Raw genomic sequence first — 55,959 nt, forward strand, 5'->3', positions numbered from 1 at the left:
AGTAGCCAGCGTCTACTGCCGCAAGTCCGGTAAATAGTGTGCGAGCTTAGCAGCAAGGATCCGCCGACGTTTGTACAAGGTCGGTCGTGACACCCCCAGTTGCCGCGCAATTTGTGACATGTTCAGCTCAGATTGCATGAGTAAACTGAGTAGCCTGCGGTCGGCCACGTCACAGATGAGTGCGATACGGGTGAATAAGTCACTGGTTTCGACGCTTCCAGCAGTCTGTGGATCAGGTAGGTAAGCAATCATGGCGTCTGTCAATGGTGTTTGATGGTTGCTTGAACGCGTATGATTACGCAGGTAGTCAAGTAACCGCCAGTAAAGTCTTTGATAAGCGTAACGACGCAATTTTTCAGCATCAAATTCATGTTTCGCAGTGACGTATTCCACGTAAACGGCGGCGTAAATAATGCGTCCTTCAGAAATAACATCTTCATAGTAAGTATCATGCACGCGAACATTTAGGCGTTTCATGACACCGAATAAGACGCGTTCATTGGCAGGGTGGGTAATAAAGTTAAAAGCGGCTTCGTAAAGCTCGTGATTTTCAATGCACATTTGTGACTTCCTCGTTTTGCTAGTGTCCCAAAGGCCTTTGGTCAGAAGTAGCATACGAAATGTCACGAAAACGAACCATCAAAGAAAGTTAGCCACATGCCAGATAAGCTTTGAACTGAAAAGACGTTCAGTGAAGTTTCCCAACGAATCTAAATGGTTTTATAAATGAATTTTTAAAGCACTAAAAAAGCGCCTTAGTGTAAGGGCTACCAACGTTTGTAAAGATGAAGTTTACAAGTGCCTAAAAAGTTTGTGCAAAAATGTTCTAGAAAACGGTGGACAAATATTCAGGCACCCTGATATACTGATGTCAGACAAATGAAAGGGGTTTCATAAAATGAAACTATCAGTAGAAGAATTAGCCAAATACATGGATCACACAATGCTTAAAGCAGAAGCAACTGAGGCAATGATCGACGAAACAATTGCTGAGGCACGTGACAACAACACCGCTTCCGTATGTATCAACCCATACTGGGTTAGCCGGGTCCACGCAGGCTTAGCCGGTACAGACATCGCAACTTGTACCGTTATCGGTTTCCCTCTGGGTGCCAACACAACTGCCGTTAAAGTATTTGAAACTAATGAAGCCATCGACAATGGTGCCGACGAAATCGACATGGTGATCAACATTGGTGAATTGAAGAGCAACCATGATGACATCGTGGAAGCAGACATCAAAGCCGTTGCCGACGCAACACACGCCAAAGGCAAATTATTGAAGGTCATCATCGAAAACGCTTTGTTGACGGATGACGAAAAACGTCGTGCATCAGAATTAACTGTTAAGGGTGGCGCTGACTTTGTTAAGACGTCAACTGGTTTCTCAACATCAGGTGCCAAGGTTGAAGATGTTAAGTTGATGCGCGCAACTGTTGGTCCTGACTTCAAGATCAAAGCTGCTGGTGGGATTCACACATTGGAAGACGCTTACGGCATGATCGAAGCAGGCGCTAACCGGTTAGGTGTTTCCGCATCAGTTGAAATTTTGAAAGAAGCAAAGGCACAAGCATAAGCGCATTTTGCTTACGAGCAAAATGTAAGCGCTTAATCTAAAACGGGCAGTTCACACGAAAGGAACATAAACATGGCTTACAAACGGATTTTTGCAATTGTATTGGATTCAGTTGGGATTGGTGAAGCACCAGATGCCGCTAACTTTGATGATGTTGGCGCAGACACATTAGGACACGTTGGGAGTTTCTACAAGGGGAACCTTGCGATTCCGAACTTGGCGAAGTTAGGCTTGAGCAACATTCGCCCAGATCGTCCCATCGAAGGGGTACCAGCCGCTGAACATGCACTGGGTGCCTTCGGAAAGATGCAGGAAGTTTCTGCTGGGAAAGACAGTATGGACGGTCACTGGGAAATGATGGGCTTACCTGTTCGTCACCCATTATCAACGTTCCCTAATGGCTTCCCTGAAGAACTGGTCCACAAGTTGGAAGAATTCTCTGGTCGTAAAGTCATCGTTAACAAACCATACTCAGGGACAGATGTCATTCATGATTATGGTGAACAACAAATGAAGACCGGTGATCTCATCGTGTACACCTCTGGTGACTCTGTGCTTCAGATTGCGGCACATGAAGATATCATTTCGGTTGATGAATTGTATAAAATCTGTGAATACGCTAGAACTTTGGTGAACGGCCCAGAATGGACCATTGGTCGGATCATTGCACGGCCATATGTCGGTCCTGACAAAGATCATTTCACCCGGACAGCAAACCGTCATGACTTCAGTTTGGAACCAACTGGTGAAACTGATATGGATCGTTTAAAGGCTGCTGGCTTGGATGTCATCGGAATCGGGAAGATCAACGATATCTTCTCTGGTCACGGGATTACCAAGGGTTACCATAACGAAAGTAACATGGACGGAATGGACCACGTGGACGAAGTAATGGCAAGTGATTTCCACGGCTTCTGTTTCACAAACTTAGTGGACTTTGATGCTATGTATGGTCACCGTCGGAACCCAGAAGGCTTCGGTCAAGCATTGATGGACTTTGACCAACGCCTACAAAAGGTTTTGGCTAACTTGAAGGATGACGATTTGTTGATGCTGACTGCTGACCATGGGAACGACCCTGGTTACAAAGGCACCGACCACACCCGTGAATTCGTGCCATTGTTGGCTTATTCGCCATCAATGAAGCATGCTGACCAATCATTAGGCATTCGCAACACGTTTGCTGACATGGGTGCAACGATCTTAGATAACTTTGATGTTGCTGGTAACGGTGAAGGCACAAGTTTCTTGAATGATGTAACCAACGCCTAATTTCAGATGAGGGTGGCAGAGACCACCGAGGAGGAAAACAATGAGTACACATATCGGCGCCGAAATGGGCGACTATGCAGACACAGTGTTATTACCAGGTGACCCACTGCGGGCCAAGTACATTGCTGAAAACTTCTTGACCAACGTTAAGCAAGTCAACAGTGTGCGGAACGCGTTTGGTTACACCGGTGAATACAAAGGTCACCGGATCTCAGTTCAAGGCTCAGGGATGGGGATTCCATCCATGTCCATTTACATCAATGAACTAGTTAAGTTCTTTGGTGTTAAGACCATCATCCGCGTTGGCTCTTGTGGCGGGATGGCACCAGATGTCCACCTTCGTGACGTGTTGTTGGCTTCTGGCTCAACGACTGATTCAGCTGTGACAGCGAACACCTTTGGTGCTGGTATTCACTATGCACCACTGGCAAACTTTGAACTGTTGGACGCAGCTTACCATGAAGCACAAAAGCTTGGGATTACACCTAAGGTTGGGGACATCTTTGCTGCTGACCGGTTCTACAATGACGAACTGGACATGAAGAAATTGGCTGACTATGGTGTGATCGGAACGGAAATGGAATCAGCAGGTTTATACCTACTTGGTGCCAAATTACACTTCCGGGCATTATCCATTCTGACAGTAAGTGACCTGATCTTTGGTGAAGAAAAGACCACGGCTGAAGAACGTGAAAAGACGTTTAACGACATGATCAACATCTCATTAGACACCGCAATTGCCGGTAAGTAAGTCGCTTAATGATACAGATTAACGAAGAGCAGGCGCTGGTTCTAAGTCCTTAGAGCTAACGGCTGCTCTTTCTTGTTAAAACACAAATTGCATAAGACAAATAAAATTTTCAAAAAGAGGTGGTAGCAAGATGGAGACAGAGGCAGGTAAATTAGAAAGTAGCCTTAAAGCCGCCAAATTGTATTACCAAAATAACTGGAGTCAGGGTGAAATCGCCACTGAAATGGGTATTTCGCGCGCAACGGTTTCACGGCTATTGCAACATGCACGTGACACAGGTCTGGTGAAGATTGAAATTGCCAATCCGCTGGCACCAGCTGGTGATTTAAAGAGCTTGTTGCAACAAAAATATGACATTGAACACATTTTGGTCGTGCCCACGCAGGACACTGCGCCACGTGATTTGCTCGACCGGGTTGGGGCTGCCGCAGCCACGTACATTGAAGGTATCGTTAAAAACGACGACATCATTGGTCTGGGCTGGGGTAAGACCCTGCATCATGTCGCCAATCATCTCGATCCTAAGGACGTGAGTGGGATTATCGTTGTTCAGATGAAGGGGAGCGTAGCCAACACTGAGAGTAACAACTACGCATTTGAAAGTGTCAACACCTTCGCTAATGCCTTTCACACGTTGCCGCAGTACTTACCGCTGCCTGTTATTTTTGACCACCAGCAGACCAAAGAGTTAGTGGAGCAGGATACACATATTCACCACATTATTGAACTGGGACGCCAGGCGAACATTGCGGTGTTTACGGTGGGAACGGTGCGCGATTCAGCGTTGTTATTTAAACTCGGCTACTTCACGGAAAAAGAACAGGATTATCTGCAACAACATGCGGTCGGGGATGTCTTCTCACGGTTCATTGATCAAGATGGGCACGTGGTGGATCCGGACATTGACCGCCGCACGATTGGGATTGCACTGCCTGATTTAAAGACCAAGGCCCATAGCATTTTGGTAGCTGCAAATCCGGCGAAAGTTCCTGCCGCGCATGGGGCATTAAAGGCACACTACGCAAACACACTCATTATCGATCAAGCCAGTGCCGTGGAATTATTGGCATTTGGTAATGACAAGCAAATGGAGGAAATGAACAATGCGAATGGTTGACGTAATTGACGTAAAACGAAACGGTGGGGAATTATCACCAGAACAGATTCAATTCTTTATTGACGGGGTGACTGATGGCTCGATTCCTGATTATCAAATCAGCGCCTTACTTATGGCCATTTACTTGCAAGGTATGACTGATGCAGAAACGACGACGTTGACGATGGACATGTTGCACTCTGGGGATCAACTGGACTTGAGTGACATCGATGGTGTTAAAGTCGACAAGCATTCGACTGGTGGGGTCGGTGATAAGACCAGTATTCCATTGGCACCCTTAGTGGCTTCAATGGGGATTCCTGTGCCGATGATCTCTGGTCGTGGCCTCGGTCATACCGGTGGGACACTGGATAAATTAGAAGCAATTCCGGGTTACACCGTTGAGATTAGTGAAGCTGCCTTCAAGCAGCAACTACGGGATGTTGGCTGTGCCATCGTGGGTGCAACGGGAAACATCGCGCCGGCTGACAAGAAGATCTATGCGCTACGTGACGTGACAGACACGGTGGATTCGATTCCGTTGATCGCCGGTTCAATTATGAGTAAGAAGATCGCCAGTGGGACTGATGCACTGGTGTTAGATGTGAAGACTGGTAGTGGTGCCTTTATGAAAACCGAAGCTGATGCAGTGGCGTTAGCGAAGGCATTGGTAACCATTGGTAAAGGCGTTGGTATGAACGCCATGGCCGTTATTTCTGACATGAACCAACCATTGGGGAATGCAATTGGTAACGCGTTGGAAATCAAAGAATCAATTGATGTTTTAAAGGGGAATGGTCCAGCTGATCTAGTTGACTTAGTCTTGACGATTGGGAGTCAAATGGTCGTCATGGCTGGTAAAGCACCGGACCTCGCTAGCGCACGGGCAGCCTTACAAAGTCATATTGACGACGGTTCAGCACTGGCGAAATTCCGCGCCATGATTGTTGCGCAAGGCGGGGATGGTGATGTGATCGATCATCCTGAAATGATGCCACAGGCAACGCACGAAATTGTTTTAAAGGCTGCTAAATCAGGTGTCATCACGAAGATGAAGGCTGATGAAATGGGGATTGCTGCCATGCTCCTTGGCGGTGGTCGGCAAAAGAAAGATGACCAACTCGATTACGCAGTTGGTTTATGGTTAAACAAGAAGGTCGGTGATACGGTGACCGCCGGTGAACCATTGATGACGGTGTACAGTGATCAAGCCGATATTAGTGAAGTTGAAGCACTCATTCAAAGCAACATTGAGATCGGTGCAGCCGGTGAGTCTGTTAAGTTAATTCACGAAATCATCACCGATTAATTGCGGTCAATTGTTCCTTGTGGTCGTGTCAAAATCTTGCTAAGATACTCTAGAAAATAACTGTCCGACAGTGAGCGGACCTTTTTGGAGGTGAGAGCATGGCGCAGGAAAGCGTAGGGAGAATTGAATACTGCCGGACCTTTGCTGACGCTGTGTCGCTTCAGTCATTTTCAGTAACGGGACAAATAACGTGTCACTAACAGACGCTTCTGTTGGTGGCACTTTTTTTGACTGACACGACACAGGGGAGGAACAGGAATGGAAGAACAACAGCACAACATGAGTTTTTGGGACCAAACGGCGACGTGGATTGGCGCCAATGCGAACAACGGCACTTGGTACATCGGTGGTGTCCTCGCTGCTTTAGGATTAGGTGGTGCCATGAAGGTGTTAGCCATCACGGGACCGCTGGCATATGTCTTATTGGCGCTAGTGGGCTACATGGGCTGGCAGACGCGGAAAAGTACGATGACACTGACCCAGGTGTCCTTCGGCAAATGGGGCAGCTTTGGGCCATCGTTAGTCAACGTGGTTCAGTTTATGGGCTGGGCTGCGGTAAACACGTTTATTGCCGCTGGCTCGATCGGGTATTTGTTGCATGATTTACTGGGTTGGCCAGTGTTTGGTCAGCGCGGTGGCCTAAAAGGGATTATCTTTGGCATCTTGATGATGTCAGTGCTGCATCTAATCAGCATTTCGCTTGGGCAACGGTCTGTTCGTGTTATTGAACGGGTCGGCATCGTGCTCGTGATTGTCCTCGTTTTATGGGAAACATGGGCAGTCTTTCAAACGGTTTCTTTGCATCAGCTGAATCAGTGGAAAGTACCTGTGAAATTTCAGTTGCCCACGGGGAACGCCATTGATACACTAGCGGCCTTTAACTTGGCGTGGGTGACGGCCGGTGCTGACTTTACTAAGTTTGCGAAGACGAAACAGGCCGGAACAGTGGCACCATTTGTTGGCGGAACCATCGGACTGTTTTGGTTTGCGATGGTCGGTGTGATTGCGACCATTGGGGCAGCGGTGACGTTAAATGCCTTTGACCCTAACGCATCAGATCCAAGTACAGTCGCTTCACGGCTGGGGCTAGGCGTCTTAGCAATGGTCGTGATCGTCTTAACCAGTACGACAGCCAATGCCGTGAACTTGATGGCGGCTGGGTCAGCCTTAACCAACGTGTTCAAACGATTGAAGCTGACGCCGGCACTGTGGTTGGTAACGGTGGTGGCCACACTGATGACCTTGATTCCGTTGTGGTCTAGTAGCTTCTTGAGTGTCTTCACGTTGTTCTTGGATTACGTGGGGATGATTCTAGGACCAGAAATTGCGATTATTTTAGTCGATTATTATATCCTGCATGATCGGCACTATTCGTTAGCTGACTTTACCAACGCACCCAAAATCAATTGGTTAGCATATGCTGCCTGGTTCGTTGGCATCGTTAGTTACTTCGTCTTACGTCAATTACCGTTTGTGACCAGCAGTTTAGGGGCCACCGGTTTATCGATGTTACTGACAGCAGGGTTACATTTGACTGCTAGTCGAGCCTTTGCAACACGTCACCGCCATGTGCGTGTGACTGATAAATAGTGACGCTTCATTATAAAAGAATCGTGCCGGGTCAACTCGTGAATACTCACGGGATGGCCCGGCATTTTTGTCGGTATAAATAAATTTATGAACATTTATAACTAAAAGGGGTAAGGCAAAATAATTATGACAATAGCACATTTTTCTAGTCGTCGTTTAATGGACTGTACGATTGATCTTCGCAAGCAGGAGGTGCTTGCGGATGCACTGGCTAACTGGGTCTATCATGATGAGTACGTCATGAAATTGGATACAACTTTATTAATATATCCAGTGACCAAAGGTGATCAAAAGGTAACTTTGATTTTGGATCGGCACCTGGGGCCATTTTTAAGTCATCAAGCCACGAGCACCCTGATCAAAGCAGTTATTGAACGGCATTGGTTGACCTTTCAGCACATGCGGATTGCCCATCAATTTGCTGGCCAGCATCATTATGTACCATACGTGTTCGGCCAATATGGTTTTGTGCCAACGGCGGGGCCGACAGGGTATCAGGCAGGGTGGCTTGGTTTCTATCACATTACGAGCCTGCAATCCTTTGAATCAGATGCGCTATTGGTTTTTGATAACCATCTAAAGTTACTTTTACCGATGTCCCATTATTTCCTGCACAGTCGTTTAGTCGAGGCCGCGACGATTGGTGAATTGCAAAAGGAGTATCAAGCCTCACTCATTGAATATGGCGGTTTTAATAAACAGCGACCGAAGCTGGAAAATAAATTGGCCCATACACTGCATTGCTGGCCGGAAGTGCAGTTGAAGAATCCCCGAGAGCTGTACAGTTTTGGTATGGAGGCGATGATGACCGCCGCTATCGAAACGTATTTGATGGAAGGTTATGGCGATCAATTAGGTTTAGAGGTGGAAACGTTAGCAGCCGACATTCGCGCCTTTATCGCAGCGCGTGGTGCAGATATCATGCCGAAGAATCGACATTTTCCCACTGCCAAAAAGCCAGCGGATAAATAGCTGTGATTGCGCTGCCACCAGCGGTATGATAGGGATAATAAAGAAAAGTGAGGCTTTTTAAATGACAGTGACCAGTCCCATTACTAAACAAGAACAACAGGTATTTCACGATTATCAAATTCCTGTTCATGAACCATTGTCCGCATTTGAAACACTCAAAAACGTTCCGACCATGACTGGAACGTTTGAAGGTGCGGATGTTGATGTAAACGACTTATTAGAGGATTATGTCGCAGCACAGCTCGACTTCAATCGTTTGGTCGACATCATTAATCAAGCTTGGTGGGGACAGTTGCAAACGTGGCACAAGATTACCGGTGACCGGTTAGCAGCGAACACGAAGGCACACCTAGATGCATTCATGCCATTTGAGCAGGAACGCACACATTTAGCAAAGGATGCGGAACAAGGATTTCCACAGCAACTATTGAAGACGCCACGGGAACAATGGTCAGCACAGGACCATTTTGGCTATGACTACATTATGTTTCAGGTCGATTTGAAGTGGGAATTTTTCAACATTCTAGAAATTATGGCCACTTTGAACAAAGACGTTGATATTGAGCCAGTGGCGACTGAAATCCAGTCTAAGTTGGCGCCTAAACACGGTCCCCAGGAACATGAAATTAATACAAACGACATGCAGGCAGAGGCACCAACTGTTTCTGACACACCCGAAGCCTCTCAAGCTGCACCAGTTGAATCACAAGCCACAAGTGCAGACAATAGCAGTGCCTTTCCAGGGCAAAATCCGGGTGCACCGAAGGAGGACTAGCCATGAGTTATGCTTTACCATTATCAAAATTAGATAAGCAGCTGCTTCACACACGCAATCTACGCGCCGAAACGCCATTACAAGATGTGACAGGTTTAGCCGGATTACACTTAGATGGCTTATTGAACGGCGTAACCTTTGACGCGACACCGTTATTAAACGACGCGTTTGTCTGCTTGCTGGAAGTTAACTTACTGACCAGCGACTACGCAGCTGTGAGTGAAGAAAAAACGCCTGATATGACAACATTTGCGACACATAGCCAACAATTGCATGATCGGCTGGCAAAAGTCATGAGTCGTTTTGAAACACAAGTGAGTGATTTTCAGCTACTTCATGACCAGGTGCGGGCAAATTTCTACGCGGCTGAACCTGATGATTTGGCAGCTAAAGTCATTGATGGGCGTGCGACTGATGTTGAATTAGCCTTTCACACGGTTTTGGGGATGAGCGCAGATGCACAGTGGCTGTTAGAAACTGGTTTGCAGATCCTGCGGCGGTTTAACCCAGCGTTACCTGCGCAGAGTCTACAGTCCTTGAGTGCTGAGATTATGTCGTTAGTTGAGGACTAAGAGCTGTGTCCGCCAACACCACGCCATTAGCGAGTTCGTTTCACTCGCCGTCGGGAAGATGTAGCGTCTTAACGCTCAGGCTTCGCGCAATTCTTGCACAGCCAACGCTCTTGGCGCGACATCTTCCGGCTATCGCTAATGACTTGGCGTTGGCGGAGTGCGTTGGCCTTGGGACAACGACACAAGGCCAGTTATCGGCTAAAGAAACGGCTTGCACCATCGCTAACCGTTGTCCGATGATAATCGGAAATAAAAATAGTCCATCGTTGAAGCAGGCTACGAAATGCAGTCTGGTTCAGCGATGGACTATTTTTTTTGCTTTGGTGGACACAGACTACTTGGCAGTCTCAAGTAATTCACGTTGTAGTAACTGTTGAAGTTCTTGTGTCCGCACTGCACGTGGCAAGAAGACACGAATTTCGTCTTGCGAGAACCCTGACTGTAGCAACTTGGCATCACGGTCAAATAATAATGGATAGTGAATGAGATGTGGATCATTCGCCATGGCCGTCAGCATCTGTTGCAAGCTCATGTTGTCCGGGTCGTGAGTAGCCTTGAACTTACGATAGGCGGTGGACTGGAATGCTAACAGGTCGTCTAAACCATTTTCTGAAGCGGCCAAAAACTGCTTCAACTGATCAACGGACAATGTGTTCTTGTTAGTACGAACTTTGATTTCGATGAAAGGTACGTTATTTTCGGTCAGCCAACTAACGGACTGACGTGAAGGTAGGTTGGATGGAATTGTGTATACTTCAATCATGATTGTCATCTCCGATTGTGTACAATTAATTTCTTACATGCACACATTATAGCGAAAGAAATTCAAAATGCGTACTATTTGTTCCGGTTCGTAAGCTAACAAAATTAAGTACCACTTTCCCAATTAGGAAGTGTACTTGAAGCGCAAGTTTAGTCACGTTTACAAACGGTAAATTAACTGTAAAAACTTTTTTTATCCACAGCCCAGGTGCTGTTTCTGTAAGCGCTTTTTGATATGATAATTAAGGAACCTAAATTAGTAAGCAGACGGGACAGAAAAATGGCAAAGCGGATTACAATCAAGGACGTTGCAAAAGCAGCGGATTTATCAATCACAACAGTTTCCCAAATCCTAAACGGTAAAGGGGACCGCTTTCCTGTAGCAACAAAAGAAAAGGTGCTGCAATTGCGTGATCAGCTGGGTTACGTACCGAACTTCAATGCGCGTAATTTAATCAGTCACTCGATGAAAACGGTCGGCGTGTTGATTCCCAACCTGGTGAATCCTTTTTTTAGTATGTTCCTGCGTGGTATTCAAGATGCGATGTATGAGCATGAATGTGTGCCAATTATTTTGTCAGCTGATCGTAACGAGGATTTAGAACGCTATTATCTACGAACGTTGGTTGAACGTGGCGTCGATGGCGTGATCATTGCGAGTTCAGCGATTGGTAAACAAGAACTGGACGGTCTATTGAACAGAAATGACATTCCTTACCTATTGTTTGATCAAAATGACCCGATCAATGAAGGGGATCGGATCATTGTCGATGATGAACGTGGTGGTGAAATGGCGACTAATCATCTATTAGATGCAGGCCATACTAAGATTGCCGTGATTTTGCCGACTCAGCCGTCACAGAATGTTCGGCTCCGGTTGGCTGGGTATCGGAGTGCCTTAGCACAGCGTAAATTAACCTTTGATGACGCCATGATTTTTCCTACCGAATTGTCCAAACAAGGTGGGGTCGACGTTGTTAACAATGTGATAGATTCACATGCAACCGCTGTCTTTTGTACCAATGATGAGCTAGCAATTGGGCTAATTAGGGGTCTAACGAATCGAGGAATTCGGGTGCCAGAGGATGTTTCTGTGGTCGGTTATGATGACATTGATCTGGATGAATATGTGACACCACGGCTAACGACTGTCCACCAACCGGTTTATGAAATGGGCTTGTGGGCCAGTCAGATGATTATGAAGCGTCTACGCGAACCAAACCTTGCCCCACAGTTAAAAGTGGTCGATGTTGAGCTGATGAAAAGAAATTCCGTGAAAGTCTTGTAAGCCTTTGCAGAGTGTGATAATCTTTTCACATTGCTTGTGCTGATAAAACGTTTTACTAGATATGAGCGACGCCATTGCCGAGTTAGGTGATGGCGACAATCTTTTTAAGTAAAACGTTTTACTAACCAAAAAACGTAAGGGAGAAACGACATGAAAAAGACCACAGTTATTAACTCAGACTTATCACGCGTCATTGCAAATATGGGGCACATGGACTGGTTATCCATTGGGGATGCCGGTATGCCTGTACCAGCTGATATTGAAAAGATCGATTTGGCAGTTACGAAGCAATTGCCAAGCTTCATTGATGTCTTAACTAACATCTTGAGTGAGATGGAAGTTCAACACATCTATTTAGCCGAAGAAATCAAAACGGTTAATCCAGAACAATTAACCGCCATTAAAAAGTTGTTGCCTGACACGCCAATTACCTTTGTGCCACACAGTCAGTTAAAGCAAGACTTGAAGCAAACTCATGCCTTTGTTCGGACAGGGGAAATGACCGCTTACTCCAACATTATTTTAGAAAGTGGCGTGACGTTCTAGTCGCCAGAAAGGATCAATATCATGCAAGAAACAGCAGCTAAGAAACAGCCGGTTCAGCAATTATCAGATGGGTATCTCTCCCGCACACCAATTTTTACATTCCTATTAGTGTCATTGATTTTCCCATTGTGGGGTGCCGCAGCAAGTTTGAACGATATTTTAATCACCCAGTTTAAGACGGTGTTCCAGTTGAGTGATTTAGCTACCGCCTTTGTTCAAAGTGCCTTTTACGGTGGCTACTTCTTGATTGCCATTCCCGCTTCACTGGTTATCAAGAAGAGTTCTTATAAATTTGCAATTATGACTGGGTTACTGGCCTACATCGTGGGTTGTAGTATGTTCTTCCCAGCTTCTCGAATGGCGACTTACAGTATGTTCTTGGTTGCCATCTTCGCCATTGCGATTGGTTTGAGCTTCTTGGAAACAGCGTGTGACACTTACTCATCTATGCTTGGACCTAAGAAGAAAGCTAACGCACGGTTGAACTTCTCACAAACATTGGTCCCACTTGGTGACATGTTGGGAATCGTGTTAGGGAAGTACCTGATCTTCGGACAGGGTGGTAACTTATCCGAAAAGATGTCTCACATGGCACCTGCTGCACGGCAAGCCTACGGTGAAAAGATGTTGCAGTTAACGTTGCAACCATATAAGTACATCTTGGGTGTTTTGTTGGTTATCTTCATCGTTATTGCATTTACCAAGATGCCATTAGCAAAGGCGCAAACGGCCGTGGCTGAAGACGGTCAGGCAACTACTGAAAAGGTGGGCTTAGGCGAAACATTGAAGTACTTGGCAACGAATAAACGTTACCAACGTGGTGTTATGGCCCAATTCTTCTACGTGGGGATGCAAACGACGGTCTGGTCATTTACCATTCGGTTGGCGTTGAACTTGAATCACAGTATTAGTGATGCAGATGCCTCAACCTTCATGATTTTCAGTTACGCAATGTGGTTCTTTGGTAAAGTGGTCGCTAACTGGTTGATGAACCGTTTCTCCATCACCCGTGTGCTGACGATTTACTCATTACTAGGAACGATTTCACTGTTAGCAACGTTCTTGATTCCAAACATGACAGCTGTTTATACAGCTATTCTAGCTAGCTTTTTCTTCGGACCAGAATGGCCAACGATTTACGCACATACGTTAGACACGGTTACGGAAAAGAAGTACACCGAAACAGCCGGGGCCGTACTGGTTATGGCCATCATTGGTGGTGCTGTAATGCCATTGTTGCAAGGTGCCGTATCAGACTTTACGACCATGCAATTCTCATTCATCGTGCCACTGATCTGCTTCATCATCGTGACGACTTACTTCTACTTTGAACATCGTTACGAAGTTGCCCACCCAGAGTCGGTGGCAGAACACTAGTCGGCGCATAAAAGTTATCATTTAACACTTGTTTTATGGTAAATTAGTTGTGAATCGATTATGCGTAAAACGCTTAATTATGTAAATTTAAAGGGGACAATTATGGCTAACAAAGTTGTTGTTTTAGGTAGTTTAAACGTTGACTCAATTTTACGGATCCCACGTTTACCTTTACCTGGTGAAACGATGGAAATGAACGACAAGAGTTCTGCTCCTGGTGGGAAGGGTGCAAACCAAGCTGTGGCTGCTGCCCGTGCTGGTGCGCAAACTGCCTTCATTGGTAAAGTTGGTGCCGATGATGGTGCTTCTGTGTTACGTGAAGCGCTTGAATCTGATGGCATTAGCACTGAATTTGTCACAACTGATGAACAGCGTGGATCAGGTCAGGCTTACATCTTGTTACAAGAAAGTGGTCAGAATTCCATCTTGGTTTACGCCGGTTCTAACCAATCCTTGAGTAAGGAAGACGTTGATGCTGCCAAAGACATCATCAAAGACGCCGACTTCTTGATCTCTCAATTTGAAACACCAATTGAAACAACCACGTATGCCTTTGAATACGCCCAATCTGTTGGCGTAACGACTATCTTGAATCCAGCACCGGCTGTACCAACAATGCCTGCTGACTTGTTGAAAGTGACTGATTTAATCTGTCCTAACGAAACTGAAGCAGCAACGATTACTGGGATTGAAGTGACAGATGCCGCTTCAATGCTATTGAACGCTGCGAAGTTTGCCCAAATGGGTTGTAAGGAATTGATCATCACCGTTGGCTCACGTGGTGCCTTCTATGCAAATCAAGATGGCAGTGGCTTCGTTGATGCCTTCAAGGTGAAGGCTGTGGATACGACAGCAGCCGGCGACACCTTCTTAGGTGCCTTGAGCTCACAGTTGAAGACAGACTTCAGCAACATGCGTGACGCCATTGTCTTCGCCAACCATGCCTCATCATTGACCGTTCAACGGTTAGGGGCACAACCTTCAATTCCAATGTTGGAAGAGATTAAGGCTGAATATAATAAGTAAATGTAGTTAAATTGCGTATGTAAAAGTCGTTCTCATTTTATGGGAACGACTTTTTTATTCTCATAATTTTCGTTAAATACTTTTGGTAAGTATCATGAAGGAACCGTAGTACAATCCCAAAGTCGCCGGGAAAAACAGATTTAAAAGACTAAATACATACGTTGCTGAGCATTGAGAAGATGGTCTTGTGACACTGCTAGAGCCACTGCGTCGATTGCGAGGCGCTTAGCAATCGTGGAGGAAGTACTTGGTAGTTCGTAATACGCAGTTTTCAGTAGCTATTATTATTTTGCGAACTAAACGATAGCAAAAAGATATTGTTTATATGTAGTAGGCTATAGCTTAGGAAAGTAAATTAAGGGGTAGTCTATTATGAAAGCTTTAGTCGTGTATGCAACCATTACTGGTAATAACGAAGAAATTGCTAACATTATTGTCGATGCACTAAGGGCAAAAAATGTTGAAGTCGTTAAAAGTGAAATGTCTCAAACTGATGTCAGCGAATTTGAAGATGTAGATATTTGTGTAGTTTGTGCGTATACATATGATGAAGGTGCCTTACCAGAAGAGGGGCTTGATTTCTATGAAGAACTTCAAACGTCTGATTTAAAAGGAAAAACGTTTGGTGTTGCCGGATCAGGTGATGTGTTTTATGGTGATGATTTTAATAAAGCGGTTGATGAATTTGAAGCAGCTTTTAAAAAGACGGGTGCAACGCAGGGCTCTAGTAGTGTGAAAATTGACCTAGAACCTTATGAAGAAGATATTGAAACATTACAGGGATTCGTTAGTGAATTAATTAAAACAACCAGTAGTAAGACAGTTTAATCTAATCTAAAAAGGAGTTCGACATCGGAAGATGTTGAACTCCTTTTTAAATTGGTAATGTGATAGTTTGCAAGTTTTGAACAGGCTCTATAACTGATGTGCCTGCTAACTCTAGCCATTTTGAAATGATGTAGCCGTGCGTCACAACGACAACCTGTTTATGGCGGTAGTCTGTTTCTAACATCCTTTTAAAAGATGTAATTCTCTGCAAAACTTGATTTTCGGATTCACGCTCTGGGTTGCATGATTCATCTACCACCATGTCGTTTAAATGAGAGTCCCAATAGCGTGGATGTTTTTGTTTTAGTTCATCAATTGATGTGCCATTCCAGATGCCATAATCAACCTCAACCAAGCGAGGATCGGGTTTTATTAAAACATCGTAATTTTGAAACAATATCTTTGCTGTAGAGGTTGCTCGCTTGAGCGGGCTGGAAAAGCAAACATCCATTTTGTGTTGTGACAGGAACTGTTGTTGCTTGCGTGCCAGGGCAATACCATCTGGTGTTAAGTCCGTGAGCTGCGTATCCAGTCGTCCCTGCAGGATTCGTTGCTCATTCGCATAGGTAGTTGCGTGGCGCATTAAATACAGTGTTCCCATTTATTATTTAAAGACGGGGCGACTGTTACGGTACAAAATATCTTCCTTTTTCTCCAAGACGTTTGCATAGCGTGCGGCTGCAAAGAAATAGTCAGAAAGACGGTTGATGAATATTAAAACATCTGGATTGATGTCATCTAGTGATTGCAAGGCGACAATTTCACGTTCTGCACGTCTAGTTACCGTTCTGGCGTAATGCAGCGCCGAGGCAGTTTGAGTCCCGCCGGGCAAGATGAATTTTTGAACTTGCGGGGCTACGGCTGTATAGTCATCAATCTTCTTTTCTAGCCATCCAGTTGCTGTGCCATCATTGTTGAAGATGTACTCGTGCCGTGTATCACCCTTTAAAGTGGCTAAATCAGTTCCAGCATCAAAGAGTAATTGTTGGATTTCAGTTAACTCATCATATAGTACGTTTGTTTTGTCGTTCAACCCAGAAATAATAAATCCAATCCAAGAGTTGAGCTCGTCGACAGTACCGTATGCGTTGACGCGAGGATCGTTTTTATCAACAATTTTTTTGCCAATGATTCTGGTTTGACCGTGATCACCGGTTTTTGTATAGATTTTAACCATAAGAAAGCTCCTTTAAATTTGAAGTTTTGTAAGAGAAAAACAATTGTTTCAAGGCTAATGTACTCCATCATCAACTAGGCATGTTGTCATATTAAAAGAACACAACAAATTCATACATCATAAGTAAACGCAAAATAACACTAATCACAGCAACTTGTTGTCATTGCTTGGATTGTGAGCTTTGCTATACTTTTCGTGACCAAAGGGAAAGCGAATTCATTTTGATTATGTGCTTCTACATAATCGAGTTAAGAGACGATGTAGCTTGCTTCAAGGAATCAATAACTGGGGAGATACAGATAGATGGGTAATTCAAATGCTTTAAAACGTTCTATGCTGGCAGCACTATTGTTGGCACTTTGTGTGGTTGGAGCGAACGTTAAAATCATGGGATCGATTGCGTTAGATTCTGCACCAGCATTTCTCGGTGCAATTTTACTTGGACCATGGTTTGGTGCATTTCTTGGCTTTTTTGGTCATATGGTATCGGCATTGTTATCTGGATTTCCACTTACATTACCGGTTCATCTTATTATCGGATTTAACATGGCAGTTTGTATGTTCGTTTTTGGATGGCTACGTCGTCATTTCGGCAAAAGCAAACTAGGTTCTGTCTTAGGATCAGATGTTGTTGGATACATTTTGAACGTACCACTAGAAATTCCACTACTGTACCCGATTCTAAAAGCAACAATTTTTGCATTGTTTGTTCCACTTACTGTTGCAACTGTAGCTAATTTAGTTCTTTGTGAATTAATTTATGTTGCCTTACCAAATAGGCAGAAAGAAGCAGATTTTCTAAGCGTTGGAGTACATAAATGAGAACCGCGCGTCACGGAGGCAACCTTCGCGAAGTAAGTGATGCATTAAAGGTTGATCCCAATACTTTTCTTGATTTTAGCGCCAATATTAATCCTAACGGTGTACCAACTAGCCTCAATTCTGTTGTTGAGCAGGGAATAGCGCAATTGAATAGATATCCAGATGAAAGCTATAAGACGCTTCGTGAAGCATTAGCACGACAGTTTTCTGTCACATCTGAAATGGTGAGTGTAGGTAACGGTGCTGTCGCAATATTACGAGATGTTGCTTTAGCTTTGAAAGCAAAGCAAGCTGTTGTGGTTGAACCGGCGTTTAGTGAGTACCGTAGAAGCTTTTCAATTTTTGGGACAGAGGTATTGTCCTATCAATTGTCTGAATCGAATGACTTTTGTTTAGATGTCTCACGGTTGATTAATTGGCTTAAGAAAAATGCAACGGAAGCTCAAGTAATATGTGTTGGAAATCCAAATAACCCAACAGGTAAGTTGACAAGTCCTGAAGATTTAAGTGAATTATTGAGCTATTGTAAGGCAACTCAAAAATGGTTAGTCATTGATGAAGCTTTTATGGATTTCGTTGTAAATGATTCAGCCAGCATGATTCCGAGGATGAAGGAAAACGATCCACTGATTGTAATTCGGTCTGCGACAAAATTCTTTGCAATTCCAGGACTTCGTTTAGGATTCTCCATCACGAATAATCACGATTTAAGTGAGAAATTGAAGCGTGTTGAGGAAACTTGGTCAGTTAATACATTTGCTGAGAACTTCGGGAAAAAAATGTACGAAGATACCGCATATATTGAAAAAACGACAAGTTGGTTAGCGAATGAAAGCGCTTATTTAAAGACTTCCCTGGAACGAGTCCCAAACGTTCAAGTTTTCTCCAGCGCCGCAAATTTCTATCTTTTTAAAGCGAACGATTCAAACCTTCGGAATCAGTTGTGGCAAGACGGTATTATGATTCGACGCTGTGAGGATTTTGTTGGGCTGAGTGAGTACTACTACCGAGTTGCTGTTAAGTATCATCAAAGTAATGTGAAGTTAATTCAAGCGCTAACTCAGAGGCTGACAAACTGAAAGGTAGATGATTAAATGCGTGCAATTCTTTTAGCAGGTGCAAACAGTGGGTCTGGAAAGACTACTGTTACCTTGGGTCTATTGAAGGTATTAAGTGAAAAAATGGCTGTTCAGCCGTACAAAATTGGACCTGATTATGTAGATACGAAATTTCATTCACGTATTACTGGTCGACCATCAAGGAATATTGATAACTTTTTAATCCCAGATGAAGATATTTTAAAGTATCTCTTCCTAAAGAACACGGAGGACGTAGACATCGGGGTTGTTGAGGGTGTCATGGGCCTTTACGATGGCCTCGGATCAGACAAAGATGCCTTTTCTACCTCTGCAATCGCAAAGCTCTTACATCTTCCTGTCATTTTAGTAGTTGATGGTCATGGGATGTCTACGTCTGTTGCAGCAATCGTCAAAGGGTATGTTGCATTTGATCCAGAAGTCAATATTTGTGGCGTCATCATCAATAACATTATGGGTAAGACACATTTCGATTTAATTAAAAAGGCAGTCGAACGATATACCGACATTCCGGTAATAGGCTATCTACCACGTGATAAGGAGATGTCGTTACCATCTCGACAGTTGGGATTAGTACCCGATAAGGAAATCGATAAAGTAGATGAAAAAATTGATCTGGTTGCACAACACATTTCTGAAACCGTTGATGTAGACAGAATTCTGGAATTGACAAATTCCTATGATGAACAAGCTACTGATCCGCTCCAGCTATATCAAAGTAGCCTCCGTATCGGTATTGCACGTGATGAAGCATTTAATTTTTATTATGCAGATAATTTGGAATTGATGAAGAAAGCAGGTTTGAAAATTGTATTCTTTAGCCCAATACACGATCAACAGCTACCTGAAGTCGATGCACTATACTTCGGCGGCGGATACCCAGAAGAATTTGCCCGAGAGTTGTCAGAAAATGTCAGCATGCGAACAGCGATCAAAGAGTTTTCAGCTTCGGGCGCTCCTATCTATGCTGAATGCGGCGGGGTAATGTACCTAGGCGACGCACTAATGATAAGGGATGATCGTTTTGAGATGGTTGGTGTCTTGTCTGGGCATAGCGAAATGACACCGCGATTAAAGAAATTTGGTTATTGCTATGTAGATGTTACTAACGACTGTCTGTTAGGAACGCAAGGTACGCAGCTGGTTGGACATGAATTCCACCATTCAGTGTTTACAGTTGAAAGTTCTGATTTAAAACCTGTTTTAGAAATGAAAAAGGTTCGGGACGGCGAAGTTGTCGATACTTGGACTGGTGGATATCAAGTTGGGAATACGTTTGCTAGCTATCTTCATATTCATTTTTATCAAAATAAAGTGTTCTTTAACAACTTGATTCAGCGATTGGAGTTGGCTGTAAATGATAGCTGAGATGATTGTTATCGGCTTTATTCTTGATCTAATACTTGGAGATCCACCAAGTTGGCCGCATCCAGTTAAATATATGGGCAAGCTCATAGATATATTGGAGAAATCGTTTAACTTACCAAGTTATAGTCACAGGAAGAAACAGTTTTTGGGCGGGGTATTATGGCTCCTGGTAGTTGCTATTACTGGATTGTTGGGTGCTGGTATTATGTGGGTTGCCTCATTTAATTACTGGTTATTGTTAATTATAGGTAGTTATTTCTGCTACAGCTGCTTGTCCATCAAAGGATTAGCACATGAAGGGCTTAAAATTGCGCGCAGTTTACGGGAAAACAATTTGGGCCAAGCACGTAAGCAAGTCGGCATGATTGTTGGACGTGATACTCAGCAATTAGATGCTGAGGGTGTCATGGATGCAACGGTAGAAACAATTGCGGAAAACACTAGCGATGGTGTGATTGCGCCACTGATTTTTATGGCGATTGCTGGCCCAGTTGGTGGCCTGATGTATAAGGCAGTTAATACATTGGATTCAATGGTTGGCTATAAAGATGATCGTTTTAAAGATATTGGATTTGTTTCTGCAAAACTTGACGATGTCTTTAACTGGATACCAGCTCGATTTACTTGGTTACTTTTGGTAATTGCAAGCTTCTTGTTAAGATTCCATGTTCGAGAAGCAATTACGATTGGTCGACGTGATCGTGAGAAACATTTAAGCCCAAATAGTGGTTTTTCTGAATCAGTCGTTGCGGGTGCGCTAAATATTAGACTGGGTGGACCACATATGTATTTTGGCAAGCTTGTTGAAAAACCATTTATTGGTAGTAACAATGCACGTACAACAGAAATAGCAGATATTCAACGAACCGTCTGGATGTTATATGTAGCTGCTAGTTTAGGACTACTCATTACGGTTGGTTGCAGAATGCTCATCGAAAGGTAAGGGAAAACAATGGAGCCTGAAAATTATATTACGATTCCACATAAGATAACTGATAAAAGTTTTGTGATGATTCAAGAAGAAATTGATCGAATTGATCCGGAGTACACTTTTAAAAATCCAATTGAGGAAGCAGTCATTAAACGTGCTATTCACACAACTGCGGATTTTGATTACTTACATACATTGGAATTTACACATGATGTAATTGCCAAAATACAGCATATTTTAAAGAACCACGGCACGATTTTTACAGATACTACGATGGCACTGGCCGGAATTAATAAACGGCGCCTGGATGACCTTGGAGTTCATTATCACTGTTACATTGCAGAACCAGAAGTTTATAAAATTGCCGAGGAACGTGGGATTACTCGCTCAATGGCTGCGATTGAAATGGCTGCAAAAGTTGATACAGAAAAGCTTTTTGTGATTGGTAATGCACCGACTGCTGTTTATAAAATTCTGGAAATGACCAGAGACAAGCAGCTAAAGCCTGACGCCGTTATTGGTGTTCCCGTTGGATTCGTTGAAGCTGCTGAAAGCAAAGCGGCATTGGCAGAAAGCGATATACCATCAATCGCTGCGCAAGGCCGTAAAGGCGGTAGTAACTTGGCTGCGGCATTAGTAAATGCGGTCTTATATAACCTTTAAAGAGGGATGCAAAATGAGCGAAGAAGACTTTGTCTATTACAACGGACGTAAATTGCGCAAGGGATTCACAACTGGAACGACGGCTACAGCAGCGACTGCGGCGGCAATCAACAGTATTCATGAGCAGCGAGCTCAAGAATCAGTTACCGTATCCACAGCTAATGGTCAACAGGCAACGTTTGAAGTTAAGGAATGTACATTTACTGATACCTCAAGCACTATCGCAATCATGAAGGATGGTGGAGATGATCAGGATGCAACACACGGAATGCTGATTTATTCCACGGTAACTTTACGCAAAGATAACGAGATTAATCTTGACGGTGGTAAAGGAATCGGACGTGTCACTCAAGAGGGATTAGCCAACAAGCCAGGCATGGCTGCTATTAATCCAACACCTCGAAAGATGATTAAACAAACCGCTAGAAAACTGCTCGGTGAGGATCAAGGTGCTGATATCGTCATTTCAGCACCTGAAGGTGAGCGCGTTGCAAAGCTAACCTATAATCCTAAGCTAGGCATTGTGGGCGGAATTTCTATATTAGGAACTAGTGGAATCGTAACTCCAATGTCTGAGGAAAGTTGGAAGCAATCAATATCCATCGAAATGAATATTCACAAACAGCGCGGGGATGACCGAATTATTCTGACGCCAGGTGAATATGGTGAGGATTTCTTAACTAAGGAATTACACATTAGTAATCAGCAACAGGTTCAAATGAGTAACTTTGTTGGCTACGTTCTAAAAGAAACACAGCGTCTTGGCTTTAAGCGAGTTTTACTTGTTGGAGATCTTGGAAAAATGATTAAGGTCGCTGGTGGTATTTTCTCCACACATAGCAAGGATGCGGATGCACGTGCTGAGATAATGGTCGCTAATTTGGCACTTCTTGGAGCGCCAACTGATTTTCTGCAGGAAGTGTACGAATGCTTAACGACTATCTCAATGATTGACTTAGTTAACGATGCAGGTTATCAGGCTGTGTATCAGAAGCTTGTTGATCGAATTAAGTATCGGGCAGAACAGCTGGTTAATCGTGGTTCTTTCCATACTGATATTGACGCAATTATCTTTTCGAAGCATACAGGTTTCTTAGCGGCAAGCACGCCATTAGATCAGTTAGTGGAGGAATGGCAATGATTACAGTGTTAGGTATCGGGCCTGGAAAAGAAAGTTTACGGCTTTCTGGGACAGAGAAATATCTACAGCAAGCTGAACAAATCGTTGGTTCTGTTCGACAACTAGATACATTGAATGTGCCAGACGATAAGAGAATTCCCTTGCCGGCATTGTCAGTATTGGAGACTTTTTTGAAGCAAAATTTAACGCGTAATATAACGATTTTAGCTTCAGGTGACCCATTGCAATACGGAATTGGTAATTGGGTGGTTAAACGTTTTCCAGCAAACCAGGTAAAGGTGATCCCAGGAATCAGTTCCATTCAGTATTGTTTTCATCAATTTCGCTTGTCGATGAATGAAGTTTTTATTACAAGTAGTCACGGAAGAAAACCGGATTTTGACTTTTTGCTGCAACACCGAATTGTTGGCATGGTAACTGATAAAGAAATTGGCCCTTATGAGATAGCACAGGCAGTTAAGGCTAGGGGACTAAAACGAAAAATTTATATTGGAGAGCACCTCAGTTATTCAGACGAGAAACTTTCTATCAGAACAGAGGAAACTGTTGAGAAACGTCCCTATGAATTGAATGTGGTGATTATTGAAGATGAAGGATAGTGAATTTTTACGCACCAAGGTGCCTATGACCAAGCAAGAAGTACGCGCCATTAGTATCGACAAACTAGACTTACAAGGTAAAAGTCACTTCTTGGATATTGGGTCTGGAACTGGCAGCGTCAGTATTCAGGTAGCAAAAGATTTCCCCAATATACAGGTGACCGCCATTGAACATGATTCAGATGCGATTGACATCATGAAGCAAAATATTGAGCATTTTGGGTTAACTAATATCACCTTGATTGAAGGTGAGGCACCATCAGAGATTCCCAATGTTATGTATGATGCCGTCTTTGTTGGCGGTAGTGGTAAACAGCTTTCTGAAATTGTCCAGTTTAGCACTGACCATCTATCAGAAGGCGGTTCGTTAGTGATGAACTTTATTTTGAATGAAAATGCATTTCAAGGGCTGGAAATTATGCAGAATCAAATAGGACTTGCGGATGTGATGTTTACAAACGTCGTTGTAAGCAATTGGTATCACTTGGGCCCGGGTCATTATTTCAAGCCTAATAACCCAACGTTTGTTTTGAGCGGAACCAAAATAAAAGGAGAATAAAAAATGTCAGTTGTAAGCTTTGTTGGAGCAGGACCAGGAGATAAAGATTTAATTACTTTGAAGGGATATCGTCGATTAGAAGAAGCGGATGTTGTTATCTATGCTGGCTCTCTAGTTAACCCAGAGTTACTTGATTACTGTAAAGAAGGCGCTGAGAAGTTAAATAGTGCAGGGATGACGCTTCAAGAGATCATTAAGGCAATGAGCGATGCAGTCGCCGAGGATAAATCTGTTGTTCGGCTACAAACAGGTGACTTTTCAATCTACGGATCCATTCGTGAACAGGTTGAAGAGTTAAAAAAATTATCAATTGGCTATGATTGTATTCCGGGTGTGAGCTCATTTTTGGGTGCAGCTTCATCACTGGGCGTTGAGTACACAGTGCCTGAGGTTTCTCAGAGTGTGATTATTACACGAATGGCTGGTCGAACACCGGTGCCTGATAGAGAGTCCTTGAGAGAACTTGCTAAACATCAAACATCCATGGCAATTTTCTTGTCCGTTCAAGGCATTCAAAAGGTTGTTAAAGAATTACGTGCTGGTGGTTATCCTGAGACGACACCTGCAGCCGTTATTTATAAGGCAACCTGGGATGATGAAAAATATGTTTCTGGTACGTTGGAAGATATCGCTGTTAAAACACATGAAGCTGGTATTAGACGAACAGCGTTGATTCTTGTTGGTGAATTTTTGGGTGACAAGTACAACTACTCTAAGCTGTACGATGCTAATTTTAGTCACATGTATCGGAAAAAGCAGACAGACGATGAATAAGTTCGGTATTATTTCGCTAACAAAAAATGGCAGCCAAATTGCACGAAAAGTACATGAAGTATTGCCAGAAAGCGAACTTTTCATTCCAGATAAATATGCCTTAGCAAAGGAAAAATCCTTTCCCAAAGGTGGTTTTAAAACCTGTTTCACACAAATCTTTCAAAAATTCGATTGTGTTATATGTGTGATGGCCACTGGCATCGTTGTCCGTTCAATTGCTGGCCTTGTACAAGACAAAACAATCGATCCAGCGGTACTAGTGATGGATGAACAAGCGAATCACGTGATTAGCTTATTATCTGGACATGTGGGTGGTGCTAATGAATGGGCAAATGAATTAGCCACTTTAATGAATAGTGACCCAGTTATTACAACCGCAACAGATACAGAACATGTTCAAGCATTAGATGTGTTAGCGGACAAGTATGACGGATGGTATGCGGAATTTAAGCGCGTTACAAAGCGTATCAACGGCCGTTTGGCAGACGGCTTGCCAGTTGCACTATATATCGAACCGAGCTTAGTTAAGAACGATGTATCAACCACGGGCTTTACTGTTTTGGAAGATATCAATCAACGATCAGATAATATGCCATTAATTGTAATTTCTGATCGGATTAATTTCCCGAAAATGGCTGACACCATCTTTGTTGTTCCAAAGGTTAATGTTGTTGGCGTTGGTTGTCGAAAAGACGTTAGTTTCAGCATGATGCAAGAAGCATTTTCAGCATTTTGTGAGGAACGTAAAATTGCGTGGCAATCAATAGTCGGTATCGCTTCGATTGAAAAAAAGGAACACGAACAGGCGATACACTATCTGGGGCGTGTGTTAGATGTGGTACCTCAGTTTTATACGGCTGAACAATTATCTACTGTAGAGAGCAATTATCCACAATCGGCGTTTGTTAAAAAAACAGTTGGTGTGGGAAGTGTTGCAGAAACTTCGGCTGATATTGCGGCAAATAGTCGAGTAGTCGGTAAAAGATTTGCTCACAATGAAATTACTTTTGCATTAGCACAAAAAAAATAAACTTTTAGGAGAAATAAATTATGTTATATATCGTTGGCTTAGGACCTGGAGACAAATCAGTAATGACGCAGGATGCACTGGATGCAATCGAAAAATGTCCAATTATTGTTGGATATGCCACTTATATGCGGTTGGTAAAGGACATGTTAGACGGCAAAGAAATGGTTTCAACTGGTATGCGTGGTGAAATGGAACGCTGTGAAAAAGCGATTGAATTAGCTGCACAAGGTAAAGATGTTGCGTTAATTTCGAGTGGGGATGCCGGTATCTATGGAATGGCCGGACTAGTTTTTGAGATTTTAGCAAACAAGGATCAACATTTAGATGTCAAAGTGATTCCTGGTGTTACAGCCAGTATTGCAGCATCTGCAGCACTTGGTTCACCATTAATGAATGACTTTTGTCACATTAGCTTGAGTGACTTAATGACTCCTTGGGATGTAATTACGGAACGTGTTGATGCCGCAGCTAAAGCAGACTTTGTTATTTGCCTGTACAACCCACGTAGTAAGGGACGTCCAAACAATTTACGTGAGGCACTAGATATTATGTTGAAGTATAAGTCACCAGACACGATTGTTGGTTACGGTAAAGATGTTGCTCGGCTGAAGGAAATTGAAAAGATCACAACTATTCGTGACCTAGATGAAGAAGATATCAATATGACGACAATCGTAATCGTTGGGAATAAGAATACATTTGTTCACGATGGCAGAATGGTAACACCACGTGGGTACAGTCTATGATTTTGTTGATTGGTGGGACTTCTGAAAGTTTAAGTGTCGCTGATCTGCTAACTAGTCGACGGTTACCATTTTGGTTATCCGTGACGACTGACTACGGTCAAGATTTAGCGGAGGAGCATGCCGAAAAGGTAATTGAAACACTTTTCGATGATGTCACGCTCACTGATTTTATTCAACGCGAGCAGATTAATATAATTATTGACGCCTCTCACCCATTTGCAAAGGTTATTTCGACCTTGGCGTTAGATGTTGCAAAGGCACAGAAGATTCAATATGTACGATTTGAACGCCAATCATCGCTATTAACAGATAAATGTGTAATTCGTTACGAAACGCAAGAAGAGGTAATTGATTACTTGCGTGCACATGAAGGAAACATCTACTTATCAACCGGTAGTAAAACAGCTGGTGATTATGCAGATGCGTTAGGGACTCAGCGATTACAGGTTAGAATCCTGCCAACAGTTGCGGCTTTAGAAAAAGTTACCAATGCTGGTTTTGAAGCACATCAAATTGACGCAATTCGAGGCCCCTTTTCCTTAGCATTAAATGTTGAATTGTTACGCCGTCAAAACGCACGTTATTTAATTACTAAGGATAGCGGTGATCGCGGTGGTGTCGAAGAAAAAATAAAGGCCGCAAAGCAGCTGGATATGACTTGCTTAGTAATTAATCGTCCACGTGTGGATTATGCACATGAAGTTAGTTCATTAAGTGAGTTAGAGCGGTTTATCACGGAGGTAAAGTGATGGGAACGGGATTAGTAACATTACTCGGTGCCGGACCAGGAAATATTGAACTACTTACACTATTAGGTCAACGACGACTAAAAGAGGCTGATGTTGTTGTTTATGACCATTTAATTAACCCTGATTTGCTATCTTACGCTAATGTAAACGCACATTTTATCAACGTAGGTAAGCTACCTTATCAAACGCATATTAGCCAAGATGAAATCAATGCGTTATTAGTAAAGGCGGCTATTGCAGGGAAACGTGTTGTCCGATTAAAGGCAGGAGATCCCTTTGTTTTTGGCCGAGGTGGGGAAGAAGCACAAGTATTGCGTACTCAAGGTATCCCGTTCGAAATAGTTCCTGGACTAACGAGTGCAATTGCTGGTTTAGAGGCTGTTGGAATTCCTGTAACACATCGTGATTACGCATCAAGCTTTCACATAATTACGGCGCATAACAAAAAAGATAAGCTACTAAACTGGAAAAACATTTCCAGCATGGAAGGCACACTCGTATTTTTAATGGGTGTCGCTGAATTACCAACAATTGTTGAGCAGTTGATTCATTTTGGAAAGTCTGCCGAAACACCTGTTGCCATTGTGCAATGGGCGACCCAATGGCGGCAGAAGATGGGTGTTGGCACGCTGGCCAACATTCAAGAAGTTGTAGAACAAAAGAAATTAGGCGCGCCTGCATTAATTGCCGTGGGGGGCGTAGTCGATTTGACACGAGAGCTAAATGTTTCTCGTACTTTGGATAGTCGACATATTTTATTGCCTAACTCACGACATAGAGAAATGCAATATGCTCTGAGCGACGAAGGCGCAAGCGTGGATTTCTTTAATGTTGGTACGGTGGAGGAATTGCCGGTTTCTTTACCCGACTTTAAACAAAAAAGTCGGTTGGTGGTAACTAATGTGAAATCCTTCACATACTTGACTGATCAACTGCTTAAAAATGGCATGGATCTGCGGGTATTTACTGGCTGGGAAATTGTTGCGACAAATAAACTAGTTGGCAGTTATCTAAAAACGCATGGCTTGCTTCCCAAGGAAATTATCTCAACCGAGCAGATCCAGGCAGGAGATTATATTGTTGGAGAAAAAGATGCCTTAAGCGAGTCCGCTGATCGACAGGATGTACACGTACTGGTCAGTTGTCAGTATCGTTTTCCTGACACGTTGCAAAGTACATTGGCAGACTTTTCAGATGTCGTTTTAACCAGTACTAGAGCTGCTAAGGCTTTATTGAATGGTGCGAATGAAGAACAACTAAACACATTAAAACAGATGCATGTTGTGGCAATGGGGAGAAGCGTGGCTGAGTTACTTAAAGCAGCCGGGTTTAGAAATGTTGATGTCAGAAACAAAATTTTAGATGTAATAAGTACTTTGAAAGGAGGTGATATTAATGAGTAAAACGGCGCTTTTGTTAGTAAGCTTTGGAACTACCTATAAGGAAAGTCGCGATTTAATCAATGCTGCATTCACTAAGTCATATCAAGACGCTTTTCCTGATGTAGCAGTATTTATTGCATATACCTCTAAGATTGTTAGAAAGCGAATCTTAGCAAAAGAAGGTATTCAATATGATGATGTTAACGAAGCAATTGAGCGAATAATCGCTGCTGGATTTGATAAATTAGTTGTTCAGTCTTTGCACATTATCCCGGGTAAAGAGTTTCAGTTAATGATAAAAGAGTTATCAACACTGACGGGGAAATTTGATTCAGTAACGATTGGTCGCCCATTGCTTGATGAATTTGATGATTTTCGTGGTGTTGTAAAACAGCTAACCAAAATGGGTCAAGATCATAGTAAGCAAGCTTTGGTCTTTATGGGACATGGTACGTCAGATCATTCCTTTACCACATATGCCTGTTTAGATCATATGTTACAAGATACAAATGTGTATATGGGTGCAGTTGAAAGCTACCCTGATCTGGAGATTGTAATTGAGGAACTAAACCGGCAAGACGTAAAAGATGTAGTACTGAAGCCCTTCATGATTGTTTCTGGTAATCATGTACATAACGACATGGCGTCACAACAGAAGGATTCATGGTATTCACGGTTACAGGCAGCAGTATTTAATGTTGAGACTGATTTAGGTAGCCTGGGAATGGTTCCTAGTATTCGACAAGCATTTATTGAACACACACGGCAAGCCTTGGATAAGGAAGTGACATTATGAGTAATGGAACGTTTTGGGGAATCGGTATTGGACCTGGAGACAGCGATTTATTGACAATTAAGGTCGTTAAGGCGTTGAAGCACTTGGATGTCTTGTACACACCGACTGCTCATAATGGAAAACCTAGTGTGGCTGAAACCATTGCAAAGCCTTACTTACCAATGGGCATGACTGTCAAAAAGCGTCGTTTTCCGATGATTAAAAATGGTGAAGAACGACAAACTGCTTTGCAAGCAGTCGCTGACGAAATGGCCGAAGATGTTGCTAAAGGCAAAAATGTGGGGATGCTCACACTTGGGGATCCTGCTATTTATAGTACTGTCAGCTATATAGTGCAGTTATTACCTACCAGTGTACCGGTAAAATTATTAGCAGGAATTGCATCTTATTCGCAGTTAGCAGCCAGCATTGGACAGCCACTAATGATTGATGAAGAATCTTTGGGGATTTTATCAGCAACTGAGGATTTTGATTCTTTGAAAAAGATGATTATGGATTACGACAATCTGGTTATCATGAAAGTATCGGCTTGTTTTAGTGATTTATATGATTTCTTGAAAGATGAGCACTTATTAGATAGCGCGGTTTTAGTTGAGAATATTTCGATGGAAAACCAGCAGGTATTACCGCTTACAGGTATGGAAAATACAGATAAAGTACCATACTTCGCAACAATGTTAATTAAGAAAGGGAAGCAAAATAATGCTTAAATCAAACAATAAAAGTTGGCTAAGATTTTCTCTCTTAGCGATTGCGTTTGCTCTATACTTCACAATCGGAACACCTCAAGATGCACACGCGATGCACATTATGGAAGGTATGTTGCCACCAATGTGGTGTGTTTTCTGGTTTGCTGTTAGTGCACCATTCTTCATTTATGGTTTATACAGAATGCGGAAAATTGTTAATTCAAAAGAACAAAACGCCAAGGTTATGTTGGCACTCTGTGGCGCGTTCGTCTTTGTACTTTCTTCATTAAAGATGCCTTCTGTTACCGGATCTAGCTCACATCCAACTGGTGTTGGTTTAGGAACAGTAATGTTTGGACCTGGTGTTTTGGCCGTGTTAGGTGTCATTGTACTTTTGTTCCAGGCTTTATTGCTGGCACATGGTGGTTTGACGACATTGGGAGCAAACGAATTTTCTATGACTATCGTCGGACCTATCGTTGGTTTTCTGGTTTGGAAATTATGTCGAGCTTTGAAGGTTAATAAGTCAGTTTCACTATTCCTTTGTGCAATGTTTGCAGACTGGTCCACATATGTAACGACTTCGTTTCAGTTAGGGGTTGTTTATCCAGATCCACATGGTGGTGTGTTTGGTGCCGTTGTTAAATTCTTGAGTATTTATGCGGTTACTCAAATTCCATTGGCTATTGCTGAAGGACTACTAACAGTTATTGTTTACAACTTGATTTTGAATAACGACCTATGGAAGGAAAGTGCATTGTCATGAAGGAAAAATCACGAACAAGACAAAATGTTATTTTGTTAATTCTAGTTTTAGCCTTGGTTATTGCACCATTTATCGTTGCAAAAAATGGTGCATTTGGTGGAAGTGACGATCAAGGTACGGCACAAATTAAAAAGTTTGACCCAGGATACAAACCATGGGCACATCCATTGTGGACGCCGCCATCAGGTGAAATTGAAAGTTTGCTGTTTACGGTTCAAGGGAGTATTGGAACGGGGATTATGGCGTACATCATTGGTAATGCACATGGTAAGCGAACTGCAAAAAAACAGCTGAACGATAGTGACGCCACAAGTAGCACAAATAATAAGTGATAAAGAGGCACTCTCATGTTGAGCATCGATAAATATGCGTACAACAATTTATTAGCAAAATGGCGTCCAGAGGTAAAGGGGCTGTTGTGGCTGTTTGGAATGATAATTGCTTTTCAACCAATTATGGTGATAAAGCTGATAGCAATTCCTACGGTTGCAATTGCTACGATGTGGGCAGTAAAGGTTAACTTCCATCAGTATCTGAAGTGGTTTTATGCAGTAATCCCTTTTATTGCACTTAGCATTATCGGAATTGCGGTGACCTTAGCACCACGTGCTGATCAAGTCTATGGTGGAATCTATATGTTTGGCAACTATTTGGGAGTGGCAAAATCAATGCTACCTTTAGCGGAACAATTAACGTTGAGAATCACGACAGCGATTGTTTGTACCTATTGGTTTGCATTGACAACACCGTTTCAACAAATCATCTTATTGTTCAAACACATGCACTTTCCTTCTTTGTTAATCGAAGAAACATTGCTCATGTATCGTTTTATCTTTATTTTTGTTGATTCATTTGAGCAAATTTACCGAGCACAACAATTGCGGTTTGGTTATGCCAACCTGCGGCTATCAATGCATTCGGCCGGAATTTTAGTGAAGATGCTATTTGAGCAAGTGATTATTAACTATCAAAAGATGGTGTATTCACTTGATGCAAAATTATTTACTGGAGAATTTACCGTTCAGGAGGACAAGATATGATTGAGCTAGAACACGTTAACTTTGCCTACGAGGACCAACCAATTTTAAAAGATATCTCTATTAAGCTTGGTGAGGAAGGGCAAAACGTTATTGGGCTGATTGGTCAGAATGGTTCTGGAAAATCGACGATGTTTTTGAATCTTGTGGGAATTCTCCAACCGACGAGTGGTGCAATTCGCATTGATGGCAACACATATCAGTACGACAAAAAGAGTTTAAATGAGTTACGTCAAAAAGTCGGAATTGTATTTCAGGATTCCGAACAACAGTTGTTTTACTCAATCGTGAAGGATGACGTCGCCTTTGCGTTACATAATTTAGGTTTACCGGAGGATGAAATTGTTCGACGAGTTCGTGAAGTGCTTACGCAGCTGGATATTTTGCAATTGAAGGATCGACCGATTCAATACCTAAGTGGTGGTCAGAAAAAACGTGTCGCTATTGCAGGAATATTGGCTTTACATTCCGAATGGCTACTGTTAGACGAACCAACCGCCGGATTAGACCCGGATGGTACTAGAAGAATGATTGATTTGATTGAAGGACTATCAAAAAATGGTCAAAAAATATTAATTTCTAGCCATGATATGGACTTTATGTATGAAATTGGTGACTATTTTTATCTACTTCAAAAGGGTGAAATTGTCAGGCAGGGAACGAGTGAGACGGTTTTTGCGGATGACGAAATCCTTAAGCAATGTTGCTTAGATCAACCATGGCTAATGCAACTTCACCAAAAATTAGGTCTACCACTTTATAGTTCTAAGGCACAGTTGTTTACAGATGAGCAACTAATTACTAGGTTAGCTACCTTAAAATAAACCTATAGTGGAGGAACGCTAATGACTGCAAAATCAATCATGTTTCAAGGAACAGCTTCTGATGCCGGTAAAAGCTGGGTAGCAGCTGGTCTGTGTCGTTTGTTGAAACAAAGGGGACTTTCAGTAGCGCCGTTTAAGTCTCAAAATATGGCCTTGAATTCATTCATTACTAAGGATGGATTTGAAATGGGTAGGGCTCAAGTGTTTCAAGCAGAGGCAGCAGGGAAAACGCCTGATGTACGCATGAATCCAATTTTACTTAAGCCTTCAACAGATAAAGATTCACAAGTGATTATTAATGGAACTGTTTATGGGGATATGGATGCTGTTTCCTATCAGGATTTCAAGCCACGTCTCCGTGATGAAGTTTTAAAAATTTATCAATCGCTGGCCAGTGAAAATGATGTTGTTGTACTTGAAGGGGCAGGCAGTCCTGCTGAAATTAACTTAGCTCAAAATGATATCGTCAACATGGGAATGGCTAGAATGTCAAACTCACCAGTTATTTTAGTTGCAGATATTGATAAGGGCGGAGTTTTTGCTTCCATTTATGGAACAGTCAAATTGCTTCCTGAAGAGGATCAGAAACGTATTAAAGGAATTATTATTAATAAGTTTCGAGGAGATAAAACACTTCTTCAAAGTGGAAATGACATGATCGAAGATTTAACTGGAATTCCAGTCATTGGTGTTTTACCAATGAGCGATGTTGATTTAGATGAAGAAGACAGTGTTGACTTGATTAATAAGCCAACTAGGCGGGATCCAACAAAGGAACTAGATATTGCGGTGTTGACGTTAGGCAAGATTTCGAACTTTACGGATTTCCACAGTCTGTCTTTACAACCTGATGTCTCTTTACGGTATGTAAAGAAGTTAGCAGATTTAGCTGTTCCGGATGTTTTAATTATTCCAGGAAGTAAAAATACTAACGAGGATCTTCGAGAATTACGTAATGAGGGGTTCGTTGATGCAATTCATTTGTTGCATGACCAAGGAACTCAAATCATTGGTATTTGTGGTGGGTATCAAATTCTTGGTAAAGAACTACTGGATCCAAATCAGATAGAGTCTGATATTAAAAGTCAGCCCGGGTTGGGACTACTTGACGCGGTCACAACTTTTAACAAAACTAAGACGACAACACAGGCTATAGCTAAACGAGCAGATACATTGCTATATGGTTATGAAATCCATATGGGAATCACAAAGCTAGGCGACCAAGCGACACCGTTGACAACCATCATAAAGAACAATGGTGAGAGCGCCAATCATGAAGACGGAGCAATCACCGCAGACGGAACTGTATGGGGCACTTATCTCCATGGAATCTTTGATAATACCGTTTGGACTCGAGAAGTACTTGATGGAATTCGGCACAAAAAAGGCCTTACTTCATTAAATGCAACGAGCTTTTCACTGACGAATTATAAGGAAGATCAGTACGATAAGCTGGCAAAATTGATTGAGGATAATGTTGATTTAAAAGCGCTTGATCAAATTCTGTCAGAATCATAAAAATAGTAAGGAAGTTTTTTAGTTGAAGAACCCCTATCCAGTGGTACTAAATTTAGCCAATCGACCAGTTCTGGTAGTGGGCGGCGGCAGAATTGCAGCGCGAAAGATACAAGCACTTTTAGAGGCGAATGCTAAGGTTACTGTGATTAGTCCATCTTTGTCCCGAAAAATTGATCCCAAAAAGGTTCATTGGATTTCTCGGGAATATCTATCTAATGATTTAACGGGATATTCACTTATTTTCGCAGCTACTGGTGATTTGTTAGTGAATAGACAAGTTACAGAGGATGCGCAAGATAATCAATGGGTGAACGACATTAGTAACAAGTATGATTCTAATTTCTTTAATGTAGCTGTTGTTAGACATGAAGACTATGTTATTGGAATTTCGACAACGGGTAAGTCACCTTCGGCTGCAAAAAAGTTAAAAGAGCGGATTCAAGCGTGGTTAGTGAAAGGTAATTGATTTTATGTATATCATGTATGCCAGTTTAAATTATCATGAGTTGCCTGTTCAGGAACGAGCAGTGTTTGCTTTAGACAAAGAGAGTACTGCACAAGCAGATCTTGCTTTAAAGCAGGAGAAGAGTGTTCTTGAGGATGTTATTTTATCAACGTGCAATCGTACTGAAATATACGCAGTTGTTGACCAACTGCATACCGGTAAATATTATCTGAAGCGTTTTTTGGCAAATCAATTTGGATATGACTTAGAAAAAATCGAAGAAATTGTAGAAATTGGCAGTGGTGAAGAGGCAACGACTCATTTGCTACGAGTGACAACTGGCTTGGACTCAATGATTGTCGGAGAACCACAAATTCTTGGCCAAATGAAGAATGCTTTTGCAATTGCACAGGAACAGGGAACTTCTGGACTTATTTTTAATGAACTTTTTAAAGAGGCCCTTACCTTTGCAAAGCGCATGCATACGAAACACCGTGTCAGTGAGCTTTCACAGTCAAGCGCGCAGGCTGGACTTCACCAGATCAAAGTTCATCTAGGTACGATGAAAGGTCATTCTTTACTGGTACTTGGTGTGGGAAGCATTGGACAACAGGTAATAAAGAATGCTAGTACGATGGGATTCGACCGTATCATTATTGCTAATCGAACCTTTTCTAGGGCGGCTGAACTGGCAAAAGAGCTTGGTGGAGTGGTTGAAGCGCGCCAGTGGGATGAGATGGACAATTTATTAACTCAGGTTGATGCAGTGGTCACTGCGGTCAGCTCATCAGTTCCTATTATTAACGAGCTTAATAGCAATAAGTTACAGGTTTTGATTGACCTAGGTGTTCCGCAAAATGTTTCGTTAAAGTGCGTGAGATCATTGCAGGCATACTACAATATCGATGATCTATCCAACGTTGTTAGTCAGAATAATCAGATTAAGAAGCAAATGATTGTCCAGATGGAATCAGCTGTTCCGGAAGCTGTTCAGGACTTCGAAGAATGGCAGCGGGCACTACCAGTTGTACCAATTATCAGAGAATTACGTGGGACTTCATTATCGATTGAAAGTAATGCTTATGAAAGTTTATTGAACAAATTGCCCCAACTGGATGAACATGAGCGTAAAGTAATTAGTAAGCACATGAAGAGTATTGTTAATCAAATGATTAAGGGACCGATTGTGCAAATTAAGGACGCTTCTGGTCAACCAGGGTCAGATGAACATTTAGCATTTTTCTGTCGGATATTTGGTTTTTCTGAAGATTCTTATCAGGGGGTAACACATGAAAAGTGAAGTTGTTGTTGGGAGCCGTGGAAGTGCCTTAGCACTTCGGCAAACTAGAATGATAATGAATGAATTATCTGAAAAGTGGCCTGATACAAATTTTCGTTTAAAGGAAATTACTACTTCTGGGGATGTGGATCGGAAGTCGAGTTTGCAGAAGATTGGTGGTAAGGGAATCTTCGTTAAGGAACTTGAGCACGAGCTACTAAATGGTGACATTGACTTTGCTGTCCATAGTTCGAAGGATGTTATGCCAAAATTGCCAGAGGGTTTGGTTATTGGCGCGATTCCTAAACGAGCCTCAGCATATGACTGTTTATTGACGATGACACCTATTGAATCAATAGATGACATTCCGATGGGCGCAAAAATCGGAACGAGCAGTAGTCGCCGAATGGGACAATTAAAACATGTTCGTCCAGATTTAGATACCGTGTCAGTTCGGGGAAATATTGAGACAAGAATTGGTAAAATCGGGACGGATAATTTATTTGGAATTGTGCTAGCAGATGCTGGTATTGATCGGTTACAAGCGGATTTGTCTAATTGTTACCGAATGTCATTGTCAGATATGATGTTGCCAGCGGTTGGGCAGGGTGCAATGGCCTTGGAATGTCGTAGCGATGATCATGAGACATTAGAAATTATCAATGCTGTCGATGATGCGAAGACACACTGTTGTGTAAAAATTGAACGTTCCTTTTTGAAGACACTTGGTGGGGACTGTACGTATCCCATTGCAGGGTATGCAATTCCTCAAGAGGATAATCGTTTCAGATTCCATGGTATGGTGACGTCGCCAGACGGTAATTACCTTTTTGAAACGACTGAAACAGGTCTTTATACAGATCGATTAGGTTATAAAGTGGCAGAAAAATTAATTGATATGGGTGCTTTAAAGCAAATGGAGGCAAAGTAATGAAAGAGTTTGATCGGCATCGTCGTTTACGTTCTAGTGCAGCAATGCGGGATTTGGTTAGAGAAACTCATCTAATTAAGGATGATTTGATCATGCCAGTGTTTATCGAGGCTGGCTTGAAGGGAAAGAGTGAAATCTCATCAATGCCAGGTGTTTATCATTTTGGGTTAGACACCATTTTAAGTGAAATTGATGAAATCGTTCATCTCGGAATTAAAGCAATTATTTTATTTGGATTGCCTGATCATAAGGATGAAGTTGGTACTAGCGCATGGGAAGATGACGGTATCGTGCAGCAAGCTATTCGTTTGATTAAAGAAAAGTACCCTGATTTAATTGTTATTGCTGATACATGTCTTTGTGAGTACACGTCAACTGGGCACTGTGGTGTCGTTAAAGACGGCGTCGTGTTGAATGATGAATCACTGAAATATATTACTAAAACTGCGGTTAGCCAGGTCGCTGCTGGTGCAGACATTATTGCACCATCAAACGCCATGGATGGCTATGTAGCAGCAATTCGTGAAGGCTTGGATAATGCGGACTTTAAAAACACGCCAATTATGTCCTATGCCGTGAAGTATGCTTCATCATTCTATGGTCCATTCCGTGAAGCGGCCGATAGTGCACCAGTATTTGGGGACCGTAAGAGCTATCAAATGGATCCTGCAAATCGTCTTGATGCATTACGGGAAGTTATTAGTGATGAAAAGGAAGGTGCAGACTTTGTGATGGTCAAGCCATCAATGGCCTTCTTAGATGTTATGCGTGAAATTCGTGATCATACTGCATTACCATTAGTTGCGTACAACGTCTCTGGGGAATATTCGATGATCAAGGCTGCAGCACAAAATGGTTGGATCGATGAAGATTTGATTGTTAATGAAACGTTAGTTGGTATGAAACGTGCTGGTGCCGATTTGATCATTACTTACTTTGCTAAAGATGTTGCTAAACGACTATAGAAAGCTGGAAATCAAAGAATGAGAAGCTACGAGAAATCCAAAGCTGCTTTTAGAGAATCAAGTAAAATTATGCCTGGTGGTGTAAACAGTCCTGTTCGTGCATTTAAAAATGTAGGAGGGAATCCACTATTTATTGATCATGCAAAAGGTCAACATATCTATGATATTGATGGCAATGAATATATTGACTACGTGCTTTCTTGGGGCCCATTAGTTCTGGGACATGCGGAGGATCACGTGGTTGCTGCGCTTCAAACTGCAGTGGAACGGGGAACCAGTTATGGTGCACCTACACAATTGGAAACACAGTTAGCTGAAATGGTTCAGAACCTTGTGCCATCTATGGAAATGATGCGAATGGTATCTTCTGGTACCGAAGCAACAATGAGCGCAATTCGTTTAGCTCGGGGATTTACACACCGTGATAAGATTGTGAAATTCATTGGTAATTATCATGGGCATAGTGATTCGTTACTAGTAGATGCAGGTTCTGGGATGGCAACTTTTGGAATTAACACATCTCCTGGTGTACCAGATCCATTTGCATTAGATACGCTGACTGTCGAGTACAATGATACTGCTGCGATTCGTGATCTATTTGAAAAGCAGGGTGACGAAATCGCTTGTGTCATTGTGGAACCAGTTGCAGGTAACATGGGTGTTATTCCGGGCACGCAATCCTTCCTAGAAACTTTACGTGAAATCACTAAGGCCTCTGGTTCGTTATTGATATTTGATGAAGTTATGTCTGGTTTCCGTGCTGGTCTTCATGGTGTACAAGGTTTAACTGGAATTACACCTGATCTAACAACACTTGGTAAAGTTGTCGGTGGTGGCTTACCAGTTGGTGTTTTTGGCGGACGCAAGGATATTATGTCTGATATTACTCCGGCAGGTAACGTTTACCATGCAGGAACTTTGTCAGGAAATCCACTTGCAATGACTGCGGGGATTTCAACATTGTCACAATTAAACGCGGACTTATATATTCAAATGGGTAAAAAAGTCGATCGTTTAACTGCCGGAATTCAAGAAAGTGCAGACCGGCATGGCGTTCCGTTGGTAACACATCACGTAGGGACAATGTGGAGCTACTTCTTCAATGAAGGACCAATTAATAACTTTGTCGATGTTAAAAAGAGTGATGAGCAGTTCTTTGCTAAGTTCTTCAAAGAAATTTTAGCAAACGGCATCTATACTGCGCCATCTCAATTCGAGACAAACTTCTTATCAGCTAAACATACTGATGAAGACATTGATCGAACTGTAGCAATTTTTGATGATGCATTTACAAAACTAGCGTAGGTGGAAGATGATGGGAGAGCAATTTCGTGATTTAACGATCGTGCCGCTTTCGTCAACAATAGAAATGGTAATTGCCTGTGATAGTAGTGCAGGCATTGGCGAAAAGAAGGCAGATATGGTCGCAATTGATACAGCGACTATGTCTGCCTATTCGCTTAGGGTACCGTTACTTGAATTGTTGGCATATGGTGCCAAGCCCGTTTCTGTTGTTGATACAGTTGGAAATGAGATGGAGCCCACGGGAGCAGCCGTGATTAAAGGAATGCGGGCCGAAATGCAACGGGCGGATTTATCTGATATTCCACTTAATGGCAGCACAGAAGATAACATGGTTACACAAACAACATCAGTTGGGGTTACTGTCATTGGTATTCGTGATCGAAGTCCCAAGTTTTCAAAGCAAACCGCTATGGCCGTTTATTGTTTGGGCACACCGTATGTAGGTGAAGAAGTTAAGAAACATCTAGATGAAATATTTGGTTACCAAGAATTGCGACAAATTCAGCAAACGACTGGTGTCGTAGATATACTACCTGTTGGATCAAAAGGGATGGCATTTGAGGTGGAACAATTACGTCAAACGCATCACTTAAATCAAGTGATACACGCATCTGACTGGAAGTTACTGGATATGGAAAAATCGGCAGGTCCTGCTACAGTACTACTTATTGCTGTAGACAAACGTAAGCAAATCCAGTTTGAGAAGGAAAACGTATTGCCGGTTAAAAGGTTATGCGATTTGGAAGGAGCTGCAATTTGATGGGTAAGTTAACGGTTGTAAGCGGCGGTGCCAAAAGTGGAAAATCAGTATACGCTGAGGAAATGTTTAGCCGAGAAAAACGGATTTGTTATATTGCGACTGGTGTTCTTTTTAAACAAGACGTCGAAATGCAAAGACGAATCGAACATCATCAAAAGCGAAGACCATCAAGCTGGGTTACCCGCGAAACCTATGAACAAGTTGCCGACGTAATTGGTGAAAATGATTATGATGGTGTATTGCTGGATGATGCAACGATGCTAACTACAAACTTGTTTTTTAAATTTGTTACTAACAATTTGCCGATTAATGGCACTTCTGATGTTGATGAATACATTGAGAATATGTCCAAGGATGCAGTTGAAAAAGTCAGTAATAGTATCATGAATGAATGGGAATGTATACTACAATCAATTGATCAGTCGGACTCGCCGGTAGTGATTGTGACTAATGAGGTTGGCTTAGGAATTGTGCCGGCTACAAAGCAAACACGTATTTTACGTGATTGCTATGGTTTAGTGAATCAACGTTTGGCAAAGGTAGCAGTTGATTTCTATTTGGTAGTTAGTGGTTTGCCACTCAAAATTAAGTAGGTGTTTAAACATGTTTAGAGCTTTAGTGTTATTCGGGCAGTTTTTTACGCGTTTTTCAATTCCCATTCAAATTAATGATCCCTTGGTAAAGTTCAAAAAAAGTGTTCAGTATATAACGCTCTTTGGGGCGCTATTGGGATTGCTTGAAGGGGTGGCATTTGGTGGGTTAAGTTATTTATTTCCAAGTGCCTTTTCTTGGATGTTAATTATAATTGCAGATGGTGTTATTACGGGTGGATTCCACCTGGATGCATGGGCAGATACTGCGGATGCAATTTTCTCATCGAGAACCGTTGATCGGATGAGAGAAATTATGAAGGATAGTCGACTAGGCACAATGGGTGTACTAGCTTTAGTCTATTACTACGCGATTGCGATTGGTGTTGGGCCACTTTTAGAAAAGCATTTGGATCGGCTGACAATGGCTGGTGTGGTTATTGTTTTTGTGATGATGAGTAAGATTGCAATTAGCTTGTTGCTGTTCCATATGCATTATGCGGGATCTACAGGCGGATTGGCAGAAATGTGGCAAGGAGTTAAAGTTTGGCAAATTATCGTCGCCCAAGTGTTTGCCATAGTTGTTATTGTTTTATTGACGCACTTAGCAGGATTAATTGCTTATTTTGCTGTTTGTTTAGTTGCAATTCCATATCGGCATAAATTCGTTAAACTATTTGGTGGTTTGACAGGGGATACACTTGGTGCCTTCACATGTTTCACCCAATTGACGTTTCTATTAGTTTACACGGGTTTGGTGGTGCTAGGATGGAGCTGATTTTAGCACGCCACGGACAAACTAACTTTAATGTTGCTAAAAAATTTTATGGTGCATTAGATGTTCCTATTAATGAAAATGGGCGGAATCAAGCAGAATTATTAGCTGATAAATTGCGTGACTTTGAGATCTCTAAAATAGTTACTAGTGAAATGACTCGCTGCGTTCAAACTGCAACACCAACCGCAGAGGAACATAAAATGAAGATTTCTCAAAACGGCCTTTTTAATGAAAAGTCATTTGGTCGTTGGGAAGGGTTAGATGCTGATCAAATTGAGGCGCTCGATTCAAAGGAGTGGTGGAGCTGGTTAAATGCACCATTTACATATACGCCACCTGCAGCGGAGCCATTCGATACATTTTTTGAACGAGTTACAAAGGGCGTATCGGAGCTTCTGATTGACCGTCAAACGTCAAATAAGGTATTGCTTGTTTGTCATCTAGGGGTTTTGAGATCTGTTAATCAGCTTCTTTTCCCTGGAACAGATTTTTGGTCAGTTGATTTCAAAGCCGGTTGTTATACACAGTTTCATTTGGATGAGGATTCTGTTCGTGTAGTTACACGTAATCAGTAAGTTAAGAAGGGTAAGAAATGGCTCGCTTATTGTTATATCCACAGAAGAAGGTTTCTGATGCACTGCAAATTCAGTTAAAGGATGCTGGACCTGTTGTTTACTATCCGTTACGACGTCTTGAAGCGCGAAATATATCAGAAGAGGAAACCCAGCGTGCTTTACAAGCCGAGGTGGTAGTCATTAGTAGCCATTTTGCGTTGCAGGTCTTTAATGCTTCACTAAATATGTTTCCACAGGTTGGCGTTGCTTGTGTATTGAGCGCGAAAATGGCGCTTGATGTAAGCAAACAGTTCTCCGGAACCGTTGTAATTAGTGCGCAAGAAAATCAGTCAAGTTTGCGAGAACGCACACTGGATTACTCGAATCGAAAGGTTGTTTGGTTGGAAGGGGATCACTTTGAGCCATCATTTCAAAAGAACGATCAGGTAGATGTACTAACGGTGTATAAAAATGTCTGGTTGGAAAGTGATACACAAGCCGCAGTAAATGTGATGAAAAACTATCAGTTCAACCAGATACTGGTCACTAGTCCATCAGCTTTTGAACGTCTATTGAAAATTATCCAGTTATTGGTTAATTCTGAAAATTGGAATGAAGCAAGTTATTATACGCTTGGTGAACGCACGTATACGACTGTTCAGAACCATTTCGAAAAGGTTTGGATACCTCGGGAACATCACAATGTTCTTGCTAAAGCAGTTCAACAGATGTTAGGTGACAACCAATGAATAATAGTTTTAACCAAATTAAGGAACAACATCTTATCACTGATTTTTGGTAATGTTTACAGTAGGAGATGGGAACGTATGAAATCAATTGTTTGCTTAAACGGTGGGACTTCATTAACTTCATATAACCGACTGTTAACGAAATATTTAGCAGGAAACTATCAAGCTGTAGTAACTTGGGAAGAGCCTGACTTATTAGAATTACCCTTTATTGACGGAACTGGTGTTAATGATGGTAACGAACAGTTACGGACTTTTTTAAAGCAAGTTACAGAGGCCGATGGGATAGTTATCGCGACACCCGAATATAATAACGGGACGACGGCTAGCATCAAAAATGCACTTGACTGGTGCTCCTACCAGCCTTATCCATTGAAAAATAAACCAACCATGATTATCGGAGCATCAGTAGGACAGTTAGGGACAGTAAGGGCACAGGAGAATGTACGCGCAGTTCTACGGTCTAGGAGTCTAGCTCCTCAACTTGTTGATACACCAGAAGTTCTGATTGGTAACGCAGATTGCAAGTTTGATGAAGATGGAAACATTATGGATCAGAGGACTAAAAAGTTACTGACGCTTTCAATGAATGCGCTATTAAACTTAATGTGAGGTTTAAAAATGGCTGAAGCAAAAAAAATAAAACGAATTATTCAAGAATACGTTCCTGGTAAACAGGTGACATTAACACATATCATTTCAAGCCCAACAGCCGATGTTTTTGAGAAGCTCGGAATTGAGGATACACATGATAGTGTTGGGATTTTAACTATCACACCAGCGGAAGCCGCTATTATAGCTGCAGATGTCGCATTGAAATCAGGTGGTGTGGAAATTGGTTTCATGGATCGTTTCAGTGGGACAATTATTCTTCACGGTAGTATTGATGGATTAGTTGCAGCGTTCGAAAGTGCAAACGCAAAAATGGCAACAATGTTACATTTTTCAGTCAGTAAAATCACACAAAGCTAACTTTCTTTTGATAAAGATGTTCATTTAAAGTTCACTTTGATAATTAAATTAAAAAGCCAACCACCAAAATTTTGGTGGTTGGCTTTTTTTCACTGCGAAGCTTTTCTAAATTCGGAAGGGGTTGTGTTTGTGTACTTTTTAAAGGTCTTACTAAAGTAACTAGTTTTAGAAAAACCTAAACGTTTAGAAATTAACTTCACAGGAGTTGTTGTGTCTTGCAAAAGTACCATTGCTCGTTTGATTTTCTTTGCCGCTAAATAGTCTGAAAAATTCATATTGGTGGATTTTTTAAATAACTTTGAAAAGTAGAAGCTGGATAGATATACGCGCTGGGCAACTTCTTCTAAAGAAATATTTTGGTTTAAATGTTGTTCTATATATACAAGTGCGTCGTTAATTTCCTTATTTTTAGTTTTAATTGACTCTATTCTATCTAAAGAGTTACTGACAGGGACGTTTTTCTCAGGTGCACGATTAAAACTAATGACTGTATTATTGGCAACGATTGGTGCTGCGGACTCAGGTGCTGCAGATGCGTAACGGTCAACTTCTCTTTGAATGATTAATCGTAGCAAGATCACAGAAGCCTGAACGTGTTCACCGGATGAATTCCCGGTTGGCCCAAATGGTGATCTTGCCATTCCAGAACTTGCTGTATTCCCACAGCAGGCGTAGGCAATTGCCTCATGGTTGAGAACAATTGGCAAGCGACTTAGTGAATAGTGATTATCTAAATGAGTCGACAGATTCTGCGGCACGTTTAGATCATCCATCGGCTTGTCATTAAAGGGTTGGAAGATTGATAACCCAAAAGTATTACAAATACTTTGACCGGCAGTATCTGTCAGAGTTGTGATACATCCGGTGGCTTCAGAGAAATTTTGCAACAGTTGGTTGAGTTGTTGAATGTGTGCAGCAGTCATAATCTGTGTAAGATTTTTTTCCATCGTTAACTTGCCTCAAGTGTTTGTTCTAATGTATTGATCGTTTAGTAGGAACTTATTATTAAATGGGCAATTGTACAATGTTGAGCAATTAAAAAGCGACTTTTATGAAAGGGTTTGCATTGCTAACATTGAGCTATTCATGTTGATGGTTATAGTATAACAAGAAAAAGCAGTAATGAGAATATGTGACTATTTAGGCATAGCAATAAAGTGTCACCTTTTTTTTGTACCCTTAGGGAGAACCAGAAGAACATTTTACATCGGGAAAATCCCGAAGGAGGAGAAGTTCATGGATAGAGAAGCACTTGGGTTAATTGAAACCCGTGGCTTGATCGCTTCAATCGAAGCAGCAGATGCAATGGTTAAAGCTGCTAACGTTAAGCTCGTCGGTCAAGAAAAGATTGGTAAGGGCTTGATTACAGTTATGGTACGCGGTGATGTTGGCGCAGTTAAAGCTGCTGTTGACGCCGGTGTAAGCGCTGCCGAAGAAATCGGTGAAGTAGTTTCTAACTACGTCATTCCACGCCCTCACCAAGATGTTGAAGCTCTATTACCAAAGGAAAACAAATAGGTAGGTGAATAAACTATGGCTGATACGGACGAATTAGTTAACCGCGTCATGGGTAAGTTACTTGACGCTAGCAATTCAGGAAGTAAACCCGCAACAAAGAATGTTGGTAAAACAGATTTAACTGAATTTGTTGGAACAGCTCCAGTTGGAGATACCATCGGTATGGTGATCGCCAACGTTGATAGTGAATTATCTAAGAATCTACATTTACAAAGCGAATTTCGTTCATTAGGGATCTTATCTGCACGTACTGGTGCTGGTCCTCAAATTATGGCTGTGGATGAAGCAGTCAAAGCAACTAACACTGAAGTTGTCAGTGTTCAAATGCCTCGTGACACCAAGGGCGGTGCTGGACATGGTTCATTGATCATTGTCGGTGGTAACGATGTCTCAGATGTTCGTCGTGCGATTGAAGTTGCATTAGCAGACGTTCCTAACAAGTTTGGTGATGTTTACAACAGCGCTGCTGGACATTTGGAATTACAATACACAGCACGTGCCAGCGAAGCTTGTCACTTTGCATTCGGTGCACCTGTAGGCAAGGCATATGGTTTAATTGCCGGTGCCCCAGCTGGTATCGGTGTTGTGATGGGTGATACTGCTTTGAAGGCTGCAAACGTCGACGTATTGTCATTTGCATCTCCAGCGTACGGCACTAGTTACTCAAACGAAGGTGTTCTTCATATTTCTGGTGATTCCGGTGCTGTTCGCCAAGCTGTTATTGCAGCTCGCGAAGTTGGACTGAAGTTATTGGGAACACTTGGTGAAGAACCTAAGAATGATTTTCCATCTTACATTTAGGTTGAGGGGAGAATGACAACTAATGAAACGTCAAAAACGTTTTGAAGAGTTAGAAAAACGTCCAGTTCATTTGGATGGATTTGTTAAGGAATGGCCTGAAGAAGGTTTTGTTGCTTTGGAAGGACCTAACGATCCTAAACCTAGCATCAAAATTGAAAATGGGGTTGTAACTGAATTAGACAGCAAGCAACGTGACGAATTCGATTTGATCGATATGTACATTGCTGATCACGGAATTGATAAATCACGTGCCGTCGAAGTTATGAACACTGATTCATACAAATTGGCGAACATGCTCTGTGATCCTAACGTACCTCGTGAAGATATCATTCCATTAACGACTGCGATGACACCTGCCAAAGCGGTTGATGTTATTTCAAAGTTAAACTTCGTGGAAATGATGATGGCCACACAAAAGATGCGCCCACGTCGGACACCAGCTACACAAGCCCATGTTACTAACTTGAAGGATAACCCCGTACAAATTGCCGCAGATGCTGCGGATGCTGCTTTACGTGGGTTCCCAGAGCAAGAAACAACGACTGCCGTTGGTCGGTACGCTCCGTTTAACGCCATTTCAATCATGATTGGTGCACAAACTGGACGTCCTGGTGTGTTAACACAATGTTCTGTTGAAGAAGCCTTGGAATTGAGTTTAGGGATGCGTGGTTTTACTGCTTATGCCGAAACTATTTCCGTTTACGGGACTGAACAAGTGTTTACCGATGGTGATGACACACCTTGGTCAAAAGGTTTCCTTGCTTCTTGTTATGCTTCTCGTGGACTGAAGATGCGCTTTACTTCCGGTTCCGGTTCAGAAGTTATGATGGGATATGCTGAAGGTAAATCAATGCTTTACCTTGAAGCACGTTGTATCTACATTACCAAGGCTAGTGGTGTTCAAGGCCTACAAAATGGTGGTGTTAGTTGTATTGGTATCCCAGGATCTGTTCCATCAGGGATTCGTTCCGTTTTAGGTGAAAACTTAATTTGTATGATGCTGGATTTGGAATGTGCTTCTGCTAATGACCAAGCCTTTTCACACTCAGACATGCGTCGGACTGAACGTCTGTTAGGACAATTCCTTGCAGGTACCGACTATGTTTCATCTGGTTACTCTTCAGTTCCTAATGAAGATAACATGTTTGCCGGTTCTAATACCGATGCTATGGATTACGATGACTATTACGTCATGCAACGTGACTTGAAGATTAATGGTGGGATTGTTCCGGTTAAGGAAGAAGACGTCATTAAGGTTCGTAACAAAGCTGCCAAAGCACTTCAAACTGTCTTCGAAGCTTTGGGATTACCAAAGATCACAGATGAAGAAGTTGAAGCGGCTACTTATGCGAATACTTCAAGAGACATGCCAGAACGTAACATGGTTGAAGATATGAAGGCTGCTCAAGACATGATGAACCGTGGAATTACCGGCTTGGATATTGTTAAGGGTCTTTACAACGGTGGTTTCCGTGACGTCGCACAAGCTGTTTTGAGCTTATTGCAACAACGGATTGCCGGAGACTTCTTGCAGACGTCAGCTATCTTCGATAAGGACTGGAACGTTATTTCTGCAGTTAATGACAAGAACGATTACGAAGGACCAGGAACTGGTTACCGTGTCTCAGGCGAGACTTGGGAGAAGATTAAAGATATCCCAATGGCCATCGATCCTTCAGACTTCTAATTCATAACTACAGAAAGGAGGCCATTAAAATGGCAGATGTAGATGTTGCCTTATTACGTAAAATTGTTCAGGAAGTAATTAAAGAAACAAATGATGCGAGTCAACCAATCTCCTTCAAGAGTGAGGATCAACCAACGCCTGCAACAGAAGCTCCCGTTGCGTCCAAGAAGGTACCAGCAGGAATGGACGCGCCAAAACAGCTTGACTGGTTCAAACATGTTGGTCCCGCAAAGCAAGGGACAGCGGTTGATGAAGTTGTTGTCGCTGTGTTACCAGGATTTGCTGAGCATTTGACTGAGAATATGACTGGGTTATCCCATAAAGATATTCTTCGTCAAGTGACCGCTGGTATTGAAGAAGAAGGTCTACGAGCACGGGTTATCAAAGTTTATCGGACAGCCGATGTATCATTTGCCGGTGCTGAAGGTGACAAGCTTTCTGGTTCCGGAATTGGGATTGCGATTCAATCAAAAGGGACTGCAATTATTCACCAGCGTGATGAAGAACCACTGTCAAACCTTGAATTATTCCCGCAAGCGCCTGTTCTAACACTTGATACCTACCGTGCAATTGGTGTGAATGCAGCCAAGTATGCTAAGGGTGAATCACCAACTCCTGTGCCAACGGTCAACGATCAAATGGCGCGGGTACAATACCAAGCTAAGTCAGCACTGATGCACATTAAGGAAACTAAGTATGTTGTGTTAGGTAAACAAGCTGAAGAAATTCAGGTCAGCTTCTAAACAAAAAGGTTAGAAAGGATCTTATCATGAGCGAAATGGAAGACCTTGTAGCGAAGGTTATGGCAGATATGCAGAACTCAGCAACTAAGAGCACTGATGCTCCAGTTAATGCCGGTTCAACAACACCAACAGCTTCAGCTACGACAGATGGTAAAGAATTGGGTCGCGATGATTACCCACTATTTAGTAAACATCCTGACATGATTAAATCACCAACGGGAAAAAGCGTTACTGACATTACGTTGGAAAACGTTGTGAACGATAAAATTACTGCTGATGATTTGCGGATTACACCTGCAACTTTGAAAGCACAGGGCCAAATTGCTAAGAGTGCCGGTCGGACAGCTATTCAGGGTAACTTTGACCGTGCTTCTGAATTGACGGCGATTCCTGATAAGCGCTTGCTTGAAATGTATGGATCATTACGTCCATATCGTTCAACTAAGCAAGAATTATTAGACATGGCAGACGAACTAGAACAACAGTACAACGCAAAAATTTGTGCTACCTGGGTTCGTGAAGCCGCTAAGAACTATGAACTTCGCAAGAAGCTTAAGGGTGATAACTAGCGGAGGTAATTCATGGCACAAAAAGTAATTGGTGTGGATATCGGGAACTCCTCTACAGAAGTTGCCTTAGCAGATGTTTCGGCTGATGGACAAGTCGATTTTATCAACTCAGACATCACGGCAACGACTGGTATCAAGGGTACTAAACGTAACCTCGTCGGAGTTAGAACTGCTATCAACGGTGTTTTAGCTAAGAGCAATCTGGATGTTTCAGATGTTGACTTAGTTAGAATAAACGAAGCAACACCTGTTATTGGTGATGTTGCGATGGAAACCATTACGGAAACCATCATTACAGAATCGACCATGATTGGCCACAATCCACGTACCCCTGGTGGTGTCGGTCTCGGAATTGGTGAAACAATTCTGATTAGCGATGTCATTAGACAAGGAAATACAGATACAAACTATGTTGTTCTGGTTCCTAAGGAAGTAGATTTTGGCGATGCAGCGAAGTTGTTAAATGCATACGCTGCGAATGGTTACAAAATTACGGGTGCAATTTTACAGGGTGACGATGGTGTGCTGATTGATAATCGATTGAATTATAAGATTCCGATTGTTGATGAAGTATCGTTGCTTGAAAAGGTTCCGCAACACATGTTATCAGCCATTGAAGTGGCTGATAAAGGTGGTGTGATTCGACAGTTGTCCAACCCTTATGGGATTGCAACGGTGTTTAATCTAACGCCAGAACAAACCAAAAATGTTGTGCCGGTTGCACGTGCCTTAATTGGGAACCGTTCCGCTGTTGTTATTAAAACGCCAGCAGGGGATGTCAAAGCCCGTGTTATTCCAGCTGGATCAATCAATATTCTTGGTGATGATCATCAGGAAAATGTTGGTATTTCAGATGGTGCTGACAAAATAATGAAAACGGTTTCGTCGTTTAAGCAAATCGATAATGTTACTGGAGAATCTGGTACTAATATCGGTGGAATGCTTGAACGTGTGCGTCAGACAATGGCAGATTTGACTGATAAGAAGATGCAAGATATTTTCATTCAAGATTTGCTAGCTGTTGATACGTCGGTGCCAAATGACGTTAAAGGTGGCTTGGCGGGTGAGTTCTCAATGGAACAAGCCGTCGGGATTGCATCAATGGTTCGGACCGACCATCTTCAAATGCAGATGATTGCTGATGAAATTCAGAAAGAATTTGATGTCAAAGTTGAAGTTGGTGGCGCTGAAGCAGAAGCTGCCATTCGTGGTGCGCTAACGACACCAGGGACGCAAGCCCCACTTGCCATTCTCGATTTAGGGGCTGGTTCCTCTGATGCATCGATCATTAACAAAGAGGGCAAGATTGTGGCTATTCACCTAGCAGGTGCTGGTGATATGACAACCATGATTATCAACTCTGAATTGGGATTAGATGATGTTTATCTGGCAGAAGACATTAAACGCTATCCATTAGCAAAGGTCGAAAGCTTATTCTATATTCGGCATGAAGATGGAACTGTTCAATTCTTCGATGACGCACTTCCTGGTAATTTATTTGCCAGAACAGTAGTTGTTAAACCAGATGGTTTCGTACCAGTTCCTGGTGATGTATCGATAGAAAAGATTCGTTCTGTTCGTCAATCTGCAAAACAGCGTGTGTTTGTTACAAACGCTTTGCGGGCACTGGCAAAGGTTAGTCCCACAGGTAACATTCGGGACATTCCGTTTGTTGTCATAGTTGGTGGATCAGCACTTGATTTTGAAGTTCCACAGTTGGTTACAGATGCCTTGTCACACTATAACTTAGTTGCTGGACGCGGAAATGTTCGTGCAATTGAAGGTCCACGTAATGCCGTTGCTACAGGTTTGATTTTAGCTTATGCAAATGAGCTGAAGGAAGGTCGGTAGATATGGCAGTTGAACCCAAAATTTTAATTGCAGGAAAGTCGTCTCAATCGGTAGAACCATTGCTTAACGGCATTGAGGAGGAAGAAATTCCTTATCAAATGACAGACAAAGTTAGTGGTGAAAATACGGTTGAGTTGGCGCACGAGGCTTCATTAGCTTCACAACTGCACGTGGGGTTAGCGACTGATGACCAGTTTGCGTATTTACATTTAAATAGCTTGCCCGTTGATAAGCCATTAGCACGTGTAGCACTTAGCGATAAAGAAGATTTACGACGTCTTGGTGCTAATGCAGCACGGTTAGTAAAAAGAGTGCCGTTTAAAGATTTTGAACGGGGAGGTGAAATTTTATGAGTGAAGCACTTGGGATGGTTGAAGTTGGTGGTTTTTCAACTGTTGTAAAAGTAGCTGATGTCATGGTAAAAACAGCAAACGTTCACATTGAAAAAATTGAGCGGGCGCGTGGTGCCGGACAGATGACTGTCTTTGTATCAGGGGATGTTGGCGCTGTTAACGCAGCGGTCGCAGCTGGTGCAAACATTGCCGCCGACGTTGACAAGTTTGTTGCTAAGCAGATTATTCCTCGCCCAGCAGCTGGCATTGATTCATTAGTCAAGGCGGCAAAAAACTTCCCGACGGCTGTTAGTGAAACAGTAGATTCAACGAAGGAAGTTGATACGCCAGTCGTTGAAAAGCCAGAATCAGTTAAGGAACAAGCAACACCAGCAAGTCAGGCAGCAAAGCCTGAAAGCAAACCTGCAACAACTAAACGTACAACGACAAGTCGCCGTCGTACGAACAACAAAAACACAAGACCAAAACAATAGTTTTTAATTGGAGGAAATCAAAATGAATAACGCACTTGGAATGATCGAAACAAAAGGTTTAGTATCCGCAATTGAAGCAGCAGACTCAATGGTTAAGGCAGCTAACGTTGAATTAACTGGTTACGAAAAGATTGGTTCTGGTTTGGTAACTGTTATGGTTCGTGGTGATGTTGGTGCCGTTAAAGCAGCCGTTGATGCTGGTACTGCTTCTGCTGAAAATGTCGGTGAAGTTTACGCCTCATACGTAATTCCTCGTCCACACACAGATGTTGAAGGTATCTTACCAAAGAGCGAAAAGTAAGGGTAGCTGAGGCAAACACATGAATGATAATGAATTACGCGCGTTAATTAAGCAAATCGTTGAAGAAGAAACACAACCTGGTATTCCAATTGGTGTTTCAAATCACCATATTCACTTATCAGAAGAAGACTTTGAAACATTGTTCCCTGGTCAAAAGATGACTAAGTTCAAGAACTTACGCCAACCGGCAGACTTTGCTTCAAATTCTAAGGTTACGGTTGTTGGACCTAAGGGTGAAATTCCTGGTGTCCGTGTTCTGGGACCCTACCGGAAACAATCACAAGTTGAACTATCGTTAACTGATGGCTTCCAAATTGGTGTTAATTTACCAGTTCGGATGTCAGGAAATCTTGATGGTGCACCTTCTGTAACACTCAAGACGGATGCTGCTGAAATTACGGTGGCCGGTGCTATCGCTGCCAAACGTCACGTTCACATGAGCTTAGAAGATGCCAAGAAGTACGGTGTTAAGTTGGGCGACAATATTGCTGTTGAAGTAACTAACGGCAAGCGTCGGTTAGTCTTTAACGATGTTGTTGCTCGTCCACGTGAAGACTTCGTGTTGGAAATGCACATTGATACTGACGAAGCCAATGCAGCTGGTCTTTCTAAGGATTCAATTGCCCGAATCATTTCTGATAATAACTAGGTTTAAAGGAGCGCTAACATGTTTGAGGATCAAGTTAAGCAATTGCGTCAGTTTAATAAACTCGTGCATAGCTCAACCCATGCAGATAATAAGTTAGCGACTGGCCAGTTACGAGTTGGTATTGATTTGGGAACAGCCACGATTGTCTTTGCAGTTATTAACGAGCAGGGAGATCCTGTTTACGGCGAATCAGTGCCAGATCAGGCAATTCGTGACGGTGTAATTGTTAACTATCTCGATGCCGTCCGCATTGTTCAAGGTATTCGAGAACGTGCAGAGGCTGCCTTAGGAACACAACTGACAACGGCAGCAGGTGCAATTCCTCCTGGAGTTGGTACTGGCAATAGTAAAGCAGTTGCCAATGTCATTGAGGATGCAGGATTGCACTGTAGCAACATTGTTGATGAACCAACAGCTGCAGCGACCTTTTTGAAGGTAAAGACCGGAACAATCGTTGATGTCGGTGGTGGAACTACCGGAATTAGTGTGTTTGAGAATAACAAGTTAATTCATGTCGGCGATGAAGCGACTGGTGGTTACCACATGACGCTAGTTTTGGCAGGTAGTGAGCATATTTCGCATACTGAAGCTGAAACATTAAAGCAAGATCATCAGCGTGAACACGAAGTCTTTCCTGTCATTCGGCCAGTTGTTGAAAAAATGGCAACCATTGTTGATCAAGTTGCCGAACAACGACCGGTAGAACCAATCGTTGTAGTTGGTGGAGCATCAAACTTTAGTGAGTTTACAACTACGATGGCCAAAGTGTTGGATCAACCTGTTGAAGGGATTATCAATCCAGAGTTTGTAACACCACTTGGTATTGCACTGAGTGATGATCCTCTACAGGAGGCGACAAGTGATGGATATTGATCAACTAGTTAATCTCGTGGTTGCACGCTTACAACGGCGTTTCCATAGTCAGAGGACCGTTGATTTTACAGACATTATGACAATTGATGATCGTGTGTTGGTCGATAATGCACGAATTACAGTCGATGATGTGAGTGTGTTCGCACTTAAAAAATTAATGATGTTGGATGAAGATGACGCGTTTACTAGGTTTGTACTGGCTGGTATTGGTTTAGGAACAGATGTCACCTTACGTGTGAACTTTGCTGAGGTGAATCTAATTCCAGAAAAACTAATTGTTGATTGGCCGGTAAAAATAGAGCTTGCTACCCAGCAACAAGTTGTGAGTGTTCCAGGACGTTTCTTGACTAGAAGCGACATCATGAACCTGCCTGAGCAAGCCGTGTTAATCAAAACTCGATCACAACTGCTAACGCAGCTGGCTGAAGATACCGTTAGACAGCAGAAGATTCAAGTGATGGAAAGGATGAATCAATCATGTATATGGCAAAAGTAGTGGGGAGCGTTGTAGCTACCCAAAAAGATGAATCCTTAGTGGGTCGAAAACTAATGATTGTTCAACCAATCAATAGTGAAATGGATCCAGTCCGGACTGAAGAAGTTGCTGCCGATACGGTAGGTGCAGGGATTGGTGAATTAGTTCTGCTAGTTCGCGGTGCCGGTGCTCGTAAAACACAAAACGAGGGGACACATACTCGTGATGTCGTAGATTCGGCCATCGTTGGCATTATTGACCGATTTGATAAGTGAGGCGAAATTGAATGGCAATTTATACAAAAACTGGTGACAAGGGAACCACTTCTCTATTCACTGGTGAGCGAGTTAAAAAGTATGACATTCGTGTTGAGACTTATGGCTCGTTTGATGAATGTAATGCACAAATTAGCGTGGCAGAAAAGTTTTGCCAACGTGAAAAAAACAAAGAACTTCTAAAGTGGGTTCAATATCGAATGTTCATTTTAGATGGTGAAATTGCTTCATCAGATCCAGACAAATTTTACGGTAAAAGTGATCGTATTACTGAAGCCGATGTCCACCGCATGGAAGGTGTTATTGACGAATATACGAATAAGTTACCTGAATTACATTCATTTATTCTGCCAGGAACCAGTCTTGCAGGTGCACATCTTCACTTAGCCCGAACTGTTTGTCGGCGAGCAGAACGGCTACTGATTCATGTTAATGAAGAAGAACCATTCCGTGCTGAAGTTCTACGATATGCGAACCGCTTATCTGATTTTCTGTACATTGTTGCTCGTGATGAAGATGAATATGCACGCACACAAGGTATCTGTAACGAAGTATTGAAACGCTATCAAGAGGCACTAGCGAATAAATAATAAGGAGGAAGTAAAAATGGCAGTTGAAAATATTTTATCAAGCGTTCAAGCAGCTTTTAAAAAGCAAGATGGTTCAGCACTTTTTTCCCGCGAAAACTTTCAACATGCATTTGATGCCGTTGAAGCCAAAGCCAATGAACAACACGTTGGGGTTTCCATGTGCATCATGGATGCTGCAGGTAATCCATTAATGCAATATCACATGACGAATGCTAATTTGGTCAGCATTGAATTAGCACCTAAAAAGGCATGGTCTGCGTTAGCAATGAAGCAACCAACCAAGGATGTTAGTGATCAAATCCAACCTGGTGCACCATTATATGAAATGGAAACCATGTTAGACGGTAAGCTAGTTTCGTTTGCTGGTGGTTTACCACTAATCGTTAATGATCAAATTATTGGTGCTTTTGGTGTCAGTGGTGGTGCCGTTGAAGAAGATCAAGCTTGCTGTGAAGCAGGGGTCAAACAATTTTTGGAAGGGATCAAGTAAGCCCATGGCAGAATTAGAAGAACAAATTCGTAAAATTATTAAAGAAGAATTAGGTCAACAAAGTGGGAATGATGCTAATGTTGCACCAGCATCATCACACACCGCTGGTGGTCACTTAGGAATTTTCCCTAATGTTGAAGACGCCATTGCTGCCGCTAAAGCAGCTGAAGACCGTTATGTAGATGCAAGCATCGAGACTCGTAATCAGATACTTGATGCAATCAAAGAAGGTTTTCGTCCATACATCGAACAAATGGCAAAGGCCATTCGTGAAGAAACTGGAATGGGAACTGTACAAGCTAAGATTGCTAAGTTAAACAACGCTTTGTACAACACACCTGGTCCTGAAATTTTACAGCCTGAAGCCGAAACTGGTGATGGTGGGTTAATCATGTATGAATATGCACCGTATGGTGTTATCGGGGCCGTTGGTCCAAGTACAAACCCATCAGAAACTGTTATTGCGAATGCCATCATGATGCTAGCTGGTGGGAACACTGTCTTCTTCGGTGCTCACCCAGGTGCTAAAAACATCACACGTTGGACCATCGAAAAGTTAAACGAATTCGTTGAAA

Annotated in this window: 67 protein-coding genes (1 of these 67 running past the window's edge); 62 read left to right on the forward strand and 5 right to left on the reverse strand. The window is 42.4% G+C overall.

The features are described 5' to 3' along the window. Positions 1 to 12 precede the first annotated feature (12 nt). A complete protein-coding gene (locus tag IV55_RS04935; RefSeq protein ID WP_057809938.1) occupies positions 13 to 561 on the reverse strand; it encodes a sigma-70 family RNA polymerase sigma factor in 549 nt (182 codons plus the stop codon). A gap of 337 nt (positions 562 to 898) precedes the next feature. On the opposite strand from IV55_RS04935, the gene deoC reads away from it, so the two are divergent. The 9 genes from deoC (at position 899) to IV55_RS04980 (ending at position 9,913) form a co-directional block, all read left to right on the forward strand. Next, entirely contained in the window at positions 899 to 1,576 is a 678-nt protein-coding gene (deoC, locus tag IV55_RS04940; RefSeq protein WP_057809940.1) for a deoxyribose-phosphate aldolase, read from the forward strand. Between the two features lie 72 nt (positions 1,577 to 1,648). Beyond that, the gene (locus IV55_RS04945) at positions 1,649 to 2,848 is read left to right on the forward strand and encodes a phosphopentomutase (RefSeq protein WP_057809942.1); all 1,200 of its coding nucleotides are present in this window, start codon (positions 1,649 to 1,651) and stop codon (positions 2,846 to 2,848) included. Between the two features lie 40 nt (positions 2,849 to 2,888). Then, positions 2,889 to 3,599: a purine-nucleoside phosphorylase gene (gene deoD, locus IV55_RS04950; protein WP_057809944.1), complete on the forward strand. Its 711-nt coding sequence runs from the start codon at positions 2,889 to 2,891 to the stop codon at positions 3,597 to 3,599. 130 nt (positions 3,600 to 3,729) lie between these two features. Continuing rightward, positions 3,730 to 4,716 carry a sugar-binding transcriptional regulator gene (locus IV55_RS04955; RefSeq protein ID WP_057809946.1) on the forward strand — a complete coding sequence of 329 codons (987 nt, stop codon included), beginning with the start codon at positions 3,730 to 3,732 and terminating at the stop codon, positions 4,714 to 4,716. Then, on the forward strand, positions 4,703 to 6,004 hold the full coding sequence (locus tag IV55_RS04960) for a pyrimidine-nucleoside phosphorylase (protein WP_057809948.1): 1,302 nt from the start codon (positions 4,703 to 4,705) through the stop codon (positions 6,002 to 6,004). The genes IV55_RS04955 and IV55_RS04960 overlap by 14 nt, the downstream gene beginning before the upstream one ends. 258 nt (positions 6,005 to 6,262) lie before the next feature. After that, entirely contained in the window at positions 6,263 to 7,594 is a 1,332-nt protein-coding gene (locus tag IV55_RS04965) for a cytosine permease (protein ID WP_057809950.1), read from the forward strand. A 126-nt stretch (positions 7,595 to 7,720) separates the two neighbouring features. Beyond that, complete coding sequence (locus IV55_RS04970) at positions 7,721 to 8,566, forward strand: competence protein ComK (protein WP_057809952.1); 846 nt, start codon at positions 7,721 to 7,723, stop codon at positions 8,564 to 8,566. 61 nt (positions 8,567 to 8,627) lie between these two features. Then, positions 8,628 to 9,341, forward strand: coding sequence for a hypothetical protein (locus IV55_RS04975; RefSeq protein ID WP_057809954.1), 714 nt, complete (start codon positions 8,628 to 8,630; stop codon positions 9,339 to 9,341). A gap of 2 nt (positions 9,342 to 9,343) precedes the next feature. After that, a complete protein-coding gene (locus IV55_RS04980; RefSeq protein ID WP_057809956.1) occupies positions 9,344 to 9,913 on the forward strand; it encodes a hypothetical protein in 570 nt (189 codons plus the stop codon). Between the two features lie 334 nt (positions 9,914 to 10,247). On the opposite strand, the gene IV55_RS04985 is transcribed toward IV55_RS04980, so the two are convergent. Further along, positions 10,248 to 10,676 carry a Spx/MgsR family RNA polymerase-binding regulatory protein gene (locus IV55_RS04985; RefSeq protein ID WP_057809958.1) on the reverse strand — a complete coding sequence of 143 codons (429 nt, stop codon included), beginning with the start codon at positions 10,674 to 10,676 and terminating at the stop codon, positions 10,248 to 10,250. 279 nt (positions 10,677 to 10,955) lie between these two features. Between IV55_RS04985 and rbsR the strand changes: the two genes are divergently transcribed. From rbsR to IV55_RS05010, 5 genes are all read left to right on the forward strand, one after another. Further along, complete coding sequence (gene rbsR / locus IV55_RS04990) at positions 10,956 to 11,963, forward strand: ribose utilization transcriptional repressor RbsR (RefSeq protein ID WP_057809959.1); 1,008 nt, start codon at positions 10,956 to 10,958, stop codon at positions 11,961 to 11,963. A 150-nt stretch (positions 11,964 to 12,113) separates the two neighbouring features. Beyond that, positions 12,114 to 12,509, forward strand: coding sequence for a D-ribose pyranase (gene rbsD, locus IV55_RS04995; RefSeq protein ID WP_057809960.1), 396 nt, complete (start codon positions 12,114 to 12,116; stop codon positions 12,507 to 12,509). Between the two features lie 21 nt (positions 12,510 to 12,530). After that, positions 12,531 to 13,886, forward strand: coding sequence for an L-fucose:H+ symporter permease (gene fucP, locus IV55_RS05000; protein WP_057809961.1), 1,356 nt, complete (start codon positions 12,531 to 12,533; stop codon positions 13,884 to 13,886). A 102-nt stretch (positions 13,887 to 13,988) separates the two neighbouring features. Beyond that, positions 13,989 to 14,912 carry a ribokinase gene (gene rbsK, locus IV55_RS05005; RefSeq protein WP_057809962.1) on the forward strand — a complete coding sequence of 308 codons (924 nt, stop codon included), beginning with the start codon at positions 13,989 to 13,991 and terminating at the stop codon, positions 14,910 to 14,912. A 369-nt stretch (positions 14,913 to 15,281) separates the two neighbouring features. Then, positions 15,282 to 15,740, forward strand: a complete 459-nt coding sequence (locus IV55_RS05010; RefSeq protein WP_186808462.1) for a flavodoxin — start codon at positions 15,282 to 15,284, stop codon at positions 15,738 to 15,740. Positions 15,741 to 15,786: 46 nt separating this feature from the next. Here IV55_RS05010 and IV55_RS05015 read toward each other — a convergent pair whose 3' ends face one another. Together IV55_RS05015 and IV55_RS05020 are read right to left on the reverse strand one after the other, a co-directional pair. After that, the gene (locus IV55_RS05015) at positions 15,787 to 16,323 is read right to left on the reverse strand and encodes a histidine phosphatase family protein (RefSeq protein WP_057809967.1); all 537 of its coding nucleotides are present in this window, start codon (positions 16,321 to 16,323) and stop codon (positions 15,787 to 15,789) included. A 21-nt stretch (positions 16,324 to 16,344) separates the two neighbouring features. Continuing rightward, positions 16,345 to 16,917, reverse strand: a complete 573-nt coding sequence (locus IV55_RS05020) for a cob(I)yrinic acid a,c-diamide adenosyltransferase (RefSeq protein WP_057809969.1) — start codon at positions 16,915 to 16,917, stop codon at positions 16,345 to 16,347. 303 nt (positions 16,918 to 17,220) lie between these two features. Here IV55_RS05020 and IV55_RS05025 point away from each other — a divergent pair, with 303 nt between their 5' ends. From IV55_RS05025 to IV55_RS05180, 32 genes are all read left to right on the forward strand, one after another. Beyond that, positions 17,221 to 17,739: an ECF transporter S component gene (locus IV55_RS05025; RefSeq protein WP_057809971.1), complete on the forward strand. Its 519-nt coding sequence runs from the start codon at positions 17,221 to 17,223 to the stop codon at positions 17,737 to 17,739. Continuing rightward, a complete protein-coding gene (cobD, locus tag IV55_RS05030; RefSeq protein ID WP_057809973.1) occupies positions 17,736 to 18,818 on the forward strand; it encodes a threonine-phosphate decarboxylase CobD in 1,083 nt (360 codons plus the stop codon). The genes IV55_RS05025 and cobD overlap by 4 nt, the downstream gene beginning before the upstream one ends. A 15-nt stretch (positions 18,819 to 18,833) precedes the next feature. Next, complete coding sequence (locus IV55_RS05035; RefSeq protein ID WP_057809975.1) at positions 18,834 to 20,204, forward strand: cobyrinic acid a,c-diamide synthase CobB; 1,371 nt, start codon at positions 18,834 to 18,836, stop codon at positions 20,202 to 20,204. Next, positions 20,194 to 21,147, forward strand: a complete 954-nt coding sequence (gene cbiB / locus IV55_RS05040; protein WP_057809977.1) for an adenosylcobinamide-phosphate synthase CbiB — start codon at positions 20,194 to 20,196, stop codon at positions 21,145 to 21,147. Before IV55_RS05035 ends, cbiB begins: the two co-directional genes overlap by 11 nt. Positions 21,148 to 21,156: 9 nt before the next feature. Beyond that, on the forward strand, positions 21,157 to 21,798 hold the full coding sequence (locus IV55_RS05045) for a cobalt-precorrin-8 methylmutase (RefSeq protein WP_057809979.1): 642 nt from the start codon (positions 21,157 to 21,159) through the stop codon (positions 21,796 to 21,798). 13 nt (positions 21,799 to 21,811) lie between these two features. After that, positions 21,812 to 22,939 carry a cobalt-precorrin-5B (C(1))-methyltransferase CbiD gene (cbiD, locus tag IV55_RS05050; protein ID WP_057809981.1) on the forward strand — a complete coding sequence of 376 codons (1,128 nt, stop codon included), beginning with the start codon at positions 21,812 to 21,814 and terminating at the stop codon, positions 22,937 to 22,939. Continuing rightward, positions 22,936 to 23,538: a cobalt-precorrin-7 (C(5))-methyltransferase gene (locus tag IV55_RS05055; RefSeq protein ID WP_057809983.1), complete on the forward strand. Its 603-nt coding sequence runs from the start codon at positions 22,936 to 22,938 to the stop codon at positions 23,536 to 23,538. Before cbiD ends, IV55_RS05055 begins: the two co-directional genes overlap by 4 nt. Next, positions 23,528 to 24,097: a decarboxylating cobalt-precorrin-6B (C(15))-methyltransferase gene (locus IV55_RS05060; RefSeq protein WP_057809985.1), complete on the forward strand. Its 570-nt coding sequence runs from the start codon at positions 23,528 to 23,530 to the stop codon at positions 24,095 to 24,097. Before IV55_RS05055 ends, IV55_RS05060 begins: the two co-directional genes overlap by 11 nt. A 3-nt stretch (positions 24,098 to 24,100) precedes the next feature. After that, positions 24,101 to 24,871: a cobalt-precorrin-4 methyltransferase gene (locus IV55_RS05065; protein ID WP_057809987.1), complete on the forward strand. Its 771-nt coding sequence runs from the start codon at positions 24,101 to 24,103 to the stop codon at positions 24,869 to 24,871. Beyond that, complete coding sequence (locus tag IV55_RS05070; RefSeq protein ID WP_057809989.1) at positions 24,864 to 25,901, forward strand: cobalt-precorrin 5A hydrolase; 1,038 nt, start codon at positions 24,864 to 24,866, stop codon at positions 25,899 to 25,901. Before IV55_RS05065 ends, IV55_RS05070 begins: the two co-directional genes overlap by 8 nt. A 20-nt stretch (positions 25,902 to 25,921) precedes the next feature. Continuing rightward, complete coding sequence (cobJ, locus tag IV55_RS05075; RefSeq protein ID WP_057809992.1) at positions 25,922 to 26,647, forward strand: precorrin-3B C(17)-methyltransferase; 726 nt, start codon at positions 25,922 to 25,924, stop codon at positions 26,645 to 26,647. Then, positions 26,644 to 27,396, forward strand: coding sequence for a precorrin-6A reductase (cobK, locus tag IV55_RS05080; protein WP_057809994.1), 753 nt, complete (start codon positions 26,644 to 26,646; stop codon positions 27,394 to 27,396). Before cobJ ends, cobK begins: the two co-directional genes overlap by 4 nt. Then, on the forward strand, positions 27,396 to 28,799 hold the full coding sequence (gene cobA, locus IV55_RS05085) for a uroporphyrinogen-III C-methyltransferase (RefSeq protein ID WP_057809996.1): 1,404 nt from the start codon (positions 27,396 to 27,398) through the stop codon (positions 28,797 to 28,799). Before cobK ends, cobA begins: the two co-directional genes overlap by 1 nt. Further along, a complete protein-coding gene (locus IV55_RS05090; RefSeq protein ID WP_057809999.1) occupies positions 28,792 to 29,574 on the forward strand; it encodes a sirohydrochlorin cobaltochelatase in 783 nt (260 codons plus the stop codon). The genes cobA and IV55_RS05090 overlap by 8 nt, the downstream gene beginning before the upstream one ends. Beyond that, the gene (gene cobI / locus IV55_RS05095; protein ID WP_057810001.1) at positions 29,571 to 30,284 is read left to right on the forward strand and encodes a precorrin-2 C(20)-methyltransferase; all 714 of its coding nucleotides are present in this window, start codon (positions 29,571 to 29,573) and stop codon (positions 30,282 to 30,284) included. Before IV55_RS05090 ends, cobI begins: the two co-directional genes overlap by 4 nt. Continuing rightward, a complete protein-coding gene (locus IV55_RS05100) occupies positions 30,277 to 31,029 on the forward strand; it encodes an energy-coupling factor ABC transporter permease (RefSeq protein ID WP_057810002.1) in 753 nt (250 codons plus the stop codon). Before cobI ends, IV55_RS05100 begins: the two co-directional genes overlap by 8 nt. After that, positions 31,026 to 31,361, forward strand: a complete 336-nt coding sequence (locus IV55_RS05105) for an energy-coupling factor ABC transporter substrate-binding protein (protein ID WP_057810004.1) — start codon at positions 31,026 to 31,028, stop codon at positions 31,359 to 31,361. Before IV55_RS05100 ends, IV55_RS05105 begins: the two co-directional genes overlap by 4 nt. 15 nt (positions 31,362 to 31,376) lie before the next feature. After that, entirely contained in the window at positions 31,377 to 32,069 is a 693-nt protein-coding gene (gene cbiQ / locus IV55_RS05110) for a cobalt ECF transporter T component CbiQ (RefSeq protein ID WP_057810006.1), read from the forward strand. Continuing rightward, positions 32,066 to 32,890 (forward strand): energy-coupling factor ABC transporter ATP-binding protein, encoded by an 825-nt coding sequence (locus tag IV55_RS05115; RefSeq protein ID WP_057810008.1) that lies wholly within the window; start codon positions 32,066 to 32,068, stop codon positions 32,888 to 32,890. Before cbiQ ends, IV55_RS05115 begins: the two co-directional genes overlap by 4 nt. A 21-nt stretch (positions 32,891 to 32,911) precedes the next feature. Continuing rightward, positions 32,912 to 34,408 carry a cobyric acid synthase gene (locus IV55_RS05120; protein WP_057810010.1) on the forward strand — a complete coding sequence of 499 codons (1,497 nt, stop codon included), beginning with the start codon at positions 32,912 to 32,914 and terminating at the stop codon, positions 34,406 to 34,408. Between the two features lie 22 nt (positions 34,409 to 34,430). Continuing rightward, positions 34,431 to 34,874: a precorrin-2 dehydrogenase/sirohydrochlorin ferrochelatase family protein gene (locus IV55_RS05125; protein WP_057810012.1), complete on the forward strand. Its 444-nt coding sequence runs from the start codon at positions 34,431 to 34,433 to the stop codon at positions 34,872 to 34,874. 13 nt (positions 34,875 to 34,887) lie between these two features. Then, the gene (gene hemA, locus IV55_RS05130; RefSeq protein WP_307725025.1) at positions 34,888 to 36,153 is read left to right on the forward strand and encodes a glutamyl-tRNA reductase; all 1,266 of its coding nucleotides are present in this window, start codon (positions 34,888 to 34,890) and stop codon (positions 36,151 to 36,153) included. Then, entirely contained in the window at positions 36,143 to 37,063 is a 921-nt protein-coding gene (gene hemC, locus IV55_RS05135; protein WP_057810015.1) for a hydroxymethylbilane synthase, read from the forward strand. Before hemA ends, hemC begins: the two co-directional genes overlap by 11 nt. Next, positions 37,063 to 38,028 (forward strand): porphobilinogen synthase, encoded by a 966-nt coding sequence (hemB, locus tag IV55_RS05140; protein WP_057810017.1) that lies wholly within the window; start codon positions 37,063 to 37,065, stop codon positions 38,026 to 38,028. The genes hemC and hemB overlap by 1 nt, the downstream gene beginning before the upstream one ends. Positions 38,029 to 38,046: 18 nt before the next feature. After that, on the forward strand, positions 38,047 to 39,333 hold the full coding sequence (gene hemL, locus IV55_RS05145; protein WP_057810019.1) for a glutamate-1-semialdehyde 2,1-aminomutase: 1,287 nt from the start codon (positions 38,047 to 38,049) through the stop codon (positions 39,331 to 39,333). A 10-nt stretch (positions 39,334 to 39,343) separates the two neighbouring features. Then, on the forward strand, positions 39,344 to 40,093 hold the full coding sequence (locus IV55_RS05150) for a hypothetical protein (protein ID WP_057810021.1): 750 nt from the start codon (positions 39,344 to 39,346) through the stop codon (positions 40,091 to 40,093). Continuing rightward, complete coding sequence (locus IV55_RS05155) at positions 40,093 to 40,686, forward strand: bifunctional adenosylcobinamide kinase/adenosylcobinamide-phosphate guanylyltransferase (RefSeq protein WP_057810023.1); 594 nt, start codon at positions 40,093 to 40,095, stop codon at positions 40,684 to 40,686. Before IV55_RS05150 ends, IV55_RS05155 begins: the two co-directional genes overlap by 1 nt. 10 nt (positions 40,687 to 40,696) lie before the next feature. Next, positions 40,697 to 41,461 carry an adenosylcobinamide-GDP ribazoletransferase gene (locus IV55_RS05160; protein WP_057810025.1) on the forward strand — a complete coding sequence of 255 codons (765 nt, stop codon included), beginning with the start codon at positions 40,697 to 40,699 and terminating at the stop codon, positions 41,459 to 41,461. Continuing rightward, a complete protein-coding gene (locus IV55_RS05165) occupies positions 41,452 to 42,036 on the forward strand; it encodes a histidine phosphatase family protein (protein WP_057810027.1) in 585 nt (194 codons plus the stop codon). The genes IV55_RS05160 and IV55_RS05165 overlap by 10 nt, the downstream gene beginning before the upstream one ends. A gap of 17 nt (positions 42,037 to 42,053) precedes the next feature. Then, positions 42,054 to 42,764, forward strand: a complete 711-nt coding sequence (locus tag IV55_RS05170; RefSeq protein WP_057810028.1) for a uroporphyrinogen-III synthase — start codon at positions 42,054 to 42,056, stop codon at positions 42,762 to 42,764. A 78-nt stretch (positions 42,765 to 42,842) separates the two neighbouring features. Further along, entirely contained in the window at positions 42,843 to 43,376 is a 534-nt protein-coding gene (locus IV55_RS05175) for an NADPH-dependent FMN reductase (protein WP_057810031.1), read from the forward strand. Between the two features lie 9 nt (positions 43,377 to 43,385). Continuing rightward, positions 43,386 to 43,736, forward strand: coding sequence for a BMC domain-containing protein (locus IV55_RS05180; RefSeq protein ID WP_057810033.1), 351 nt, complete (start codon positions 43,386 to 43,388; stop codon positions 43,734 to 43,736). Between the two features lie 89 nt (positions 43,737 to 43,825). Here IV55_RS05180 and IV55_RS05185 read toward each other — a convergent pair whose 3' ends face one another. Next, positions 43,826 to 44,683: a helix-turn-helix domain-containing protein gene (locus IV55_RS05185; protein ID WP_057810035.1), complete on the reverse strand. Its 858-nt coding sequence runs from the start codon at positions 44,681 to 44,683 to the stop codon at positions 43,826 to 43,828. Between the two features lie 289 nt (positions 44,684 to 44,972). Here IV55_RS05185 and IV55_RS05190 point away from each other — a divergent pair, with 289 nt between their 5' ends. The 16 genes in view from IV55_RS05190 to IV55_RS05265 are tightly spaced (at most 29 nt apart) and all read left to right on the forward strand, a layout consistent with a single transcriptional unit that may run on beyond the window. Further along, positions 44,973 to 45,254 (forward strand): BMC domain-containing protein, encoded by a 282-nt coding sequence (locus IV55_RS05190; protein WP_057810037.1) that lies wholly within the window; start codon positions 44,973 to 44,975, stop codon positions 45,252 to 45,254. A 15-nt stretch (positions 45,255 to 45,269) separates the two neighbouring features. Continuing rightward, positions 45,270 to 46,055 (forward strand): propanediol utilization microcompartment protein PduB, encoded by a 786-nt coding sequence (gene pduB, locus IV55_RS05195; protein ID WP_057810040.1) that lies wholly within the window; start codon positions 45,270 to 45,272, stop codon positions 46,053 to 46,055. Between the two features lie 22 nt (positions 46,056 to 46,077). After that, positions 46,078 to 47,742, forward strand: coding sequence for a propanediol/glycerol family dehydratase large subunit (locus tag IV55_RS05200; protein WP_057810041.1), 1,665 nt, complete (start codon positions 46,078 to 46,080; stop codon positions 47,740 to 47,742). Between the two features lie 29 nt (positions 47,743 to 47,771). Continuing rightward, positions 47,772 to 48,485 (forward strand): propanediol/glycerol family dehydratase medium subunit, encoded by a 714-nt coding sequence (locus tag IV55_RS05205; protein WP_057810043.1) that lies wholly within the window; start codon positions 47,772 to 47,774, stop codon positions 48,483 to 48,485. Between the two features lie 26 nt (positions 48,486 to 48,511). Further along, positions 48,512 to 49,054, forward strand: coding sequence for a diol dehydratase small subunit (locus IV55_RS05210; protein ID WP_057810045.1), 543 nt, complete (start codon positions 48,512 to 48,514; stop codon positions 49,052 to 49,054). A 12-nt stretch (positions 49,055 to 49,066) separates the two neighbouring features. Next, positions 49,067 to 50,905 (forward strand): diol dehydratase reactivase subunit alpha, encoded by a 1,839-nt coding sequence (locus IV55_RS05215; RefSeq protein ID WP_057810047.1) that lies wholly within the window; start codon positions 49,067 to 49,069, stop codon positions 50,903 to 50,905. Between the two features lie 2 nt (positions 50,906 to 50,907). Further along, entirely contained in the window at positions 50,908 to 51,258 is a 351-nt protein-coding gene (locus IV55_RS05220; protein WP_057810049.1) for a glycerol dehydratase reactivase beta/small subunit family protein, read from the forward strand. Beyond that, a complete protein-coding gene (locus IV55_RS05225) occupies positions 51,255 to 51,731 on the forward strand; it encodes a BMC domain-containing protein (RefSeq protein WP_057810051.1) in 477 nt (158 codons plus the stop codon). Before IV55_RS05220 ends, IV55_RS05225 begins: the two co-directional genes overlap by 4 nt. 22 nt (positions 51,732 to 51,753) lie before the next feature. After that, positions 51,754 to 52,032: a propanediol utilization microcompartment protein PduA gene (gene pduA, locus IV55_RS05230; protein WP_057810053.1), complete on the forward strand. Its 279-nt coding sequence runs from the start codon at positions 51,754 to 51,756 to the stop codon at positions 52,030 to 52,032. A gap of 19 nt (positions 52,033 to 52,051) precedes the next feature. Then, positions 52,052 to 52,681 (forward strand): phosphate propanoyltransferase, encoded by a 630-nt coding sequence (locus IV55_RS05235; protein WP_057810054.1) that lies wholly within the window; start codon positions 52,052 to 52,054, stop codon positions 52,679 to 52,681. 18 nt (positions 52,682 to 52,699) lie between these two features. Then, complete coding sequence (gene eutJ, locus IV55_RS05240) at positions 52,700 to 53,554, forward strand: ethanolamine utilization protein EutJ (RefSeq protein ID WP_057810056.1); 855 nt, start codon at positions 52,700 to 52,702, stop codon at positions 53,552 to 53,554. Then, positions 53,544 to 54,050, forward strand: coding sequence for a PduM family microcompartment protein (pduM, locus tag IV55_RS05245; protein WP_057810059.1), 507 nt, complete (start codon positions 53,544 to 53,546; stop codon positions 54,048 to 54,050). The genes eutJ and pduM overlap by 11 nt, the downstream gene beginning before the upstream one ends. Next, positions 54,032 to 54,304, forward strand: a complete 273-nt coding sequence (locus tag IV55_RS05250; protein ID WP_057810060.1) for a EutN/CcmL family microcompartment protein — start codon at positions 54,032 to 54,034, stop codon at positions 54,302 to 54,304. The genes pduM and IV55_RS05250 overlap by 19 nt, the downstream gene beginning before the upstream one ends. 11 nt (positions 54,305 to 54,315) lie before the next feature. Beyond that, positions 54,316 to 54,894, forward strand: a complete 579-nt coding sequence (locus IV55_RS05255) for a cob(I)yrinic acid a,c-diamide adenosyltransferase (protein ID WP_057810062.1) — start codon at positions 54,316 to 54,318, stop codon at positions 54,892 to 54,894. 16 nt (positions 54,895 to 54,910) lie between these two features. Next, positions 54,911 to 55,384 (forward strand): GlcG/HbpS family heme-binding protein, encoded by a 474-nt coding sequence (locus tag IV55_RS05260; RefSeq protein ID WP_057810064.1) that lies wholly within the window; start codon positions 54,911 to 54,913, stop codon positions 55,382 to 55,384. Positions 55,385 to 55,388: 4 nt separating this feature from the next. Continuing rightward, positions 55,389 to 55,959 carry the 5' portion of an aldehyde dehydrogenase family protein gene (locus IV55_RS05265; RefSeq protein WP_057810066.1) on the forward strand. 860 nt of this gene lie beyond the right edge of the window, so 571 of the gene's 1,431 nt are visible here — the first part of the coding sequence; it begins with the start codon at positions 55,389 to 55,391; the stop codon falls past the right edge of the window.

This window comes from Furfurilactobacillus siliginis, from assembly GCF_001437435.1.
GTDB lineage: Bacteria > Bacillota > Bacilli > Lactobacillales > Lactobacillaceae > Furfurilactobacillus > Furfurilactobacillus siliginis.

Excerpts from the sequence above, each read along its gene's own strand:
- IV55_RS04935 (WP_057809938.1), bottom strand. The coding sequence starts at position 561 with ATGTGCATTGAAAATCACGAGCTTTACGAAGCCGCTTTTAACTTTATT.
- deoC (WP_057809940.1), top strand. The coding sequence starts at position 899 with ATGAAACTATCAGTAGAAGAATTAGCCAAATACATGGATCACACAATG.
- IV55_RS04945 (WP_057809942.1), top strand. The coding sequence starts at position 1,649 with ATGGCTTACAAACGGATTTTTGCAATTGTATTGGATTCAGTTGGGATT.
- deoD (WP_057809944.1), top strand. The coding sequence starts at position 2,889 with ATGAGTACACATATCGGCGCCGAAATGGGCGACTATGCAGACACAGTG.
- IV55_RS04955 (WP_057809946.1), top strand. The coding sequence starts at position 3,730 with ATGGAGACAGAGGCAGGTAAATTAGAAAGTAGCCTTAAAGCCGCCAAA.
- IV55_RS04960 (WP_057809948.1), top strand. The coding sequence starts at position 4,703 with ATGCGAATGGTTGACGTAATTGACGTAAAACGAAACGGTGGGGAATTA.
- IV55_RS04965 (WP_057809950.1), top strand. The coding sequence starts at position 6,263 with ATGGAAGAACAACAGCACAACATGAGTTTTTGGGACCAAACGGCGACG.
- IV55_RS04970 (WP_057809952.1), top strand. The coding sequence starts at position 7,721 with ATGACAATAGCACATTTTTCTAGTCGTCGTTTAATGGACTGTACGATT.
- IV55_RS04975 (WP_057809954.1), top strand. The coding sequence starts at position 8,628 with ATGACAGTGACCAGTCCCATTACTAAACAAGAACAACAGGTATTTCAC.
- IV55_RS04980 (WP_057809956.1), top strand. The coding sequence starts at position 9,344 with ATGAGTTATGCTTTACCATTATCAAAATTAGATAAGCAGCTGCTTCAC.
- IV55_RS04985 (WP_057809958.1), bottom strand. The coding sequence starts at position 10,676 with ATGATTGAAGTATACACAATTCCATCCAACCTACCTTCACGTCAGTCC.
- rbsR (WP_057809959.1), top strand. The coding sequence starts at position 10,956 with ATGGCAAAGCGGATTACAATCAAGGACGTTGCAAAAGCAGCGGATTTA.
- rbsD (WP_057809960.1), top strand. The coding sequence starts at position 12,114 with ATGAAAAAGACCACAGTTATTAACTCAGACTTATCACGCGTCATTGCA.
- fucP (WP_057809961.1), top strand. The coding sequence starts at position 12,531 with ATGCAAGAAACAGCAGCTAAGAAACAGCCGGTTCAGCAATTATCAGAT.
- rbsK (WP_057809962.1), top strand. The coding sequence starts at position 13,989 with ATGGCTAACAAAGTTGTTGTTTTAGGTAGTTTAAACGTTGACTCAATT.
- IV55_RS05015 (WP_057809967.1), bottom strand. The coding sequence starts at position 16,323 with ATGCGCCACGCAACTACCTATGCGAATGAGCAACGAATCCTGCAGGGA.
- IV55_RS05020 (WP_057809969.1), bottom strand. The coding sequence starts at position 16,917 with ATGGTTAAAATCTATACAAAAACCGGTGATCACGGTCAAACCAGAATC.
- IV55_RS05025 (WP_057809971.1), top strand. The coding sequence starts at position 17,221 with ATGGGTAATTCAAATGCTTTAAAACGTTCTATGCTGGCAGCACTATTG.
- cobD (WP_057809973.1), top strand. The coding sequence starts at position 17,736 with ATGAGAACCGCGCGTCACGGAGGCAACCTTCGCGAAGTAAGTGATGCA.
- IV55_RS05035 (WP_057809975.1), top strand. The coding sequence starts at position 18,834 with ATGCGTGCAATTCTTTTAGCAGGTGCAAACAGTGGGTCTGGAAAGACT.
- cbiB (WP_057809977.1), top strand. The coding sequence starts at position 20,194 with ATGATAGCTGAGATGATTGTTATCGGCTTTATTCTTGATCTAATACTT.
- IV55_RS05045 (WP_057809979.1), top strand. The coding sequence starts at position 21,157 with ATGGAGCCTGAAAATTATATTACGATTCCACATAAGATAACTGATAAA.
- cbiD (WP_057809981.1), top strand. The coding sequence starts at position 21,812 with ATGAGCGAAGAAGACTTTGTCTATTACAACGGACGTAAATTGCGCAAG.
- IV55_RS05055 (WP_057809983.1), top strand. The coding sequence starts at position 22,936 with ATGATTACAGTGTTAGGTATCGGGCCTGGAAAAGAAAGTTTACGGCTT.
- IV55_RS05060 (WP_057809985.1), top strand. The coding sequence starts at position 23,528 with ATGAAGGATAGTGAATTTTTACGCACCAAGGTGCCTATGACCAAGCAA.
- IV55_RS05065 (WP_057809987.1), top strand. The coding sequence starts at position 24,101 with ATGTCAGTTGTAAGCTTTGTTGGAGCAGGACCAGGAGATAAAGATTTA.
- IV55_RS05070 (WP_057809989.1), top strand. The coding sequence starts at position 24,864 with ATGAATAAGTTCGGTATTATTTCGCTAACAAAAAATGGCAGCCAAATT.
- cobJ (WP_057809992.1), top strand. The coding sequence starts at position 25,922 with ATGTTATATATCGTTGGCTTAGGACCTGGAGACAAATCAGTAATGACG.
- cobK (WP_057809994.1), top strand. The coding sequence starts at position 26,644 with ATGATTTTGTTGATTGGTGGGACTTCTGAAAGTTTAAGTGTCGCTGAT.
- cobA (WP_057809996.1), top strand. The coding sequence starts at position 27,396 with ATGGGAACGGGATTAGTAACATTACTCGGTGCCGGACCAGGAAATATT.
- IV55_RS05090 (WP_057809999.1), top strand. The coding sequence starts at position 28,792 with ATGAGTAAAACGGCGCTTTTGTTAGTAAGCTTTGGAACTACCTATAAG.
- cobI (WP_057810001.1), top strand. The coding sequence starts at position 29,571 with ATGAGTAATGGAACGTTTTGGGGAATCGGTATTGGACCTGGAGACAGC.
- IV55_RS05100 (WP_057810002.1), top strand. The coding sequence starts at position 30,277 with ATGCTTAAATCAAACAATAAAAGTTGGCTAAGATTTTCTCTCTTAGCG.
- IV55_RS05105 (WP_057810004.1), top strand. The coding sequence starts at position 31,026 with ATGAAGGAAAAATCACGAACAAGACAAAATGTTATTTTGTTAATTCTA.
- cbiQ (WP_057810006.1), top strand. The coding sequence starts at position 31,377 with ATGTTGAGCATCGATAAATATGCGTACAACAATTTATTAGCAAAATGG.
- IV55_RS05115 (WP_057810008.1), top strand. The coding sequence starts at position 32,066 with ATGATTGAGCTAGAACACGTTAACTTTGCCTACGAGGACCAACCAATT.
- IV55_RS05120 (WP_057810010.1), top strand. The coding sequence starts at position 32,912 with ATGACTGCAAAATCAATCATGTTTCAAGGAACAGCTTCTGATGCCGGT.
- hemA (WP_307725025.1), top strand. The coding sequence starts at position 34,888 with ATGTATGCCAGTTTAAATTATCATGAGTTGCCTGTTCAGGAACGAGCA.
- hemC (WP_057810015.1), top strand. The coding sequence starts at position 36,143 with ATGAAAAGTGAAGTTGTTGTTGGGAGCCGTGGAAGTGCCTTAGCACTT.
- hemB (WP_057810017.1), top strand. The coding sequence starts at position 37,063 with ATGAAAGAGTTTGATCGGCATCGTCGTTTACGTTCTAGTGCAGCAATG.
- hemL (WP_057810019.1), top strand. The coding sequence starts at position 38,047 with ATGAGAAGCTACGAGAAATCCAAAGCTGCTTTTAGAGAATCAAGTAAA.
- IV55_RS05150 (WP_057810021.1), top strand. The coding sequence starts at position 39,344 with ATGGGAGAGCAATTTCGTGATTTAACGATCGTGCCGCTTTCGTCAACA.
- IV55_RS05155 (WP_057810023.1), top strand. The coding sequence starts at position 40,093 with ATGGGTAAGTTAACGGTTGTAAGCGGCGGTGCCAAAAGTGGAAAATCA.
- IV55_RS05160 (WP_057810025.1), top strand. The coding sequence starts at position 40,697 with ATGTTTAGAGCTTTAGTGTTATTCGGGCAGTTTTTTACGCGTTTTTCA.
- IV55_RS05165 (WP_057810027.1), top strand. The coding sequence starts at position 41,452 with ATGGAGCTGATTTTAGCACGCCACGGACAAACTAACTTTAATGTTGCT.
- IV55_RS05170 (WP_057810028.1), top strand. The coding sequence starts at position 42,054 with ATGGCTCGCTTATTGTTATATCCACAGAAGAAGGTTTCTGATGCACTG.
- IV55_RS05175 (WP_057810031.1), top strand. The coding sequence starts at position 42,843 with ATGAAATCAATTGTTTGCTTAAACGGTGGGACTTCATTAACTTCATAT.
- IV55_RS05180 (WP_057810033.1), top strand. The coding sequence starts at position 43,386 with ATGGCTGAAGCAAAAAAAATAAAACGAATTATTCAAGAATACGTTCCT.
- IV55_RS05185 (WP_057810035.1), bottom strand. The coding sequence starts at position 44,683 with ATGGAAAAAAATCTTACACAGATTATGACTGCTGCACACATTCAACAA.
- IV55_RS05190 (WP_057810037.1), top strand. The coding sequence starts at position 44,973 with ATGGATAGAGAAGCACTTGGGTTAATTGAAACCCGTGGCTTGATCGCT.
- pduB (WP_057810040.1), top strand. The coding sequence starts at position 45,270 with ATGGCTGATACGGACGAATTAGTTAACCGCGTCATGGGTAAGTTACTT.
- IV55_RS05200 (WP_057810041.1), top strand. The coding sequence starts at position 46,078 with ATGAAACGTCAAAAACGTTTTGAAGAGTTAGAAAAACGTCCAGTTCAT.
- IV55_RS05205 (WP_057810043.1), top strand. The coding sequence starts at position 47,772 with ATGGCAGATGTAGATGTTGCCTTATTACGTAAAATTGTTCAGGAAGTA.
- IV55_RS05210 (WP_057810045.1), top strand. The coding sequence starts at position 48,512 with ATGAGCGAAATGGAAGACCTTGTAGCGAAGGTTATGGCAGATATGCAG.
- IV55_RS05215 (WP_057810047.1), top strand. The coding sequence starts at position 49,067 with ATGGCACAAAAAGTAATTGGTGTGGATATCGGGAACTCCTCTACAGAA.
- IV55_RS05220 (WP_057810049.1), top strand. The coding sequence starts at position 50,908 with ATGGCAGTTGAACCCAAAATTTTAATTGCAGGAAAGTCGTCTCAATCG.
- IV55_RS05225 (WP_057810051.1), top strand. The coding sequence starts at position 51,255 with ATGAGTGAAGCACTTGGGATGGTTGAAGTTGGTGGTTTTTCAACTGTT.
- pduA (WP_057810053.1), top strand. The coding sequence starts at position 51,754 with ATGAATAACGCACTTGGAATGATCGAAACAAAAGGTTTAGTATCCGCA.
- IV55_RS05235 (WP_057810054.1), top strand. The coding sequence starts at position 52,052 with ATGAATGATAATGAATTACGCGCGTTAATTAAGCAAATCGTTGAAGAA.
- eutJ (WP_057810056.1), top strand. The coding sequence starts at position 52,700 with ATGTTTGAGGATCAAGTTAAGCAATTGCGTCAGTTTAATAAACTCGTG.
- pduM (WP_057810059.1), top strand. The coding sequence starts at position 53,544 with ATGGATATTGATCAACTAGTTAATCTCGTGGTTGCACGCTTACAACGG.
- IV55_RS05250 (WP_057810060.1), top strand. The coding sequence starts at position 54,032 with ATGTATATGGCAAAAGTAGTGGGGAGCGTTGTAGCTACCCAAAAAGAT.
- IV55_RS05255 (WP_057810062.1), top strand. The coding sequence starts at position 54,316 with ATGGCAATTTATACAAAAACTGGTGACAAGGGAACCACTTCTCTATTC.
- IV55_RS05260 (WP_057810064.1), top strand. The coding sequence starts at position 54,911 with ATGGCAGTTGAAAATATTTTATCAAGCGTTCAAGCAGCTTTTAAAAAG.